Consider the following 56,489-nt stretch of genomic DNA (forward strand, 5'->3'; position numbering starts at 1 on the left):
TGCCTCACCCCCGACCCCTCTCCCTCGCCCGCCGTAGCCCGCAGGGCGAAGGCGGGCGAGGGAGGGGGGAGAAAGGCAGGAGATGCCACATCATGCGGCCCTGAGGCCACCAAGTGGCAATCCAGGACTCCCCTCTCCGGAGCGCAGTCGTATCGCGCGAGGGAGAGGGGCCGGGGGTGAGGACGCCGTCGCCGTCCCCGAATCCCGGCCGTCTACAGCTTCACGGCCTCGCCGGTCGCCATGGACTCGTTGGCCGCCAGGACGATGGCCAGTGACTTGGCAGCGTCCGGATAGCTGGACTTGAGCAGCGACTGGTCCTGTTTCTGGACGGCCTTGATGAAGGCGTCGTCAATGGCCTGGCCGTAGTCGTTGCCGGTCGGGTAGAAGTGCTCCTCGCGGCTCCCGCGCCTGATCCGCAGCGAGGTGCGCTCGGTGTACTCGTAGACCGACTGCTTGGACCAGATGTCAATGCCGTTCTTGCCGAGGGCCAGGCAGCAGGCCGAGAAGACCGTGCCGCACAGGCCGCTCTTGAACTGCAGGTTCACGGCGCTGGCGTCCTCGATGTTGTACTTGGGGACGTCCTTCATCAGGCCCTTGGAGCACACGGCCTGGACGCTCTTCACCTCGCCGAACAGGTAGCGGACCATGTCGAAGTGGTGGATGGTCTGCTCGACGGCCTGGCCGCCGGACTGCTCCTTGCGGCGCCACCAGGCCACGCCGGGCATGCCGCCCATCCAGTAGGCCTGGAAGACCGCCGGCGGGTTCTGCACGACCTCGTCCTTGAGGCGGGCAATGATGTCCTGGTAGCGGTCCTGGAAGCCGGCGGAGGAGATGATGCCGGCCTTGGTGACGGCGCGGGAGACCTTGTTGGCCAGTTCCATCGAGAGGGCCACGGGCTTTTCGACGAACAGGTGGAGGCCCTGCTTGGCGGCGATCAGTTCCTGCTCCTCGTGGGCGAAGGGCGGGAGGCCGACATAGACGGCGTCGAAGCAGGCCTGCTTGTACATCTGCTTGTAGTCGGTGAAGACCACTGCGTTGGCGGCGCCGAACTCCTGGGCCGTGGCCTGGGCGCGCTCCTCCTGCACGTCGCAGAAAGCCACCATCTCGGCGTCCTTGATCTTGGCCAGATGCCCCATGTGGTAGCGGCTGATGCCGCCGCAACCGACGAAGCCGATACGCACTGCCATAGTCAGATCATCCCTTTCGTGCGGGCCCCGGCAGACAGCCCGCCTACGGTCGCTGTCGCATGCCTCCCCGCCGCCACAAACCGCGCTACGTTCCCTGCCGCGCCGCAGTTCTCCTACCTGGACCACGAAAAAGGCCTCCCCATGCACGGCGGGGAGGCCTCGGTGGCACGTCCTTGCGGTCAGTCGGCCTGGATCGTGAACATCGAGGCAGAGGGTGCCTTGAGCCACTTGCAGTGGCCGTCCACGAAGGCGTAGTTGCGGCCGTCATTGTGGCGCGGACCGTTGCCCGTGCAGTAGTTGGCGTAGTCCTGGGCGGTCGAAGTGGCGCCGAGCCAGAACTCGAAGTTGCCGCCGCTGGAGCCTGACACCGTGTTCGTGTCCAGGAACAGGATCGTGTCCGCGGGGGACTCGACCTGCCCCAGGCTGTACTTGCCGTTGGAGAGTGAGCAGAAGCTCTGGTCCGGCGCCCAGTAGCTGTTCATGGGGATGAGCGCGGCGGTGCCGGCCCATGGCACCGCCCCGGAGCCACTGGGGCACACGAAGACCTGCGCGTTCTTGATGTACGGCAGGGCCAGGGCGCCGAAGCTGAACAGCCAGTTGGCATCACCTGGTATCTCGTAGATGTACGTGCCGGGCAACCGCTCGTCGTAGTCCTGGGTGTACTGCAGCAGGGCCAGGCCGATCTGCTTGGTGTTGCTCAGACACGACGATTGCCGCGCCTTCTCGCGGGCCTTGGCGAAGACGGGGAACAGGATCGCCGCCAGGATGGCAATGATGGCGATCACGACTAACAACTCTATGAGCGTGAAACCGCGTCTCATGGTGGCCTCCCTTACACGGGTCTACCCCTCCCACGCTAGTATTCCGCCGAGGGACACAGTTCTCCTGCCGGGCGGCCGCAGCAAGAAAGGCCTCCCCGCGCCAGGCGGGGAGGCCTCGAGTGCCGGCGGCAGCAGGGACGCCTAGTCTCCGGCGGCCAGGGTCCACATGCCCGGCAGGCTCTGCTTCAGCCACTTGGAGTGCCCGTCGCAGAAGGCCATGTTTAAGCCGTCGTTGTGGCGCTTGGCGACGCGGCAGTCAGGCGGCGACGCCCACCACTGGGGGACGTCTGTCTTGGTCGAGTTGTAGAAGTCCGGGTTGGTGCACTCCAGGTTCATGATCGTGCCGGCCGGGTCCTCAATCGTGCCGAGGGCTGCGCCGCTGACCGAGTAGGGCAAAGTGTACGAACCCGCCAGCGGATTGGGCAGCCCTGGCGGGCGGTAGTAGGTGTAGGTCCAGCTGCCGCTGGAGCAGATGAACATCTGGTTGTTCTTGGCGTAGGGCATGACCACGTCCTGGCACCAGTACAGGTTGTTCGTGCCCCCGGCCGGCATGTAGTTGTACATCCACGGGAAGCGTTCGTCGTAGTCCTGCGCGTACTGCAGGATCGCCAATCCGATCTGCTTCTCATTGCTCAGGCACGAGGTCTGTCGGGCCTTCTCGCGGGCCTTGGCGAAGACCGGGAACAGGATCGCCGCCAGGATGGCGATGATGGCGATCACAACCAGCAGTTCGATCAGTGTGAAGCCGCGTCGCATGGTGGCCTCCGTTACATTGGTCATTTCCTCCCATCGTAGTATTTCGTCGCTAGCCACAATTCTCCTGCCGGGTGGGCCGCAACAGAAAAGAAAGCCTCCCCGCGCAAGGCGGGGAGGCCTGGGTACTTCCGGACGACGCAGTTGCGCGCCCTAGTCGGCGGCGATCGTCCACATGTTGGGCATGCTCTTGCCGAGCCACTTGGTGTGGCCGTCGGCGAACAGCCAGTTGCTGCCGTTGTTGTGGCGCTTCTCAATGTTGCCGATACCGTTGGCAGCGTAGGCGTCCACTTCGGTCAGATAGGTGTTCAGCTCGATGTCGTTGGACTCGGCGATGAGAATGGTGTTGGAGGGATCCTGCAGCTCCCCGAGCGTGCAGGCGCCTCCGGAGCCGCGCATCGGGCCCGTGCCTCCGCCACCATTGCAGTTGGCCGAGTAGGAGTACAACAGCGGGTTGGGCTGGCCCGGCACACGGGCGGTTGGGTACGAGCCACTCGGGCTGTCGCTCGGGCACAGCAGAATCTGGTAGTTCTTGGTGTACGGCTGGATCAGGTCATCCCACCACTGCAGGTTGGCCCCGGTGCTGCCATAGCTGAAGTTGGGGCAGAGCATCTCGTCATAGTCCTGGGCGTAGGACAGGATGCCCAGGCCAAGCTGCTTCATGTTCGCCAGACAGCTCGACTGCCGGGCCTTCTCACGGGCCTTGGCGAAGACGGGGAAGAGAATTGCCGCCAGAATCGCGATGATAGCGATCACAACCAGCAACTCGATAAGCGTGAAACCTTTCCTCATGATTACCTCCGTTGGAGTGGATGCCTACGTCCCCCCATGAAGCCCCTACTATACCACATCCGGCCGCCATGAGTCTCCCCCTCCGCAGAGACTCCGCCGAGGGCTGCGACCTCTGGCCTCAGGCCCCCCTTCGTAGCCGCACAACCAGACGCGGGCCGGCGGCGTCAGAGGACGTCTAGGGTCTTGTGCTTGCGGTCCTGGTCTGAGCGGGATGAGCCGCAGGAGAAAAGAGGGCCTCCCCGCACGGTGCGGGGAGGCCTCGAGTACCGGCGGCAGCAGGGACGCCTAGTCCCCGGCTGCCAGCGTCCACATGCCCGGCGAGCTCTGCTTCAGCCACTTGGCGTGCCCGTCGCAGAAGACCATGTTGAAGCCGTCGTTGTGGCGTTTGGCGACGCGGTTATCCCAGCCGCTGGCCTGCGGGATGTCGGTCTTGACGTAGCCCCAGAAGTCAGGGTTGGTGCATTCCAGGTTCATGATCGTGCCGCTGGGGTCCTGGACCGTGCCCAGCGCTGCAGCACTGACCGAATAGGGCAACGTATAGGAGCCCACCAGCGGGTTGGGCAGCCCTGCCGGGCGCAACGTGCTGGTCGTCCAGTTGCCGCTGGCGCAGACGAACATCTGGTCGTTCTTGGCGTATGGCATGATAACGTCTTGGCACCAGTACAGGTTGTTCGTGCCCACAGCCGGCATGTAGCTGAACATGTAAGGCAAGCGCTCGTCATAATCCTGTGCATACTGCAGGATGGCAAGTCCGATCTGCTTCTCATTGCTCAGGCACGAGGTCTGCCTGGCCTTCTCACGGGCCTTGGCGAAGACGGGGAAGAGAATTGCCGCCAGAATCGCGATAATCGCGATCACGACTAGCAACTCAATAAGCGTGAAACCTCTCCTCATGACTACCTCCGTTGGAGTGGATGCCTACGTCCCCCCCACAAAGCCCCTACTGTACCACATCCGGCCGCCATGAGTCTCCCCCCTCGGTCGCGGCAAAGTCATCCCCGCCTCAGGCGCAGCTCCGGGCACCCCCCTATAGCCTCACCTCCCCGAACCCGGCCGGGACGTGGAAGCCTCCGCCTGTCGGGTTCCAGCACGTCGCCGTCTTCGCGTCGGCCTCCTCGCGGCCGAAGTTCATGCGCCAGAAGCCTTCGGCCTTGCCCCCCAGCGCCGCCAGCGGGATCGCGGCTTCCACCGTCCAGCCCTCCGCCGTCAGCCCCGTCTTGGCCTCCCAGGCGCAGTTCCAGCCGACCTGCTCGGAGGGCGCGCAGCGGGACTCCATGAGGGACCCCACGGCATTGACCCCGAAGTGGTAGTACGCCTCGCTCCCCGGCGGCTGCAGGAACAGCTCCACGCAGTCGTCAGCCCACACGTCGCCATCATGCGCGCGCTGCTGCGCGGTGGGTTTCGGTTGGCCGCCGCAGGTCACGGCCACGAACAGCCGGGTGGCGTCATGGCCCAGGAGCACGGTCGTCGGCCGGGCCGCGGGCTTGCCGTCGTCGGGCGCGCCGAAGCCCGTCAGCCGCGCGGCCCCGGCCCACTCCGCCTCACCGATCTGACCATCCAGCTTCGGGGCCGCCAGCGTGGGGCACAGCGCCCCGCGCACGGTCGGCAGCTCCGCCGTCCCCTCCTGCACTCCGTCAGCGGTGGGCACGCGGCAGGTCAGGCGCAGCTTCTCCCGCTTCTGCGCCAGCGCGTCCAGCTTCCCCGCCAGGGCAGCGGGCAGCGGCAGCTCCACCGCCGTTGGCACGCCGGCCTGCGCCTGGAACGCGATCGGCGCACAGAACACCTGCTCTCCGGCGACCGCGGCGGTGGCGTTCAGTTGCGCCCCGGCCGCCACCGGCAGCCACGACCGGACCTGTAGCGGCAGCGTGCCGCGCACGGCGCTCACTGCCCCGCCGGCGGCCTCCACCTGCAGCGCCGGGTGCAGCCTGAGCGTCGCCCGGCGCGTGAGCGTCACCTCCTGCTTGCCGAAGCGGAAGCGCGCGGTCGCATACACATCCTCCCAGCCCCAGGCCGACTGTGCGGGCATGGGGGCGCTCAGGCCCACCACGCGCGCCTCGCCGGCCTTCAGGCTCGTGGCTACCCCGGCCGGTGCGGCTCCCTCCAGCGCCACTCGCAGGCCGTCGAGCGACGCGCCGCCGGCCTTGACCGCGCAGCTCACCGTCGCCGGCGCACCCAGACCGGCATCCCCGAAGGGCGTGTCCCCGGTCGGGTGCACCGTCACGCCGGTCAGTGTCTGCGTCGCGCGGCCGAGCGACTCGGCGAAGTTCAGGACAGGCAGCAACAGGCAGCGGCGTTGGGGCGAGTCGGGCAGGCCCTCGGCGAGGGCGCGAAGCTTCTCATAGACCGGGCGCTGGGCGAGCGTGACGGCCAGCAAGTCCGGCTTCGCGGCCGGGGCCAGCCGGGCCTTGAGCGCATCGGCGGCCTGCCGGGGGGCGACGGTCATCTCCTGCGCCCGCGCCTTGCCGGCCTCGATCTTCGCCGAGGTGATCTCGACATCGTCCACTCGCGCCGTGCCCCAGTTGCGCTCGAAGAGGAACTGGAAGAAGCCGACGCTGTGGCCGGCGGGCAGCGTGAACTTGCCCTCGTAGGTCGCGACGCGGTCGCCGGTGGGCTGCAGGTCGCGGAAGTAGACGTACTCGTCGGTGGCCCAGTTGCCGTCCGGGCCCTTGACGCCGAAGCGCGGGGTCACGGCGCCGTTGCTGCCCTCGGGCCGTTGCCAGGAGTACTTGAAGCGCAGCGTGTACTCCTCGCCCGGGACGATGCCGACGCCCTGGTTCATGCCATGGTACGAGCCGTCGCCATGGCTGATGAACAGCGCGCTGCGCTTGCCCGAGATCGGGTGCTCCTCGTCCAGACGCCCCTCGGCGTCGCGCATGTTGCTCGGCGGCGCGGCCAGACCCCAGCCGTTCAGCCCGCCCTCGAAGCTGCCGTTGGCGACGACCGCACTGCCTGTCGTCTTCACCCAGGCCGCTTCGCGCGCCAGGCGGTCCAGCCAGAGTTGCGACTGATCCAGCCACAGCCGGGCGAGGGCCTCGCGCGTGCCGAGGGCGATGACCTCGGTGCGGTCGGGCGGCACCGGCACACCCGTCACTGCCAGTGTCTTGCCCTGCCGGGCGATCCGCGCCCCCCGGTCACTCACCAGCAGCCACGCCGTCAGCCCGTCGAGGCGCCCGCCGGGCAGGGCCCCGGCGTCCACCGTCACACTCGCCGTCGCCGCCTCCTTCCCGGCGTTGCGCAGGGCCAGGAACGTCACGTTCGCCAGCCCGCCTGCGCCCGGACCGTAGCGCTCGACGAGCACCTCCGGCCGGTCGGTCTGGGCCCGCGTGACCGGCTGCCAGCCGGCCTCGTCCAGCCACGCGATTAGCGGCTCGAACGACCGGTAGAGCGGCCGCGACGGCTCGTACTCGGCGGGGTCGTTGAAGCGCGCAGTGCCCGGGTGCACGGCATAGAACAGGCAGCGGTGCATCCCGCGCTCCTTCTCCTCCCACGAGCGCTTCGGGTCCACGAACCCGTACTGCATCCAACTGATCGGCTTGTGGTAGCCGCAGAAGCGCAGGTAGCGGTAGTGGGCGTCATCGGAGATGCCGCAGGCGCTGGCCTCGCCCCCACCGATCATGTCCAGCAGTGGGATCCAGTACGTCATCTCCGGCGGGCCGGTGTTGCCGATCACGAGGCGTCCCTCGGCCCGCATCCTGTCGGCAATCTGCTGGCTGATCTCAAAGCAACTGAAGGCATGCAACTGCACGGGCGTCTTGGTCTTGTAGCTCGGCACGAGCGGCGTGTCGGCATACTGCCACTGCTCGCGACGGAAGTTCTCGTCAAAGAACCCCACATAGCCGCACACGCTGTCGAGATACACGCCGCCCAGGCTGCCGCCGGAGGCCTTCGTCCTGTCGTAGGCAGGCAGTATCTCTCCATCCCAGGTCACGGAGTTGCGGCTGGGCTTGGGCAGGTCCGGGTCGGGGTTCAGGCACAGGCAGGACAGGAAGTTGCCCGGCGACCAGGTCTGCGTGTAGTGGCTCCAGATCCACTGGCCGTTGCGGTCCTCGATGGCCGAGTTCACCTCCGCCTGCGCCACCTCGCGGCGCGGCAGGCCCCAGAACTTCTGCTCCGGCGGGGCTTGGAGCTTGTCGGTGATGAACTGCCGCATCTCCTCGGGCTTCATCATGTAGACATTGCGCCCGTAGCGGTCCTTGCCATCGGCCGGGGGCTTGTTGCCGAAGCCCTCGTAGATGCCCCAGCACTCGGTGTAGACGAAGGTCGCGATGCCATGGGCATCGTTGTAGCCGGCGTGGTCCAGGCCGTGCTCCTCAAAGCGGAAGCCCCAGTCCCACGGGCAGGCCATCAGGCTCGGGTTCAGGCCAATGAGCCAGATCCCGCCGGCCCCGGCGCGGCGCTGCTCGTACGCAGGGAAGAGCTGGTAGTACCGGGAGATGGCCGAGCGGAAGCCCCATGCCGGCTCATGGGCATAGACCAGCAGGCGGAGGGTCGTCCTGCAGGGCGACTTCCTGGCATCCGGCGACAGGCCGATGTCGAACTCGGCCTCCAGGGCCTGCCGGGCGGCGTCATAGGCGAGGCGGAAGACCTGCGGCTCGTGGACGGGAACGGCGAGGGACAGCCCCAAGGCGTCCCCCCCCTGGCCCCCCCCTGAAGGGGGGGGAACAGCTTGGGCCTGCCCCGCCCCTGAGGGGCGGGGAACAGCTTGGGCCTGGCCGGTCCCTGGAGCGGGGGGCGGTTGTGTTCCCCCTCCCTTCAGGGAGGGGGTAGGGGGTAGGCCGCCGTTCCTGGCGGACGGCGACCCCGTCACCGCACAGCACGGATACCGCGAGACGTTCCGCTGCCCGCCCCACGAGATCAGCTTGTCATAGTGCCTGTCGGCCTCGATGACACGCGGGGCGCCCATGTCATCCCACCAGCGCCAGCCCGTCGCCTGCAGCGGCAGCGCCACGCGAACCACCAGCGCCCGGTCGCGCGGCGGATCGGCCACCACGGTGAGCGTCAGCTCCTGGGCGAGGCCCCGAGGCTTCCAGGCGCCGGTGAAGGCCAACTCGGAGCCGCGTCCCTGGAAGGCCCCGGTGCTCCCGGTTACGGGCACCGGGACGAAGCTGTCGCCGGCGGCGAGGTCGCGCACCTGCAGCCACTGCGCGCTGCTGCCGAGGGACCGTCCCTGGGCCTGCCAGCTCAGTTGCTCGCCCTCCAGTTGCACGGACACCTGCGCGGTCACGGGTGCGAGCGTGAGCAGCAGCAGAACCGGCATACTCCACAGACGACCACTGCGGACCGACGCGGTAGGCATGGCACTGACTCCTTGGGCGGTGGTGGGCACGAATTCGTGCTATCAGGGCCGGGTACCTGCGCCGCTGGGCCCTTGCCCTCTCGGAGGTACGCCCCACAACGTCAGCGAAGCACCACTCCATCCCTCTCGGTGCGGAGGCCTCCATGAGATACGCCGCCCTCGCCGCCCTGCTGTGCTGCTCCCTCGTCCACGCCCAGTTCGCTGCGGAGGTGAACCGCCTGGGCGGCCTGGACCGCCTCACGCTGAACGGGGCCCTCATCGGGCGCGACCTCCGCGTCGTTGTGGTCAAGCCCCAGTGGGCCGGGAGCCTGGGCCAGCAGGCGGAAGGGGGCGGTCTGACCGTCACCGAGACCACCGAGGGCGCCGTGCGCGTCTTCCGGGGCGAGTTCGCCGCCGAGGGGAAGCCCATCGCCTTCGAGGAGCGCCTGCAGGTCAGCGACCGGGAGGTCGTCCTGCGCTGGAAGCTCACCCCCTCAGCCGACCTGGAGACCCAGTTGATCGTCGTCCGCGCCGACATCCCCACCGTCGGCAATGCCGGCCAGGGCTCCTTCCTCGTCAGTGACGGCGATATCGCCGAGGAGAAGCCCCTGCCCGCCGACCTGCCCAGCCCCTATCACCTCGGCGGCGCCTCCCGGATGGCCTGGTTCGCGTGGCGACTGCCCGGCGGTCTGGGCCTGCAGATGACGCCCGACGGCACCGGCATCACCGGGGTCAGCTTCCAGGACGACCGGCAGTTCAGGATGAACGCCTTCGAGGCCCAGTTCCCCGTCGCGGGCACGTTCGGCCTGAAGGCCAACCGGACATACGAGTTCGGGCTGACCCTGCGCCCGTTCGACCAGGCTGCCTATGACGCCGAGCGGCAGAGGATCGTGGACCTGTCCAAGGCGCTGGAGGTGTCGCTCACGTCCGCCAAACCCCTGGCCCTGCGCGGCCTGAAGCTCAGCAGCCCCCGCGTCCCCGTCTACGGCAAGCTGGAGCTGGACCTGGACCTGGACGCCACCTACGACAACCCCTTCGACCCCGCCGACATTGACGTGATGGCGACCTTCACCGGCCCCGGCGGAAGGACGGTATCCGTGCCCGGTTTCTTCTACCAGGGCTATGCCTGGCTGGGCCAGGAGCCCGGTCGTCGCTTGCGCACCGTGGGCCCGCCCGGCTGGAAGGTGCGCTTTGCGCCGCCGCAAGCCGGTCCGTGGACGGTGCAGGTGACGGCCCGCGACCGCAGCGGCCAGGTCACTGGCAAGCCCGCCCGCTTCACCGCCGTCGCCGCCGCCGATCCGGGCTTCATCCGTGTGGGAGGGGTCGCCGACCCCGACCGGTCGCGGTCGGTGACCGCTCCCACAAGTCCGCACTATCTGCAGTTCGACAACGGCCAGCCCTACTTCGCGGTAGGCGAGAACATCTGCTGGGACAGCGGCGGCAACGTCAACCGCTATGCGCAGTGGTTCCAGTCGCTGGGGGCAGCCGGAGGCAACTACTGCCGCATCTGGCTGGTGCGCTGGAACATGGCCCTGGAGTGGACGCCCGGCAAGGGCAGCGGCACCTACTACGGTCTGGGCAAGTACGCGCTCGACAACGCCTACAAGCTCGATTGGGTCATGGAGCAGGCGCGGGCGCACGGCATCCGCTGCATGCTGTGCCTGGGCTACCATGGCGAGTTGATGAACGTGAAGGCCTACTTCGGCGAGAACTGCTGGCACGAGAGCCCATACAGCCAGGCGAACGGCGGCCCCTGCGCCGAGCCTAAGGACTTCTGGACCAACGAGCAGGCCCGCCGGGCCTATCAGCAGCGCCTGCGCTACACTGTGGCTCGCTACGGTTGGGATACGCACATCAAGTCCTGGGAGCTGTGGAACGAGGTGAACGCGCCGGTCCCGTGGGTCAAGGAGATGGCGGCGTACCTGCAGGCTCATGACCCGAACCGCCACCTGGTCACGACCACTTACGGCAATGAGGAAGTCTGGAACCTGCCGGAGATGGACTACGCGCAGGACCATTCCTATGGCAGCGACGAGGGGCGCCCGCAGACCGCCGCCGCCATCGCCGACCTGTGCCTGCGGTACACGACCAAGTACCCCAAGCCCTTCATGGTCGGGGAGTTCGGCATTGACTGGAAGACGGGCGACAACACGCACGACCCCAAGGGCCTCGGCACCAGCCTGCACGACGGCCTCTGGGCCTCGGTGATGACCCGGTCCTGCGGCGCCGCCGCTGTCTGGTACTGGGACGGCTACGTCCACCCGCTCAACCAGTACCGCGAGTTCGCCGCCCTCCGCAAGTTCGTGGACACGGTGCCCTGGACGAAGCTGGCCCTGCAGCCTGCCACGTTCGAGCGGCCTGTGCTCCCGGTGCAGCCCGACGCGCCGTGGGGCGATCTTGTCGTCCAGGGCGCCGCCAGGTGGGCCCGCCAGCCCGAGGGCGACCAGACCGTCAACCCCGACGGCACGGTCACCGGCTCGGACAAGTTCTCACATCTCGTCTTCTCGCCCTCGAAGCCTGACCTGAAGGCTCCCCTGCGGTTCCGCGTCACCTACCCGCAGGCCGGCAAGCTGGTCTTCCGCGTCGGCACGGTCAGCCAGGGGGCGGTACTCCATGTGCGCGTGGATGGGCAGGAGGTCTGGACGAAGGAGCTACTGGCCGGGGAGGGGCAGGGGGAGTGGAAGTCCACCAAATGGGTGGAGCAATACAAGATCTGGCAGAGCCTCTACGGCAAGGACTACGAAGTCCCCATCCCGGCCGGGCCCCATGTCATCGAGATCGAGAACACCGGCAAGGACTGGGTGGAGGTCAGCCCGTACACCTTCACCGGCTGCCGCGATCCGCAGTATGCCCAGATGGACACCTACGGCCTGCGCACCGATGACTTGGCCCTCGTATGGCTGCACGACCGGGAGAGCAACTGGTACAGCGACAAGTACGGGCGCACACCCGGGGCCGTGCGGGGCCTGCAGGTGCCGCTGACCGGCCTGCGCGATGGGGCTTACCGGCTGGAGTGGTGGGACACCCGCCAGGGCACGGTGCTGCAGACCACCAGGGCCACATGCGCCGGGGGGAAGCTCCTGATCCAGGCGCCGGACTTCACCCGCGACATTGCGGTGAAGGTGATGCAGTAGCGTGGAGGCAGCTCAGGCGCTGTAGTCCTCAGATCACCGGCGCGCCGAAATGGTGCTTGACCCACCGGGCGATGGCGGCATTGGTCTGCTGCGGGCACTCGAGGTTGACGAAGTGCCCCGCCCCCTGCAGGATCACCACCTCGCTGGGCCCGCCCAGTTGGTCGAGGCGCAGTTGCTGGCGTAGCACCTCGGCCTCCCCGGCGCGGTAGTGCGTGCGGCCGCCGTAGATCCCCAGCACAGGGCACTTGATGGCCGGCAGCCAGGGCACGGCGTTGAAGGCGCGGACGCTCGGCCAGATGACGTCATAGTTCGCCTGCGGCATCCGCGCGATGATCTCCTCGCGCCGGGCCTCGACCCACTGCCGCACCTCCGGGTACGCCCCCTCGACCCACATCTCGGGCAGATAGCGCGCGTTGAGCGCCAGGTCGGGGAAGGAGTCCACGAGCACGATCCCGCGCACCAGCGTCGGGGCCTCGTGGGCGATCTGCAGGGCGATCATGCCCCCCAGGGAGTGGCCCATCAGCACCCGGGCCTGCCCCTGCATGCCCTCCGCCACCCACCCGGCCAGCCCCGATAGCGACCGCCCGACCTCCCGCGCCACTCCGCCATGGTACGGCAGGTCCGGCACCCACAGCAGCCACCGGAGTGACTCAAGGTGGGGGACCTGCGGGTGCCAGAAGCGGCTGTCGCAGCCGAAGCCGTGGATGAGCGTGATTGAGGCAGGCATGAGGGCAGATTCGCGTTGCGAGGTGCGAGCACCTGCGGTGGGCGGGGGCCGTCAGCGCCGGAGGCGCGGCCGACGACGGCGACCCGCTCGGAGGAGGCCGGGGGCGCCAACCGGTCGTGGGGCCCCGCCCCTACGGGGCACCCCACGACTCCATCGAGGAGAGGAGGGGGGTACCGGGGTGACGGGGGCTTCCGCCCCCGCCTAGACTGAGCCGCGCCTCCGGCGCCAACGGCCCCCACCGGTTGCCGTTGAGGCCCGGAGGGCCGACTCAATCTAGGCGGGCGCGGCAGCGCCCGTCCGCCGGCTCCCTCATTCCCCCTTCGAAGGGCGTCGGGAGGCTTCTGTGCATCGAGCCGTGGCACCCTCGGGGCGCTACGGTCGCGACGGCAGGCCGGTCAGGCTCGTGATCCACACCCAGTTGCCGCGCTGCTTCTTGACTGGCTCGCCGCCGAGCAGCAGCAGGTCGCGGCCCTGCCGCACCGGCGCGGCGCAGGCCGTGGCGCGGGGCAGCCTGCCGACCGGGCTGTACGTGCGGGCCGCGGGGTCGTAGCGCAGGACCTCCGCCGTGAAGCCGAAGTCATCGCCCTGGCCGGCGCACTCCTCCTCGGTGGCGGTGAAGCCCCCGCACAGGAGCAGGCCGCCGCGGCCGTCGGCGACGGCGGTCCAGGCGCGGTTGGCGGCCGGGGCGTCCGGCAGTCGCTCCCAGTGGTCGCCGCGCGGCGAGTAGCAGTAGGCGTCGCTGAGGTTCCGCACGACCTTCCGGTCATCCAGACGACAGCCGCCGAAGACATAGAAACGCCCGCCGCAAGCCGCGGCGGCATGGATGACGCGCGCGGGGCCCGGCAGCGGCGCCAGCGTCCGCCAGCCGCTCTCCAGGTCCTGGAGGTCCAGGGCGAACAGTGTGGCCGTGGCCTGGTCGAGCTTGCCCGGGTCGGGGGTGCCGCCGACGACATACAGCGTGTGGCCGATCCGCCCGCCGGCGGCATAGACACGCGGCGCGGGCAGGCGCGGCAGGCTTTCGGCCGTCAGCCGCCCCCCGTGCCAGCGCAGGCGTGTGCAGCGGTCCGAGCCATGCTGCCCGTCCCCGCCGCCGATGAGGCACAGGGCCTGTCCCGTCCCGGTCCCGACCGCATCCCCGACGGGCTCGGGCAGCAGGCCCACGGCTTCCCAGCGGTCTGCCGCCACGTCATAGGCCGACACGTCGCACAGCCAGCGCTTCTGACCGCCCTGCCAGGTCGTACCCCCGGCGCACAGCACCCGGGTGCCGACGGAGGCGACGCAGTGCCCGCCGACCGGCGTCGGCAGGTCGGCGCCGTGGCGCCAGACCAGGTCACTCTCGGCGGCCCACACGGCGCCGACGGCCGCCACCGCCAGACAGGCAGTAGCCACGGTGCGGATAGTCATGTATGCTATCATGCGGTGTCAGCGTCCCTTCGGGCCCGTCGTAGTCCCGGCGGCGCAGCCTTTCCCGCTGGCGGCTCGATGCACCTGCCGCCGAGCCGCTAGGTGCACCCCGCAGCCACGCCGCAGGAACCCGACCCGCGCCGGGGCATGACCCGGCCGACATCGTCGCAGAGGTACAGTTCATGTCGAAGCATCCGTTGCTGATTGCCGCGCTGCTGATCCTGGCGGCCTATCTCGCGCTGGCCGCCACTTCGACGGTCTGGGGCACCGATGAGCCGCGCTTCTCCGGGGCAGCCGTCAACATGGTGCGCAGCGGCAACTACCTGTACGCCACCTTCAACGGTGAAGTGCGCGCCTACAAGCCGATCATGATCTACTGGCTCATGTCGGTGCCGGTGCGCCTCTTCGGGCCGACCGCGTTCGCCTGCCGCTTCTGGTCGCCGGTAGGGGCGGCGTTGGCCTGCCTGCTGACTGGCCTGATCGGCCGACGGCTCTTTGACGAGCGCACGGGCCTGATGGCCATGGTGTGCCTGGCGCTCTCGCCGCTGATGATCCAGTGCGGCGCCGCCGCGACAGTGGACGCCGTGCTGCTGGCGGTGATCGTCGGGGCCATGCTGACCTTCGTCGCAGCCCTGCAGCGCGGCCCCTCCGTGGGGCACTACGCCCTGCTGCTTGTCCTCACGGCGGCCGCCCTGCTGCTCAAAGGCCCGGCCGGGCTGCTGGTGCCGGTGTTCATCATCCCGCCGACCTGGTGGCTGCTGCGCAGGCAGACGCCGCTGCGCTTCTCGTACCTGGTCTGGGTCGAGGTCATGCTGCTGCTGGGCGTGGGAGTATTCCTGGTCTGGGCCCTGCCGGCCAACCGCGCGACGGCCGGGGTCGTCCTGCACCAGGGCATCAGCGAGCACGTCGTGGGCCGGGCGCTGCACCCGATGGAGGGCCACGGCACGTATTCCGTCACGATGCTACCCTACTATCTCCTGGCGGTTCTGGCCGCCTTCTTCCCCTGGACGCTCTATCTGCCCGGCGCCATCTCGGCGACGCTGGGCCGGCGGCTCGGCTCGCCGCTGGTGCGCGCCCTGCTGATCGGCTGGACCATCCCCGTCCTCGGCCTGCTCACGGTCGTGGCCACGAAGCTGCCGCACTACGCGCTGCCGGTGTGGCCGGCCCTGGCGCTTGCCGTGGCGGCCATGTGCCAGGCCGCCAGCCGGGGTGAACTGGCCCCGCGCGACGAGGCCTGGCTGCGCCGGGGCGTGTGGTTCATGGCCCCGATTGGCGTGCTGCTGGCCGTGGGCCTGGCCGTATGGCCCTGGCTCATGCCGACCACCGCCATACGCCTGCCCGCGGCGCTGATTGCCGTGGTGTTCCTGGCGATGACGATCCTCGCGGTCCGCTACCACCGTCGCGGCAGCCACACCCGGGCCTTTGGGACGCTGGCGGTGGGCATGGCGCTGTTCTTCGCCCTCGCCACCGGCGTCATGGCGCCGGCGCTGGAGCAGTACAAGATCGGCCCGGCCTTCGGCCGGCTGCCGGCCATCCAGTCCCTCCCGCGCGACATCCCCATGGCCGCCTCGGGCTATCGCCGCTCCGAACTGGTCTTCAGCCTGGATCGGGGGAACATCGAGATGCTGATGGGCGCCCCGGCGGTGGACGCCTGGGTGCAGCAGCCGCAGCCGGGCCTGCTGTTCATCAGCGACAGAGCCCTGCGCAAGCTGGAGGAGCGGCTCGGGCCGCAGGGGATGAAGGTAGTCGCGGCAGTCGAGGGACTGGACTTCGAGGAGGCCCGGTGGGTCAAGGTCCTGGCCGTGCAGCGCCCCGGCCATCCGCCCACCGCACCAGCATCGCCGGCAGCACCTACGTCGCCCCCGGCCCCGGCCGCACCCCCGGCCCCGCCCGGAGCGGGGTAGACGCAACCCGGCGTGCACTACCGACCGTCACACCGACGCCGCGTCGGAGCGCCCGGCGTCACCATACCCAGCCAGGAGGCTGAAGCCAATGAGTCAGTTCGAGAACGTCACCGCCGTCCGCGAAGCCAACATCCACTTCGACGGGCAGGTGACCAGCCGCACGATCCTGTTCCCCGATGGCACGCGCAAGACGCTGGGCATCATGCTGCCGGGCGACTACGAGTTCGGCACCGCCGCCGCCGAGACCATGGAGATTCTGGCCGGCGATCTGACCGTCAAGCTGCCGGGTAGCGACGCATGGGTCGCGTTCGCCGCGGGGCAGACCTTCGAGGTCCCCGCCAACTCGAAGTTCCAGTTGCGCGTGACGGCCGTCACCGACTATTGCTGCTCCTACGCGGAGTAGGGAGGCATCGGGGTCTGTAGGGCGGGGTACGCCCGACAGGGGTCTCGGGCGATGGGGCGGTACGCCCGACACTCTTGTCGGGCGACGGGGCGATACGCCCGACAGGAGTGTCGGGCGTACCAACGCCCCCCCCGCCCTACAGACCCCCCCCCGCCCTACCGTTCCGGCAGCTTGCCCCCGCAGTCGGTGAACACATTCCCCTCGCGCACTGTCGCCTCCCATAGCCCCGGCACGCTCTCGACCACCCCGACGGCGCAGCGGCTGATGACATTGCCCCGGACCAGGTTCGGCAGAGGCTTGCCGAGGCGGTCTGGCCCCAGCCACAACGCCGCGCAGCGCGGCTCGTCGAAGCCACTGATCTGGTTGTCGCGCAGCTCGTAGCGGCTCTGCACGCTCACCGCCTGCCGCACCCCGCTGACCTCGCCCCGGCTGATCTGGTTGCCCACGAAGCGGCTGGTCTCGCTGCCGCTGTTGTCGAGGATGACCGGGTTCAGGCACCCGGTGAGGGTGTTGTCATGGAGGCTCCAGTTGGCCGGGCCGGGTGGGCATATCTCGAAGCCGTCGCCCACCTTCATGTCGCGTGGTGCTTTGAGCTTGAAGCGCAACGTGGCCGGGTCGTAGCTGTCAATGACTGACGTGCCGGCCACCTTGCCGCTGTCCAGCCAGATGATCTGCCAGCCCTGGTACTGATGGGTGTAGCGCCACTCCAGCGGCAGCGACGCCTCCATGAAGGTCGTGCTGTCAATCACCTGTGTCACGGCGGAGGCGGCGCGTCCGGTCACGAGTCCCGTGCCGCAGTTGCGCACCAGGTTGCCGTGGACCGTCAGGTGCAGCGCCGGGTCGCGCAGCCGCAGGCCCGTGACCCGCGGGTCGCACTCGCCCCGGACGTAGATCTGGTTGTCGGCGATCGTCACCTCGGAGGCATCCACGCTGATCCCGGTGCGGTTGGCCGGCCTGTCCCCGGCATACGTCATGTCAATGATGTTGTTGCTGATGACGGCGCTACGCGAGGGATACGAGCCCCAGTCGAGGGGGGCATCCGGCTTGTACCATGGCAGCGACGGCCGCACGGTGGCGCTGGAGACGGTGATCGCGTTGCCGTTGTAGTTGATGAACAGGTTGTTCGAGATGACCACCTGCGAAGAGCCATGGTTGACCGCAATGCCGCCGCAGCGCCCGAGGCCCTCGAAAACGTTGTCGCAGACGAACGCCTGCCCGCAACCGAGTTCGTTGAGGTCCTCATAGCGGTGGCTCATGTCGCCGACGGTGATGGCGCCAGTGTTGCGGAAGTACGACCCGACGACCCGCAGGAAGCGCGCCGGCATCTCGGCGGCATGCCACCCCGCCCCATCCACGCGGCAGTACAGGATGCTCGTGTTCTCCGCGCGGTCGTTGTTGTTGAAGGCGTTGGCCGCGCAGTCGGTGACGCTGCAGCGCAGGTACGTCAGCGACTTCTGGTACTGCGGCGGCTCGGTCTTGCCCGCCCGCGCCGGTCCCTGCGCATAGAACGCCTCGTTGGACATGCGCCGGGCGTGGACGTTCTCGATCAGCACCCGCTCCGTCCCCGACATCCCCACCGCGTTGCAGCCCTTGAGGCCGTTGGGCCAGTAGCCGTAGCCGCTGCAGGTCCGGAACGACAGCGGCGCCTCGGCCAGCCCCGTGTGGCCGACCATGGTGAAGTTGCGGATGGTCACTTCCGTCCCGCCCGACAGCGAGAAGCAGGAGCCGTCGCCGTCGCTGATGTCGAGCACGGTGGTGGTGGCGGTCGCCCCCTCCAGGACCAGACCCGCCGGCTTACTCACCCGCAGGCCACCGGGAATGCGGTAGTGCCCGGCAGGGAAGAGCACGTTGCACTTGTTGCGGAGGGCCAGGTTGATGGCGCGTTGCAGGGCCTCGCGGTCAGTGTGCCGGACGACGGCGTCGGGGGCCGCGCGGTTGGCCGCTTCGCTGAGGGTCAGCACCTTGCCCTCGATCTTCTGGATGGTGGCGACCAGTTGGTCCCGGGCCGAGAACGTCACCATCTGCCCCGGCTTCCATTCCTGGCGCTTGAACCGCACCTCCACCCCGCCGCTCAGCGGCTGCCAGTCGTGGGTGACCGGCACCTTCGCACCCGCCCAGGGCTGAGCGATGTCGCCCTTCCAGCGGAACGTGACCGGGTCAGCGCCGTCAATCTCCACGATGTACGCCAGCCAACTCCCGGCGCTGCCATCGTAGCCGCGCATTTCCAGGGAGTCGCCCAGCGCGCGGCTGGTGGAATAGGGCTCCCCTGGTCCGTACTGCCTCGGCCCCACGTAGCGGATGTTGCACCTCGAGACCGTGACCTGCTGGCCGACCTGGAAGTCACCCACGTCGGCCACGGTGATCTGGTTCGAGCCGGCGGCGGTGGTGGCTGTCGTCTCGAACTCCGACCCCGAGGCGCCCACGTCGCGCACGTTCAGCCATCCGCCCGTCCCCGCTTGGGGCAGCGCCTCCCAGCGCACGTTGTCAATGGTGTAGATCACGTCCTGCTTGGGTGACCCGAGGTACAGCGCGAGGTTGGCCACGCGGCGCAGGTCCCAGCCGAAGTCCTGCAGGCAGAGCGTGATCCCCTTGTTCCAGCCGGGCTTGAGCGTCCCCAGGGCGACCGTCACGGCATCCTTGCGGTCCAGGGCGCACAGCTGGGCGCCGAAGTACACGGCGTCGGGGGTCTCGAGGAACAGGTCCATGACCAGCAACTGCCGGGCCGACCAGTTCGGCTCCGTCTTCGGGTACAGCCACAGTGCCGGCCAACTGGGCTTCTCGGAGCCCTTCGCGACCACACGCAGGGCCCACTGCCCGTCGGTGGCATGCTCCTGCACCCGCGTGCCGCTGATGTTGTCGCGGAGCACGAACGGGTTGTCCGCCTCCGTCTCGAAGGACGCCACCTTGCCGGTGGCCGGCGCGGGCGGCACGACGGCGTCCGTCTGCGCCAGGCAGGCCGCGAGTGGCGCCAGCAGCATCGCGACCATGCAGACGACGGACTTGGCGGGGTGGCAGGTCATGTCAACTCCTCGTAGCTAGCGCAGCTTCTCCAGCATCTCGCCGATCTCGATCCGCACCACATCCACACAGGCCCGGTCGCGCGGCTTGTCCCAGGCCATCTCGGGAGCCTTGTACTCCGAGATATTGGCCCCCCGAGCCGACAGCACCCGATCCGCAGCCCCGGCCAGTAGCTTCCGGGCCTGCGGCAGGAGCCTGTGCCGTGGCTGCGTGCGCTCCAGTTCGCCCACCCGGTCGCGCAGCAGGCACAGGTACTCGAAGTCGCCGACACTCTCCCGGATCGCCTCCATGTGCTTGCCCGCGGTGACGGAATCCGGGGCAATGAATAGCGGCGAGTAGGAGGTGTCCTTCTGCACGTAGTCGTTCCACGAGCTACCCCCGCCGTTGCCACCGAAGGCCCAGAAGAAGCTGCCCTCCGCGCCCATCGCGAAGGCGCTCCAGGCCTGCAGGCGGTAGTAGGCGAGCGGATCGAGGGGGCGGGTCGGCCCCCAGCATGAATACAGGCACAGACCCTTCCCCGCAGTTCGCTGTCGCCGGTAGACCTCCATCTGCGCGTCGTCCGACGCGGCCATCAGCGACGGGCGGTGCGGACACATGATGTCCACCGCCGCCAGCAACTCCGGCGTGCAGCGTTCCACGGGCCGCGTGCCGTCATCCCAGATGGACACGGCCGGCTCGGCTGCCTTGATGGCCTGCGACCAGGCGATGATCAGGCGGTCCTCCTCCACGCTCTGCGGCTCATCCAGCAGCAGCAGGAACAGGCGCTCCGGGCCGATCCCGAGCGTCTTCAGGTGCGCCACCCAGAAGTGGATCCAGGTCGCCACCTTCGTGGCAAACAGCGGGTCATCCGGCTTCGGCCCGGGGAGGCCGTCCACCCGACAGAAGACCTGGTAGCGGCGGGCCTGTGGCCAGTCGCGGACCCAGTTGTCCAGGTTGCGGGTGCTGGGCGGCTTGGCGAACCGCCCGGCGGCGTCGAACTCACCCAGCGGGAGAGTGCCCGACGTCGCCCAGGGCGAGTCCACGAAGCGGCTCTGCAGGTGGGCGATGAAGGCCGCCCGGTTCTGGGGCGTCACGCCGAACAGGTTGCCGTCGGTGTAGTCCCAGCCGCCGACATGCAGCCTCGGCCGGGCGGGGAACTGCAGGTCGAACACCCGCACCGTCAGGGGCACGCGCAAGGGCCTGGCGGTCGCGCCCTCGATCCGCAGCGTCCCCCGGTGTATGCCCGGGGCCAGGCCACTGGCCGTGACCGAGAACCAGACCTGTCGGGTCATGCCCGCGGGCAGGGACACCTCGGTGCGGTCGTCGCGTGCCGTGAGTTCGGGCAGTGCCGCCGCCACCAGCACCCCCGCCGGCGTGTCCGTCCAGGCCACGTCATGCACGCGGATCCCGGTGGCCGCGAAGCCCGCCGGCAACCCCTCGAAGGCCAGCCTGGCGGCCATGGCCTGCGCGGTGCAGTTCGTGAGGTTCAGGGCACAGGCCCGGGTCTCGCCCTGCATGGCCGCGACGGCGAGTGCGGGAGGGGGTGGGGAGGAGGGCAGGTCCATGGGAGCCAGATAGTCCCACGGGTTAGCGCGCCAGGCTACCAGCGGCGGCCGCCCCAGCACCGCGCGCGCCGCGCCCTGCAGCGCATAGATGCGCTCATGCACCCGGTCGAACGGCAGCACCCCGCGGAAGGTCTTCGGGTCCACCGCCGGCAGGTCCTGGATCGGCCCCTCGAGGGCCGCTGCCTCACGCAGGAGACGCTGACGTGCCGCCGCCGGAAGCTTCGCTCGCTCCAACGCGGCGCGGACCGTCTCCAGGTCCAGGCCCAGGCGGCGCTTGAGCGTGGCCATGAACGGATCGGCGTCGAAGTACTCGGGCGGGTAGTTGACCGCCCGGCCGGGCAGAGCCGCCTGCAGCCACGTCTCCTCGCCCCGATACACCTCGATCTCATCCACGAAGGTGCAGTTGCCTACCGGGGCGATCAGCAGTTTGACATACCGGCCGTGCGTGCGCAGGCTGTTGGTCTGGAAGCGCTGCACGGTGTACGTGCCATCGGGCGCCGGGGGTGTGCTGCTGAGCTTCAGCAGGTCGCCCAGCTCGTGATAGGCCCGTCCATCCGCGCTCACCAGGACCCGGATGGCCGAGGGCCACTTGACGCCCGCGATCCCCGCGGCGGAGTTGAACGACAGGCCCCGAATGGGGATGTCGGCGCCCAGGTCGAGGGTGATGACCAGGTCCTGCATCCGCACCCAGCCCACGGTGCTCTTCTGGGTCCAGAAGTACCCCACCGTGTACTGCCCGTCGGTGAGCTGCGTGGTGTCTCCGGGGTCGGTGCAGTAGGGATAGCCCGGCGTCGGCTGCAGTGTATAGCGCTTCCCGCGCGCCACGTTCTCAGTGGTGACGCCGCCCGGCCGGGCCGCGCGCAGCGCCTGCGCTTCCTCCGGGGAGATGACCTGGACTTCGTCGAAGGCGACGCGGGCGGCTGGGGCGCTGCGGTCGGGGGAGTGCAGTCGCGTGAGGTCGCTCCACAGCTCCACCACCGCCGCCCCGCCCTCGCCCGTGGTGAACTCGGCGAAGTACGGCTGCCAGACCCCGGCGGGGCCCTCGCCGACCAGCCGGACCAGTTCAGCCCCCTCGGCCCCCGCCAGGCGCAGCCGCACCACCGGTCTGCTGTCTCCCTCGGCCTTCATGGCGCACGTCAGCACCAGCCGGGCGCGAGCGGGCAGGGAGATGGCCTGCGTGACCGGCTGCGTCGCCAGGCCCGCTGGCGCGACATGCTGCAAGGAGTCATTCCCGCTGTAGCCGTCGGCGTTGGTGCAGGCCCAGCGGCCGCCCGCCGGCACGACCCAGCCCTCCGGCAGCCGGCCATCGGCTGCCGACAGGCGTGTGAAGCCGCCGTTGTGCACCAGCGGCTCGGCGGCCCAGAGGACGCCCGACGACAGCGTCAGCAGGACTACGAGTCCCAGGAGCCTCGCCCTACCCGACCCCTCATGCTGCCGGCCAACCATGGCGCGCCTCGCTTGCTGTGGGCTACGTACGGGGTCCAGCGGCCACCGGTCACGGAGATGCCTCTGCCTCCGGCCACAGAGCCCGCACCGCGCCCCCCACTTCCCCTTCCGGTTCGGCGTTCCTCCTCGCCTCCTCCTGGCAGGAGGCCCACGCCGCTGACGGAGGAGCCCACTGTGGCACGGACGGACGAAGGAAGAAAGGAGGAATGTGCGCCCGGCGTGCGAACTGACGGGCTTGGCCGTCTGAGGCCAGAACCGACCAAGAACGAAGGTGCAGCAATGCGCAGCAGAGGTTTCACGCTCATCGAGCTATTGGTAGTCATCGCGATCATTGCCATACTGGCCGCGATCCTCTTCCCCGTGTTCGCCAAGGCCCGCGAGAAGGCGCGGCAAGCCAGTTGCCAGTCCAACGAGAAGCAGATCGCCCTGAGCATCCTGATGTACTGCCAGGACTTCGATGGCAGGTTCTCGTCGCAGTGGATCCACCCCGGCCCGTACTACTGCTGGCCGGACCTCCTGGTCCCGTACATGAAGAACAGCCAGGTGCTGCGGTGCCCGTCGAACCAGAACCTCAAGACGGGCGTGGGCATACTGCAGACCAACTACGGCGTCAACGACCCGCACGTGACGGTGGATGGCGGCGGCTCCAACACCGAGTCGCTAGACCACTACGCCCGCCCCGCCGAGGTCATCATGCTGGCCGACTCGGCGACGACCGGCACCCAGGTCTGCCCGAGCATCTACTGCCCGATCGAAGTACCCGGCCGCTTCAGCGGCACCTACTCGGTGGGGATGATCCACAACGAGGGCACGAACTGCGGGTTCGTGGACGGCCACGTGAAGTGGCTCAAGACCCAGCAGATCAGGCAGACGCCCACCGCGACCAGCGACATGTGGGGGCATTTCGGTTAGGAGTGCCTCGGCGCCCCGCCGCCCGGACGCGGTCCCCTGGTCTGCGGCAGGTCGGCCCGGTCCCGCTCGGATCGCCTGTCGCGGTCAGCCTCTGTCACCTGCTCCAGGATCCACCAGGCGCAGGCCGCCACGCCCACCGCCAGGCTCACGCCCCGGATGATGGCGGGTCCCCATTGAGGCTGATCCCCTCTCGCGAGGCCCACCGCCGCGGTGAGCCACCCCAGCGCCACGATCCCCAGGGCCAGCAGGGCGGCGTTCCGGCTGGCGCGCTTCAGCAGGTCCAGCATGAGGCGCTTGGATGCCTCGCCCGTGGGACTCGTGGGCCGCGTCTGTCGCAGCCTCCGGATCGCCTTCCGCAGTTGGTCGGCCACCCACCAGAGGAAGGGGATGACACCTGCCGCCAGGCCCACACGCAGCACGGTCGCGAGCAGTCCGACGTGCAAGACCAGCGAAGCCGACGCCACCATGGAGAGCGCCAGCATGACCAGTGCGGCCCTCCCGAGGGCCCGCCACAGCTCCGCTCCCCAGTGCTCCTCCCCCCGGAACACCCTGAACTCGCCGCGGCATGAGGGGCACATGTTCCAGGGCGTCCGGGGTGTCACCGACATCTTCGCCTGCCAGGGCGCCATCTGGTCGGTCTCAGCCGAGCCCAGGGCATCGGTCCAGTCTCCTGCGACCGTCATGAGCAGCCAGCGGGTCGGGATCCCTCGGGGTGGCGTGGGACAGAAGCCCTCGCCGAACGTGGCTACGACCATATCATCGGGGTAGGACTCGAGGCCTGCATCTACACTGGCGCCACACAGATCGCACATCCCCCCGGGTCCTCGGCGTAGGTAGCTTCCCCAGAGGGAGCCGAGCAGATGAGAGAGGGCAGAGGGCGGGGCGCTGGTCGCTCCTGGGCCGTGTCTGCCCCTTGGGGCGAGCAGACCGCCTCCGCACGACAGACACTGAGCGTCGTGGGCGAGCACCTCGGCGCCACAGAACGGGCAACGTCTGTTGCCGGTCAGTCCCCCTGACATGGTTCCCTCCCGAAGTCCTTGCTGCACTTCCGGAGCAACCCTGTCTCTACCCTCGCCCCCGGGCAAACGGTGATCGCCGGCGTGGCCGGACGGAGACCGGCGCTGCTATCTCACTGCCGCGCCCGCCCCTCCGCGTCCGCCGCCTTCAGCGCCGCCACGACATCGGCCGGCGCGACGGGCCGCGGCTCGTTGTGCATGGTATCCCCCTCGGCGCACGCCGCCTCCGCGACCTTCAGCAGGTCCTCGTCAGGCGCGTCCGGCGGCAGGCCAATCTGCTCGAGCGTGAGGGGGAGGCCGATCTCCTCGCAGAAGTCGTAGACCTCGTCCACCATCTCCCGTGGCTGATCGGTCAGGAACAGCCCCGCTTGCGTGCCGATGGCCACCTTCTCCCCGTGCATGGCCCCGTGGGTGGCCGGCAGGACCGTGAGGCCGTTGTGGATGGCATGGGCGGCGGCCAGGCCGCCGCTCTCGAAGCCCAGCCCCGAGAGCAGCGTATTCGCCTCGACGATCCGCTCCACGGCCGGCGTGATTGCCCCACTCTCGGCGGCGCGCTTGGCCATGGCGCCGTACTCCAGCAGCGTCTCGTAGCACAGCCGCGCCAGCTCATACGCCGCGTATGAGCCCAGGTCGCCACTCATGTTGGCGGAGAAGGCCTGGCGGCAGGAGTAGGCCTCAAACCACGTGGCGAGCGCGTCGCCCATCCCTGAGACCAGGAAGCGTATCGGGGCCGTGGCGACGACCTGCGTATCCACCAGCACCAGGGCCGGGTTGGTCGGCAGGAACAGGTAACGCTGGAACTGGCCGTCGGGGGTGTAGACCACGCTGAGCGCGCTCGTCGGCGCATCGGTGGAAGCGGCGGTCGGCACCGACGCGGCGGGCACACCCGCCGCGAACCCCGCGGCCTTGGCGGTGTCGAGTGACTTGCCGCCGCCGATGCCGGCGATGCTGCTCGCGCCGAACTCGCGGGCGGCCTGCACCACGCGCTCGATCTCGTCATCACAGCATTCGCCGCCGAAGCGCTCGACGCGCAGCTCGACGTCCTGCTCAATGGCGGTGCGGAAGGCGGGGAGGACGTTGTCGCAGACGAAGGGGCTGCAGATGGCGAGGGCCTTCGGGCCGAACCGCTTCAGTTCCTGGCCCAGGCGCGCCATGGCGCCCACGCCCTGCACATAGCGTCCGGGGAATATGGTCGTGCGGAACACGGACATCACCTGCCGATCGGGGTTCCACGGGCCAGACGGGGTGCGCGGCACCGCTGTCCTGGCAATTGCCTGGCCATAACGTATCATTCTGCGCAGCCGCTCCGGCCACCTGCTCGCACGTCCTCCGCCAGGCACGGCGGTAGCGGCTTCCCCTTCGGTCCGGGCTCTTCAGCTCCGCCTACAGCGCCTCGAAGAGCAGCAGTTCGGAGGTCAGCGCGCCGGGCAGGCGGATCGTCAGGCCCTGATTCATCAGCACCGCCCCCTCGATCTCGCAGGACTGGCCCGTGTTGTCGAAGGTGACCCGGTAGCGGCGTCCGACATCCAGGCCGCGTAGTCGCAGCAGGTACTCCGGCTCCGTCGGCGCCGACAGTTGGAACAGGCCGCAGAGACCGCGGGTCCGGTCCCGCGAGGCCAGTTCGAGCACGCCCCACCCCTGCGGGTCCGGGCCGGGCAGTTCCGGGGTGTGATGGTAAATGCGCCCGGTGTCCATGATCGGGCGGACGAAGTCCTTATATAGCTCGACCAGGTGCCGCAGACCCGCCAGCAGGTGCGGGTTCCATTGCGCTTCCCGGGGCTTGGGGAAGCCGATGGTGGGGCGGACGAACAGCAGCAGACGCGACTGGAAGTCGAAGTCCGCCTTGGTGTACGCGCTCTGCCCGCCGATGAGCCGGTCCACGTACTCGGGCGGCAGTGCCATCGTCATCCCGTTGGTGATTGTGAAGGAGCGCGGGGCGATCTGCCAGTCCGTGACCCAGGTGTGGCTGAAGCGGCGCACCATGCCGATGTCCGTCCGCCCACCGCCGCCCGCGCAGTTCTCGAAGATGACGTTCGGGAAGCGCGCCCGCAGGCGGTCGTAGATGCCGTAGAGCGCCTCGTAGTAGCGCCAGTAGCCGTTCTCGACATACCCGTCGCGCACGGTGCGCAGCCCCGGGCCCGGGTTCGTGTTGTAGTCCAGGCGGAAGAAGTCGAGTGCGTTGTCCTCGATCACCCGCGCGATCTGCGCCTCCATCCACTGCGCCGCCTCGGGGTTGGTCAGGTCAATCAGCCCGCCGATCCGCGACTGCCCGTCATAGGCCACCGCGAACCACTCGGGGTGCTCCCGGGCGGTCTGGCTCTCCTCGCCGATGCGCTCGGCGTCCATCCACAGCCCCCACAGCATCCCCTTGTTGTGGACGAGGTCGCGGAAGGGCTTCAGGCCCTCGGGGAAGCGGTCGCGGTTGACTTCCCAGTCGCCCACCGTGCTCCACCAGTTGGCGCCGGGCGGAGCGTACCAACTGGCGTCCACGAAGAACACTTCCGCACCGAAGTCGGCGGCAACCTCGATGGCGTGGATGACCTCGTCGTGCGTGATCTCGATCTCGGGGCCGATGCCCGACTCGACCCAGCCGCCGCGCCCGCGCGGCTGGGGCATGAAAACGCTCTGGCGCAGGTGGTCGTGCATGGCCTGGAGCGCGGCATCCAGATCGCCGAACACGGGGCCCATGTGGACCTCCGGGGTCTGGACTGTCTCGCCGGGGGCGATCACGCGCTGTGGCGCGGGGGCGTCGGGCCCGAGGCGGAAGGCCAGGCGCGCCGTCTGGTCCGTCGTGCCGGCGTCGGCGTCGAGGTCGAACTCGAAGCTGTAGCCGCCCGACCAGGCGAGCTGGGCGACGAAATGCTCGCCCGTGGCGTTGTTGCGCAGGACGAAGAAGGGGTGGCGATGGCGGTCGCGCCGGTAGCGGCCGTCCACGCGGTAGGCGGCCAGGGGCAGGTCATGCCAGCCGAAGTCACCCTCATTGCCCCAGTGGGTGTTGCCGAAGTAGCCCAGCGAGCACAGGGCCTGCCCGCTGTCCCCCAGGTGGGAGCGCCAGCGGCCGGTCTGCTGCAGGACGCCGCTCCACGAGGCCACCGCCGACAGCGCCGCCGGGGCCGCGCCGGTGTTGGTGATCTCCAGCCAGCGGGTGAAGATGGCGGTGCCGTCGAGCCGTGTATGGACCGCCACCGTGACGGGCCGGACGCCGTGCCGCAGCGTCACGACGGTGTGGCTGCCCGTGTCGTCACGGGTAGTCTCGACGCCGCCCCACTGCCAGTCGTGGGTCAGGGCCTGGCCATCCACCTCCAGCCAGAAGGCCTGCGGGGTCGGGTGGCCGGCGGGATTGACGCGGCCGTCGTAGTAGGGCACATAGCCCGCGGCGTTCCAGCCTCGGCCCACGAAGCTGCCGCTCAGAAGCGACTCCTCATAGACATTCATGCCGCTGCGATAGCTGATGATAGGTTGGTCGCCCCCGCTCACCCACACGTCGGTCCAGTCTGCGTCCGCTCGCCCTTCGGTGGTCATCGGCTCCTCCTGGTGCCACTGCACTCTCGATTGGTCAGCACGTGACAGGACGGTGGCTTCTCCCCCCGCCCCCCACCGCACTCCCCAACTGGCGTCTGCATGTCGCTCTCATTCGCCTTCCGGACGGTGCACATGCCAGTTCAGCTCATTCAGCAGGCTCCGGGCTGAACTGACGAGTGGCTGCGGTCCCTGCACGGAGGTCTCCATCCCGAAGGTCAGCGCCGCGCCGAGAGACGGCGCCACGTAGCGCTGCAAGCGGCCGTACCTGCCGCTGCACAGATGGACGAAAGGCACCTTGAGCTCCCGCCTGAGCAAGACTGTCGTCCGGAACGCCTCGATCACTTCGTCATCGCTATCCGCGCGCACAACAATCTTGGGGATATCGGCGCCACGCGAGACGAAGTCGCTCAAGTGCTCGAGGACCTCCTCGCCGGTCAGGAACTCGCTCGGGGCGTGCGAAGACATGAGCACCTCGGCCCCCTGCGCGTGCACGCGGTCGATCAGGCGTTGCTGCCTCTCGATCGCCTGCTTGTCGCGGGTGCGCTCACGGGGCGCGGGGTCGTACATGTCGCCCATGATGTCGCAGGCAGCAGCACCCGCCTCGACGGCCAGCAGCAGCAGCTCAGCACGCCCTTCGTCGTCCACCTTGTCGGCGGCGAGATTGCCCGAGCGGTAGCACAGCGGCATCATCGGCCGTCCCGAGCAGTGGAACACCCGCGAGAGTTCCTCAAGCGTGAGCCTGTCGCGCCCCCAGGCTGCCAGACTCACCGCGAACGCTTCAGCGCCGTCGTGTTCGCACTTCAGAATGCTGGCGATGGTCGCTTCCGGTGTAGCTCCCTCGATGATGGCGGCGAGATAGGGCGACTGGAGCCTGAGGAACGATGGTCGCATGGATCCACTCCCTGAGTGTTGAGGTCAGAAATCCCACTTGAACTCGGGATTCTGGCATTTGACCACCTGGATGATCCGGCTGACCTCCAGGGCGTCGGCGTTCGCGATCGGGAACGGAACGCCTTCGCGCAGCGTGCGGTAGAGATGCCGGGCAGTCTCGATCTCCACGTAGACCCACATGTTCGTGTCGGGCTCGACCGTCTGCGTCTCGTCGCGCCACGGCAGGTCCGTGTCGCTCCAGTGGCCGCCGTTCAGAGGCGGCGAGCCTGTGCTGGCGGTCGCCTCGCAGAACTCGAAGCCTGGGTCGAGGTAGCGCAGGCGGATGTGCTTCTCGTCGGCGCAGATGAGGCTCCCTCGGCTCCCGTACACGGTGCAAAGGGCTCCGGGCAAGGCCACGTTGTTGCTGATCTCCAGATCGACGACGATCCCGTTCTCGCCAGTCAGGACGACCTTCACGTGGGTCTCCGCATCGGCGATGGTGTTGACGCCCTTCAGGTTGCCCCAGATGTCCGTCACCGGGCCGCCGATGAACTGCATGGCATGGTCAATGATGTGGGAGCCCCAGTTGTTCAGCTGGCCGCCACCGTACCGGAGGTAGGCCTGCCAGTCGGCCCGGCGAGAGAAGGCGTGGTGACGGCACAACTTGACCTGTATGATGTCGCCGAGGAGGCCGCTCCTGACGATCCCGAAGATCTGCTGCATGGCCGGCTCGAAGCGGTGATTGTGCAGGAAGAAGAGCTTCCCGGGGTAGTCCCGGTCGGCCTGGCGCAACTGCTCGACCTCGTCATGAGACATGGCGATGGGCTTTTCGAGCAACACGAACTTGCCGGCGGCAAGCGCCTGCAAGGCGTCAGCCACATGCGTCAGGGAACGCGTGGCGATGATCACCAACTCCACCTTGGGATCCGCCAACAGGTCCTCGGCATTGGTGTATCCGGCGCAACCGTAGTCCGCGACGAGTTTGTCTACCTTCGGCTGCTCGACATCGCAGCCCGCCACGACCTCGTACATGCCGGTCTGAGCGGCGAAGTGCGTCACGTGAACGGACCCGATGCGCCCGAGCCCCCAGGCTCCCAGCCTAATCGCTGACATGTCGAAGTCTCCTGTGCTTGAAGAGCTTCCTGGCCGAGCACGTCGCCGCACTCCCACACCGCGGCCACCGCCTGTGCTATGGTCGAGACGGCGATGGACGCCTGTGAAGCCCCAGGGCCTGCCCGTGTGGACGCCGGCTGAGACGTGTGGCGGGCGCTCCGATGGTGGCCTGGCTTCAGCCGAGATTGCTCCCGTGCTGCTTGAGCCGCGACTGAATCTCCGCAACATCAATGTCGCGGGGCGCTACGTCACGTTCCGCGGCCAGGGCAGCGGCCGTTCCCGCCGCCTCTCCGGTCAGCATACACGGACCAATCAGCCGCAACGTGTTGATCGCCTCGTGCGTGGCCGATATGCACCTGCCAGTGGCCAGGAGGCCGTCGATGCGTTGCGGGACCAGGCAGCGATACGGGAGGTCGTAGTCCAGCCCGCTCACATCGTAGAGCTTGTACCCGGTCATCTGTGCGCCACAGCGACCGATGGTGTCGCCGAACTTCCGGCTGCCCAGGATATCGCCCTCCGTGATCGTGTACTCGCCCTGGATCTTCCGACTCTCCCGCACACCGAGTTGGGGGCAGGTCAGCGCGATCCGCGCCCTCTCGTAGCCGGGCATGTGGGTCCGCAGGAAGACCAGCCCCCGCATGGCTCGCTTGCGGGCCTCGTTCTCGATGTGTGTCAGGTCACCGACGTTGACCGCCGAGAAGCCCGTGAACTTGGCCCCGCCATGTGCCGGGACCACTCCTCCCTGCTCCGCCAGCCTGGTCATGAGGCCCGCGTGGGCATCAGGCTCGTCCCTCCTGAACGCCTCAACTGTCTCTCGGTCAACGCCCTGGACCTCGCAGATGAGTGTGATGTCGTGGTTGTCCGTCGCCATCTCCACTCCGGCCGAGGCGCACACGTCGCCATCCGCGGTTGCATCAACCACGACCTTGGCGAGGATGGCCTCACGGCCCGACTTGCTCTCGACGATGAGGCCTCTGCACACGCCGTCAACGACAACAGCCGATGAGACCCACGAGTGGAGCAGGATGTCTGCTCCCGCCTCCTGCACCATCTCCACCGACAGCCACTTCACGAATTCGGCGTCCGAGTTGCAGTCCCCGGACGAGTTCCTCTCGCTGGTGAGACCCCCCACCTCGTCGAGGCGAGCGATGAACGCCTCGGACAGGCCCCGGATTGTCTGTGACTTGCCGTTGCCCATGCCCAGGTACCATGTGACGTTCGACCCCGTGATCATGCCGCCAAGGTAGCCATACCGCTCAACGAGCAGAGCGCTCGCGCCACTGCGGGCAGCGGCGATGGCGGCGTTGACACCTGACGGCCCTCCCCCGGCGACAACCACATCCACCTCCGCTCGGACGGGAATCGTTCTCGCCTGCTCTGTGAATGCTTCCATGGGACCACTCCTTCTCTTCACGGCCTCGGAACCGGGGATCCTGCAGTGGTGGGGCCTGTCCCTCTCGAGCACTCGTAGCGCCTGGGGCTGTTGGGTTCCCGGCCTTGGCAAGACGATGCTTGGTGCCTGCTCAAACGGCGCTACCCAGTCTGCTCCCCGGACCGCCTGGATGGTGCTTCCCGCTGTGAAGACATCGCCCCGTGTCTTCTTTGCTCTGGTCCCGCTTCCCTTCCGCGGCCGGCTTCCCTTGCGGGTGGAACTCCCGGCCCTGCGGTCCCGGCTGACCGTCCACCAGCGGCGATACCCAGGACTTGTTAGCACCTCTCCGGATGTCTGGTGGTGCTGGCTCCCCAACCTGGTCTGTATCCTGGCACTTTGTGGGAACCTGGCCGCCACAAACAAAAAGCCCTTCTGCTGGCTAGCAGAAGGGCCTGTGTGTAACGTATGGCGGGGCTTACGCGGCGACTTTCTGAACTACTTCCGCAGCGAGGAATGCCGGGAGATGGGCGAGAGGGTCGCCTGAATGCCCGGCTGTCCACGTTGGCTCCCCGCCCTGCACAATATCGGCAACTGGCTCAGAAGCGAGGAGTGCCGGGAGATGGCGGACGCGGTCTAGCAGTTTCCCGCGCGGAGTGGACGCTCTGCTCTCAGGCGGTACACAGAAGGGATGGCGAAGGCACTCATCGCGGCAGCATTGCCTCCGGTCATATCTGCTGCTTGCCGGGGTCTATGGCCGGCAGCGTGAGCGAGAAGGACATGTACTCCGTTTCCGGAGTCTCCTTCACTGACCACATCGCAGGGCTGAGCGGAAGTTCCCTGAAGTACTTCAGTGTCTCCTTCTGCACCAAGCTATGCTGCCAGTCGGTTGCGTCCAATGCCTCCGCACTGACGTAAGTCAGTTCGACGAGGGGGGGAGCGGTCCACTGCGGGTCCTCCGTGAGCAACCACACCAGATTGTGTAGCTCCACATGATCCATCTCCTGCACCAGGGCATCCCTACCTCTGACGAGGCGCTCCCAGCAATGCAGTTTGTCTACCAGGCGCAAGAGAAAAGTCACCGGCGAGTCTGCAAATGAGAACCGCTTCGCGTTCTCACCCTCGAATAGAACGGGACACCCAGCCATGCTTTCGGCGGCCTTCGGGTAGTGTCTGAGCTCCAGGTTGTGCAGTGCGATAGCCTGGATCGCGTGTTTGAGCCAGCTGGGCGGGACAGGTTCGGCGAGCGCCGAAAGCCCAGATTTGGCCAAGCTAACCACGCAGATGATGGCTGAGACCATACCATGATCCAACAGGACTGCGACGCTCTTCGGTTCAGTCAGCCCACTCTCCGGAAGCAACTCTCTGAACACACTTGGCGTCATTGTCCATTCGTCGAATGAAACGCCCTTGACGAGGTCATGGACCCTCTTGACCGTATCGGGTGAAGCGGCACTGCTGAGCAGACTCGCGAGCGTTTCCGTTAGGTGAGTGTGTACCTCGCCGCCAGACCCGTCCCCTCCGACTGTGGCTCCAAGTGCTGCGATGACTTGGCGCATGATCTCCTTGAAGGGCACCTGCTCAGAGCCACCTACCACGCCTGTGTCCGTCAATCGCCGTACTTGCATGAACTGGGAGAACGGGTATCCAATGTCGTGGAAGACCGCCGCGAACCATGTTGCCAAGCACAGCTCTTCATATGACAGACCACTGGATGCACAAGCAGCATTGGCAACGGTCTGACGCGGCGTAGGACGCGGCAGCCCGCTGTCGATCAGGAACTGCAGAAAGAGGGCTACTGCCGCCATGTGGTAGGCATGATCGCGTCCGCGCTTCGTCGTCATGTGCAACACACTGTCGGCGAACGGAGTGAGCGTGTCGAGAGCAACGACCGCTTTCTGAATCGAGCTATCGCATAGTTTCTCGGTCAGCCCCCTGAGAATGCCGCGCACGGCCTGGATCGGTTTGAGGTCATGATCGGCTAGATCGCGCAAGAATGGCCCGCTGGTTCCGTCATCCTCTACAGTGTGCGCGAAGGTACGGAACTCGTCCTTGTCTGGCCCGACCTTCGCCCTCTCCGCATGGGCGAGAAGGACCATGTTGTTCAGGCGGAGGGAACGGCTGCCCGCAGTGACCAGGCTCCGAACTCGCTCAGTTCTCTGCTTTCCTACCTTATCCAGGGTTACCTCGGCATTTGTGGCGACCCACTCTGCGAGGTCCGAGATCGTCTCGACGTGGTTGCCCCTGAGTCTCTTGCGGCATATGCCACACAATAGGTAGGGCGGAATGAGTGCCTTGTCCCCTCCTATGCGGGGAGGCGCACAGATGCACTCGGCGATGTCACACTCCCCCGGACCATCCACTGCCCGCAGTATGCTATGGGCAGTTGCGCGAACGAGGCGGAACCACACGTCCGGCAGAATGATCTTGTCCAGCCGAAGGCGAACGAGTGTCAGTATCCGCGTATCGTCATCGGCAGTCTGGTACCAATCGAGGGAAGCGTCGTCGGGGAACAGCGTTGTCGGTACGACGCAGACGTTCAGAGCGTCGGGCATAGGTATGGCAGCAAGCGGGCTGTTAGGTGCCGTCACAAGCTCCGAAAGCAGAAAGTCGTCGTATCTGCTTGGCGGTTCGCATTCTGGTTCCGGCCACCAGTCCCCCACCAGAATGCCCGATGGAGAACAGAAGACCTGCTCGCGTGCAAAGACGCGATTGGCGATCAGCAGCCTGGCCAGTCCCTGCGTCGCGGCGGCGAGAGTCCAGGTCAGGCCGACCACCCCCTCATCGTCCACAAACGGCGTAAGGACTACAGGCGCAAGGCCTACCCTCAGCGTACTGTGAGCGATCATACTATCTCCGACAGCGGGCAGCACTGCGTGGGTCTCGATATGAAGCTCGGATAGGTACTATGCAGCTCCCACACATGGCACAGGGATAGAAGCAGCGCCACATCAATACGAGCGAGCGGATCGCTCAGCGCTGGTACTTGACTTCCCTCCTTGGTGACGTGCTTGTGCAAGTCTAGGATTTGCCTGATCGGCTTCCGCAGGCGATCCATGACGATGCGGCCGTCCTTCAATGCTTCCTGCTGGTCACTGAATGCGGCTATGAAGGCGGCAGACGGGTCGCACTCGCACAATGACTGCAGGTGGTCGTCCGCGTTCAGGTCAATCAGTGACTGGAGATTCAGCCCTATGTTCCAGTACTCCACCAGAGCATACCGAAGGAAAGGAAGTACCAGATGCCTCAGCGTCTGATAGACAGCGGAATGGTAGTCCTCAAGGTGGCTCGCGAACTCGTCCAACCACGGTGCTGGAAAGCTGGAACTCTCGATGCCAAAGGGTGCACTGCCACGAGCATTCCCAAAGGCCCGCTGGATCGCCTTCTCAACCAGGGAATGCTCATCGCTCTTGGACAGTAGTATCTCCTGCCAGCCCTTCTTCAGTGCTTCCTCCAACCACGGGTTGTCTGAATCGGTGAGGTCGGCGATCAGGTAGATTGACGCAATACGCTGGATGGCATCAACTGGATGGACGGCCAAGTGTGGACTCGTCAGCCAGTTCTGCCACAGAGAGCGCACACAGAAGTCAGTCTGCCTATCGAACAGCTCGTACTCGACCCAATGAGCGAACGTCTCCTCCAGCGCCCGGACTATTGGCGCGTGGGCTGCACCGAACCCTCGCATCCACTTGTTAGGAGCACCGCGGCATACGTTCAGCAGTCTGTCTTCCCCCCCCGGCCTTGCGACGAGCAATTCCCAGATCAGGTGCCCAGCTTCATGGAAAATCCGCGGCAGCGTCACAGCGAGGTTCTGCGCGAAGACATCCGTGAAATGAACAATCCCGCCTGGGGATATGTAGACCCCCTGGAGTACTGTGAGGCACAGACAACCGGTCCAACGACGTCCGGTGCGATCACGATCATCGGTCAGTGCCTTGATCTCGTCTTGGCGCACCGGTATTTGGCCGGCCCTGTGCCTGCCATACCATGAGGTCTCGGCGACGCTCCCTGGCGGTTCCGTTCCTGCCCGCGCGATGGCATAGTTCACAATGTAGCCGACTACCCACTCGACCGCCTTCGCCAAGGCTTGTAGACCGGCTCCCTCCGAGTGAAACGGCGAACCAGGCGGCGCAGCTTCGGCCCAGAGAGTCTGCTGTCTTTCATATATCGCGAGCGTGAGGAACTTCACCAACTGAAGTGCAGCCCAGGGCCTGTGAATCTCGTCGAGCTCATACTTCACATTGCTATCGAGATCGCACAATGCCGAGATGAGATCATCCGCGTCCGAGGCGATCTCCGGGTTCATCAGGAGTGCGCGTGCAGCTATCCGCAGATCATTCAGGGCTCCTGCAATGGCTGCCACAGGCACGGAATCGCTGTCTTGGCGAGTCTGGACATTATCAAAGGCTTTGTCCACCACACTCAGCACTTGCTCGGCGCAGAACGGTGCCAGGGGCAGGAGCCTGGTGCCGGTCCTGGTGTCCGCGGCTCCGAGAGTACGAAGAGGGATCGAAACCGTCGTTAGCCGGACCCCGGATTTCTGTCTCCATGCGAGCATACGTTGAATGAACTCGCGGCAGTGCTGGAAACTGGAGAAGCAGAGAATACCGGTATGGACATCGAAGGGCCCGTAGGACAGTTGCACCAGAGGTGTGTGATCCGCAGTCGCACCGTTCGGGACCGCGCCATGATCTGCTGTCGCGCCACGCATTTCCGCGAGAGCCTGCGATGATAGTATGGTACCGAGCGGAACACCGTCGTAACCAAGCTGGGGAGACGACCGCAGTACCCCTTCGATCAGCTCGGCAGCGCGCCGCTCATCTGGCCCTTGGACTCCGGCTCCTATCGTAACCATGAACGGCCTGGGTGCTGTACCCGAAACATTCAGGACAGTCGGCCGGTCGGCGCGCCAGCACACAGTGGAGTTGGTCCGGGAAATCAGCGGCTGGCGCATGAGAAAGCTCTCATGGTCAGACACCGCTTGGTGTGATAGCGGTGCTTCGGTCGTCGGCGCACACTGCTCGTCGGGCTCATTCTGCGACGGCTGTTCACCCGGAACCGCCTGATGATCTGGTCGCTTGTCCTTGTCCGAGGACGCGCCGTCATATGTGGCTAACCGGTAGAGCGCGTCATGGTATCTCCAGAGCCGATACCGCGAGAACGCGTCCAAATCCCCCGTGTTGACGGGGACACCGTCTTTGTTGACTGCACCATGTGCTCGAGCAATGTGGCCGATCAGACGCTTGGGAACCGGCTGAGCAGCGATGACATTCACGCATTCGAGAGACGCCATTAGCTCGGTGTCGGAAAGAAACGCGATGATCTGGTTACTTCCCTGCGTTAGGGCGCATACCGGGCGGTCCCCCGACTGCGACTCGTCTACGACCCGATGGACTGTCTCCATCGCAGCCTCTGCTGCGTATAGCCCGCCCAACGTAGCTACAAGGGGGTTGACTTTGATCGCACACATCACGAAATGCGACCACGATGCCATTCGCCGAAACTGGTCCTCTCCTGTCTCAGCGTCGCTCGCAAGGAACCAGCAGGGAAACCCGAGACGGTGCTGCGTAGTCTGAACATGGCGAGTATTGAGACGTGAGTGGGGGCGTCCTTGGGTGCACAGCCAGAAATACGCCTGATCCCAGCCGGTGAGGCACTCTGTCCGAAATGCTGTGTCGTCGTCGAGAGAGGTGTCGTCCAAGAGGGCGTCGGCCGCTTGGCCAACCAAGTCGATGAACAGGCTCTCTGCAGCCAGAATCATGGTTGCCGCCTAATGAACCGCGCGGGGTGGAGTCATGGCCCCCCACAAGGGGTAACACCCCGAATACTAATGCTGTTCGGGGTGCACAGCGGGGCACGGCCTACATGGGCGACAGGGGGCCTTCGTCTCTTGTCCGGCCCTCGAATGCTGCGCTCCGTTGAGCGGCGGGTTCAACAGTGGTGAATGCCACATAAGCGATGGCAGGCGGCAGGAACTCCTGGGGGGCGGCGTCCTTGATGTAGTCGATGGGTGTATTGCGAGTACTCGCCAAGACCGGAGAAGCCCCCTCGGAGAGATAGGAGAGGAAGCGCTTCTCTTCGCGGTTAGCCACCAGTTCGCGCAGAGCTTGGTCTTGTCTGACCCGTCGTAGATGTGCCATCGATCACAGTCTCCGTTCGCGTGAGCGACCTCATTGTGACGGTACGAAGCGACTGGGAAGCAGGCGCCTTTCGGCGGCGACTACCATCAGCGATGGAAGTTGGCCCGACGCCGGCAATGAGTGCGAAGGAGATGCGGTGTGTGCTGTGATGAATGCTATGAGCAGGTCGGACACTAGGCCTCGTCAAAGATCGGCATGGCCGCGATGGTTTCAGGGTCCAGTAGGTGTTCAGGCACTTCATAGTGATCGATAACGTAGCGTATCTGATCGTTGACGTCGCCGGGCGCAGCAGCCAACATCTTGAGCCTCGCCCGCGTCTCACCCAGATGGTACAGTCTGCCACGACTGTCTCTCCGCACCGCCCGAAACAGCTTCGCGCGCTGGCGTTGCCGAACGGCGTCCACCTTCATTCCCATCAAGAGCACCAACTGCCCGAACCTGATAAGTGTATCGTCAGGAGCGTCGAAGAGTTTATCCCGCAATGGCTGGTTGCTATCCCTACTCACACCCATCAGGCCCATCCGTTTCCAGGCGTTTTGGTACGCAAACGCACCTTATCGGATGTTAGTCTACATCAACCCATCTCTTCGTGTCAATAGGGACATATATGACCAATGCGGTAGCCCGTATGAGACTGTCTCAGGGATTCCGCATCCGCTGCGAGAACACTCGATGGTGCGACCAGCGGCACCCTAGTGTGCCGTTCGGTTGGGACGGCGCCAGGTCACGCCTCCCCCGTCACGAGCACCTCTTCGCCCAGCATGTCCATGATCTTCACGGCTACCGTCGTCTTTCTCCCCTTCGACGCGGGCAGGCGGTACTCGCCCTCAACGAAGTCGGCCTTCTTCTCCGGCACATCTGAGAGAGCGATGTTGAAGACCTCGCCGTCATAGGCCGGGTCAATCATCACGCAGTCAACCATCTGCCGCCAGTCGTCAATGTGCGCCTGCACGATCCCCGCCTGCTGCTGGAGCCGCTTGATGATCGTCGGCGAGCAGAAGTCCTTGATCGTGACGGCGATCTCCTCTCTCTCGCGCTTGATCGTCACGCGGGCCGTGGCCGGCTCGTGCTGCAGGAAGCCGCCGTAGCGGGCGTCGGTCCGCAGCTCGATGACCTCGATCCGGTTGGCCGCGTTCTTCCCCCGGCGCAGGCGGTTGTGGTCCTCCAGCCAGGCGTCGGTGGTTAGCTCTTTGCCCAGGCAGACCGCGACCGCGTTCTCCGTGGTCTTGCGCGCCTCCAACTCCTGCTTGATCTCCTCCAGGTCAGTCAAGCAGAGAGGATGGTTGAACGGTATCACGCGCACGAGGTCCTGCCCCCGCGTTCCGTCGAAGAAGGTGTCGGTGCGGTTGCGCTGGACGCCGATGACCTGGCAAGCAAGCTCGACGGCCTCATTGTGCTGCACCTGCAGGTCGTAGTCATTCACGCGCCAGACGGTGAAGGAGAACTGCGCCGGTGGCGGTGCCGTGTCCGTGGCAGGGAGGCGAGGGTTGGCTATCTCCGCCTGCCATTCGGCGATCTGGGCCTCAATGATGCCTTGCAGGCGCTTGCTCGTAGTCTGGATCGCGCCCTTGTTGATGTCACAGGCGATCCAGCGCCGGCCAAGCCTCTGAGCGACGGCGGCGGCCGTGCCGGAACCGATGAAGCAGTCGAGAACGATGTCGCCGGGGGCCGTTACCCATTGAACGAGACGGTTCGAGATGGCTTCGCTCTTCTCGGTGGGGTAGTCGGTCTCGGTGCCGCGATACGGCAGGTCGAGCCAGACGTTGCTTATGAGCTTGTACGTTCGGGGCGGGACGTAGTACTGGACCACGTTCTCGGGGGACAACCTGACGAAGTCGAGGTCGTTGCCGTTGGCCAGTTCCCGGAGGTAGTAGTCGTCGAGCGAGATGCTCCCCTCAGAATGCGCCTGGAACTCCTCATAGTTGCCGATTGCCTTCTTGGCTCGCTTGTCGGACCAGCGCCACTGGCCGTCCGCTGGCTTCTGACCGAACAACTCACCTCGCATGGTAGGCCGGTCTGTGCCACGCCAGAAGGTATCCCACTTACCCGGCTCATGGTCCTTGGAGACGGATTGCAGTTTGCGGTACTTTGTGCCCGTGCCCTTCGAGTAGAGGAAGATCGTGTTGCTTCCAAGGGTCAGGTTGGACATCTCCTCGAACTGCGACTGAACGTTCTTGACGCCGGCCCGCACGATGATCTCCGCGCGGAAGTTGCTGGCCCCGAACACCTCCTCCAGGAGCATCCGAAGGAGGTGGCTTCTCTTGGCGTCGCAGTGAAGGGCGATGCTGCCGTCCTCCGTCAGCAGTTCCCCGAGGAGTGATAGGCGCTCGTACATGAACTGCAGGTAGTTGTCATTGCCCCAGATGTCGGTGTACTGGATCTGCTCGCCTATTGTGTAGTTCTCACCGTCCATCTTGGCAGCACCCTTTGGCCCACGCAGGCTCACCTTGCGGACGTAGTCTGCCCCCGAATCGAAGGGCGGATCAATGTAGATCAGATTGACCTTGCCGCGAAAGCCGTTGGCAAGCAAGTGGGCCAGCACTTCCTTGTTGTCACCGTGGAATAGTAGGCCTCCCTTCGGACAGCCTGCGGGCCACTGCTTCCACGGTTCGCCATCTTGCACCGCCGCGTCGCCGGCAGGATCGAAGGTCTCGATGTGCTGAGCCGGGTAGGCAGCCACGGCGCGAAGTGGTCGCTTGCCGACCCACGTCAGCATCGGTCGGCCCTTCGGCGCGGCGATGGTCAGTGTCTTGTTATCACTCATGTGTCACTCCCCGTCGTCTCCTCGAAGCGTCGGCGGACCTTGCCGGTCTGGTTGTATGTGATTGCCTCGGTTGATGTGAAGATCATCTCGTAGGCTATGCGGCCGGGGTTGGTCCCTTCCCATTCCCGCGCGGCCTCCGCCTTCACGCCCTTCTCGCCATCGACAGGATGCAGCCTCTCACGTTCCCGCTTGATCTCCACAATGACCGTCCTGCCATCCTTGCGCCGGATCACGAAGTCTGGCGTATAGCTGTGCGTGCGGCCGTCAAGCCCTTGGTACGTGATATAGAAGTCGGTCTTGGCGGGGTCCGTCAGCGCCCCAGTGAAGTAGACGTCCTCGACCTCTTCGAGGCGCTGCCCCAGGTAGCTCAGCATCTGATCGAGGAAGCTCTCCTCCGGCTCGGAGTCGAAGAAGTAGGGCGTGTAGTGGAAAGCCAGTTCGCCGGCGCGATCTCGCAGGTCTTCGTACTTCACAAGCAGGTGCTGGCTGCTCAGAGGATAGGTGATTTCGGTGGTGTACTGCAGGGACCCGTCATCGCCGGTTTCCTGCTCAAAGGCCCTGGTGTCCAACCTGACCAAGGCCAACGCCTTCTCGACAGTCTCCTCCCGCACTTCGTAGGCTCGAGTCTGTGCCTCAAGCTGCCTCGCAAGGAAGCTGAGGTGGCTCGTAGGCAGGCCATCCTGGCCGGGATAGGCGGCGCGAAGCGCGTCATACAGCGGCCAGAGTTCCCGGCGATAGAGACCCGCCAGGTCGACGGCGCTGGCGTAGAGGCTTGTCACCTCCACCGGCGTCTCAATCCTCACGCTGTCTCCAACCTGTTGCATGACGTGATTGCGCGCGTGTTCGTCCAGCGTGAAGGCGGCCCGTTCCAGGCTTTGCTCGGTCACGGTCGGTGGCGTGAAGCTGATGTGTGTGTCCGCCGCAAGCGGCTTCGGCACCACAGTTCGCACGATCTGGCGCACCCTCAGAGGCGCGATGCTGGTCTTGCGGACCACGAGCCTCGCGGTGCCGGTAGCCTGTTGAGAGCGGTTAAGCAGGTCGTTGAGCCGCTCGCCGTAGTTCTCCTGGAGTTGGCGGTCAAGGATGTCCACGTTGTCAGATGACAGGTAGACGCGGGCCTTGCGGGTGTTACCAGGCACCTGCCGCAGACAGCGAGTCGCTGCCTGCAGGACGAAGTTGGTGCTGGTTAGCCTGCGGGCCAGGGCGCAGGCGAAGAGGCTGGGGCAATCCCAGCCCTCTGTTCCGATATTGACCAGCAGCATCACGCGGTGCGGTGCGCCGGGGTCTCTGCTCAGTCGCTCGAATGCATCCTTCTCATCGGGAGTGGACTCGTTGGTCCTCTTCAGGCAGAGCGTCGTCGGTTGCCCGGCCTGCAGAAGGGCCGCGTCCACTGCCGGGCGCAGTTCCTCGATGTCGTCGGTCTGCGGGAAGTAGATCGCCAACCGTGCCGGCGCGCCGTTCGGCAGGCAGTGATCGCGATACTCAGTGAAGAAGTCGCGGATCACCTCGCCGATGAAGTCCTGCGTATGGGCGTTGTCAAAGTCATAGGAGAAGATGCTGTCGGACAGTTCCTTGAGGTAACCGTCGCGGATGCCCTGCGAGAGGCCATACCAAACAATGACATCCTTGAGCATCTGGCGCTGAAAATACGGCGTCCCGGTTGTGTTCACGGCGCAGATGAGGTTCGTGTTCGCGGCCAGGTAGTCAACGGTCTGGCGGACCCGCTTGAGGCCAGTTGCGAGGGGCTGCCCATAGGTGTGGTGTGCCTCGTCGCTGAAGATTGCCAGGTGGGGAAGCGAGGCGATCTTGCGCAGGCGGCGGTTGGCAACCTCGGCCTTGGCCGCTTCCTCCTGTTCGGGCGAGACGAGGCGGATGATCCCGAGATCGGCCTTGCGCACGGTCTCCTTCTGGATGCGTATCTTCTCCGTGTTGGTCACGACTATGTTGAGCGTCGAGCCTTCCTGGACCGGAATGTCGGGGTCCCCGTCCTGCGTGAACGTGAGCTTCACATTCGGGGAGAAACGCTGGTACAGGTAGCCGGGCAGGACGCAGTCGTAGGGGATGTCGGCCAGCGGCCGCAACGCCTCGATGATCGTCTTCCCCGGCGCGAACACGAGGGCGTTCTGCACGAAGTCTCCGTCCGGGTACTCCAGCGCCATGCCAAACTCGGTTGCGATGATGGCGCCGATCAGGATGGTCTTGCCGGCTCCCATCGCCAGCGCGAGGATGTAGCTGGGGTAGTCCAGGGCGAGGGTCTCGCGGAGGGCCTCAAGCCGGTACTTGCGGGCGAACTCGTCGTCGGTACTGATCTTCTCCCAGAGTCCGTCAAGCCCGCCGTGCCCGAGGGCATACTTGAGGAGATCAGGATGGTCGGCCCCGAGGGCCGCGAGCAGTTCAGCGGCGTCGGCGTACAGGTCAGAGTACAGCTTGACGGTGTGCGGGGTACCCTTGACCAGGCGCAGATACCAGTAGGTCTCCAGCGACTGCAGTTGCGGCTTGCGCAGGAAGCGTAGGCCCGCGCCCTCGTCCGTCCGCTGAAAGCCGAGGATGTCAGCTATGGCCGGATGCGCGTCGCAGGGGTAGCCCTGCTCGCGCCAGGCCGCAACCCGGTCGGCTAGTAGCTCGTACAGGTGCTTCAGGTCAGGCATTGCGAAGTCGTGTCCTTGAGCTTCCCGGTCGCGTAGACCCCCCCGCCCCACCAGTACCCGCTCCATTCGCCTCGTGCAGCGGCGTTCCCTCCCCTCGCCGCACAGGACTGCATTCCTTTGGGCGCAGGGCGCGCTGTGGTGCGCCCTGGCGTATCACAATGGGCGATGTATAGGGAAGCCCTACTGCGGCCTTCGTCGCGCCACGGGCGTCTGTAGCGCGTTCTGCTTGGCGGAACTCCGTGCTGGCCTCGTGCCCCAGACCGCCCATAGTGCGCTCCGTTGGTAGGTGTTCCCGGCCTCCGTGCCGAATAGTGCCTTCACGTGCGAGCGGGAGTGGACGCGAAGATGCTTTCCTCCAAGGGGGGAATCGCATGGCACGGCATTTCTCACTCAAGTCGTTTCTCCGCATGGCTCCAAAGGACTTGCTGGAGCGTTACCTGCACGGCAAGAGCGTGGCCGGGGACTTGAAGCTGCGCGAACTGAAGCCGAAGGACTGGGATCAGGTCTACTCGGCCATCGTGAACGCCGGAGAGCGCAAGGGTCGCGCCATTGACCGGGACTTCCGAGAGATACATGCGCTTGCCGACGCGGGCGGCACCAAAGTCCTGATTGATGAGGCGAGAAACCGGCACCATTCCCTGGACATCTCCGGCGACATCGAGCGGCTGAGCGATCCGTTGAGAAGTGCATTCTGGGTCTTCCTCGAACACCCGCGAGTCTTCCGCGTCGCGAAGGACCTGTACCACGCCGAAGCTCTGCGCTGGAGACCGTGGAAGGACCCGATTGATGGTGTTCCTGCAGTTGACGATGGGACGAAGAAGACGCTGGCGGAGGCCATATCGGGCTACTACCGTCTCAAGGAGGGGCGTGGACAGGGCTGTCACGTTGAGCACTGGGAGCGCGGGGAGAAGCTATACTGGCTGGTCTATCTCGCGGACTATGCCACAAGTGTGCCTGCCTTCGATGAGCAGCACACGTTCGTGACTGATACGCAGCGGCTGGCCTTCGAGTTGGCCTTTGTGTACGACAAACAGAGGCGAATGCTCGATGCGTGTGTGCCGGGGGACAAGAGGACTCTCTGGGAGTTGCAGCGCATCTTCAGCAAGATCGTGCTCGCGGTGGATATTGGCGACACGCCATCTTCAGAGACGAACTACCAACTCGATCCGTTGCTCTCTCGTGAGTTCGTGTTCGGGATCAAGCCGGAGGACAAGGTACTCGGCGTGCAGGTTAGGACTCTCCGACTAGGCATCATCGGAGGGGGTAGCCGGAAGGTCACTCTTGATGCGGGCTCGCCCGGCGTGCCTCACGCCATCTATGACTTGCTCGACGAGCTATTCCGTAAGGAATCGATCCCCAAGGCGCTGCTAGAGGTGGCCTCGGCGCAGATACGGATTTCCTTTGTTCCGCCCGCAGGAAGCAGGTCGCGAACACGGACATTCAGTATCTCTCGCCAGACGTTGGCCCTGAAGCATGACCCACTCGATGAGAAGATAAGAGAGCTTGTCACTAGGTGGGGTCTCGATGTCTCAGGACAGCCTAAGCCTGATTCTCCACAATCTGGACGCGGCAAGCAGCGGACGCTTTCTGTCTGATGAAGTGGCGGCATGGCCGGAAGCCCACCTTGATTCCCTGACTCAAGCCGGGATTCTCGTGCCAGGGCCAATGGCTGAGTCTGTCACGTGCGATGGCTGCGAGAAGGGCTGTCAGGAAGATGTCGAAGTCGTGGATCGGGCGAACGGCTCGCCGGAAGCCTACGTCGTCTGCCACGAGCGAGGATGGGGCAGAATCAGGGCTGATCTGCGCAGGCTTGCGACGTGGGTTGTCAGCGGCCAGGGGCTTGCTCGATGGCTTGCCAGTCAGATTGACGCATCGCCCGGTCTTGAGGAGTGCATAGCTGGTCGGCTATGGTGGTTGGGCCGGTTGTCTTCTTGCGAGAACCGCGAGGCGTTTCTCGCCGTCGGGTCAGCACGTTCGGATGCTCAGTCTCTCTTCCCCAGTTGCCTTCGCCTTCAGGAGGCCCAGGCTCCGCTCGTCTTCGTTCCCGCCATTGCACCAAGCCCCTTCCCGTTCGGAAGGCAACCGCGAGTCATCCTCCTGCTGGGCGCAGTGCGTTCCGGCGATGGGAGGTTCATCCTTGATGACCTGCAGCTCACGGTGAGCCGGGCCGGGGCAGACAAGCCCGACGCCATCCTTCTGATTGACGGCCCGGACGTGACCTTCTATGGACAGCCGGTGAAACTTGAACCACGCGACCGAGAGCTGCTTCGCGTCCTTGCCCTGAACGTCGGACAGTGGCTCTCCGATCCATACCTTCGCAAGAAGGCGTGGGCGGCATACCAATGCAAAGATGAAGGTGCCGTGAAAGGCTCCATCTATCGCGCTCGTAACGCGCTAGAGAGGGCCGCCGAGTCTGCCACCATCATGCTTCCCATGCCGGCAAGGGCACTGTTCCGCAATGAGCCTAGGGCTCTGGGCCGCCCGCGCAAGTACATGCTCGCCCTCGATGAGTCGCAGGTCAGAGCCTCCAAGCTGTAACCATCCCCACTGCTCTCGCCTCAGCACCAAACCAGCACCAGAGCAAGACCGCTTCGCCACCGGCGCTTGGCTATAGTCGTGTGTACCGACGCACACACGCATGTAGCTGCCGGAGGTCGTGCATGGAAACGCAACTCAAGGCCATCGGTGAGGTATGCCGGCTCCTCGGCGTCTGCCGCTCGACACTCTGGGACTGGGAGCGCAGAGGCATCGTGACCCCCTACCGCGACTACCGGGGGCATCGCTTCTATGACGACCAGCAGATTGACGCCTTGCGCCAGCGTCTACAGCCTCAGCGGGCGGAGGCCTGACCGTGGCTCAGGGCCTCTCCCCCGAGGTGGTGGCCGATACCCGGCGCTTCTGGCAGGAGCGCACGGGCGAGGCCGTCAGCGAGGAGGACGCCCGCGAGATCATCCGCAACCTCGCCGGCTTCTTTGATCTGCTGCATGAGTGGGACCAGGCCGCTCAAGGCAAGCCGGAGCCGGGCGAGTTGGGCATGGAGCGTGGGGAGCACATAGCGAAGGACACGGTGGCATGACGATGGCGGTGACTGCGGTTGGCTCAACCGATGCTCTAGCCGTCCTCCTGACGAGCATCCCCGAGGCCCTCAAGCAACGCCGGGCGTGGGTATGTTGGCGGTACGAGACGCGCGGCGGCAAACAGACAAAGGTGCCCTACATCGCTCAACCGGGGCCGCTGCGCAAGGCCAGGTCGAACACCCCCGACACCTGGCGGCCCTTCACGGAGGCCGTCCGGCAGGCCCCCCGCTTCGACGGTATCGGCGTTATGCTCAGCGATGACCTGGCAGGTGCCGACCTCGATAACTCACTCGACGACGGCGGCAAGCTGAAGCCCTGGGCAGAAGAGATCGTCCGCGAACTCGACAGCTACACCGAGACCTCGCCCTCCGGCAAGGGCGTCAAGGTCTTCTTCTTCGGCGAAGTTCCTCCGGGCGGGAACCGGAAGAAGCTACTCGACGGGGAGCTTGAGTCGTACTCAAGAGGGCGGTTCTTCACCGTCACAGGCAACCACTTCGCCGGCACACCTCCGACCGTCGAGGAACGGCAGGCCCAACTCGAAGCCTTGCACCGGCGTGTGTTCGGCAGCAAGAGCACGCGCCAGGCGGCCGCCCCGGCGTCTGGCATTGCCGACGTGTCTGACGAGGAACTGCTTGCCAAGGCAAGACAAGCCCGGAATGGCGATGAGTTCGCCCGCCTGTGGGACGGCGGCTATCCCGATGACGACAGTGCGGGCGATCTCGCCCTGTGCTGTCACTTGGCCTTCTGGACCGGCGGCGATCCCTTGCGCATTGACCGGCTCGTCCGGCAGTCGGGACGCATGAGGGACAAGTGGGAGCGAGAGGACTACCGCGAACGGACCATTGCGAAGGCCCGTGAGAGCACAACCCAGTTCTACACGCCACGCGGAGGCATTTCAGGCGGGAGCCAACAGGCCCGAACGTCAACGGGGAGCGAACGCGATCTCCTGCGGTTCCATGCGACCGACGCGGGCAACGGTGAACTCTTCGCCTCCCTGTTCGGGGATCGTCTGCGCTTCGACTGGAAACGCGAACGCTGGCTCAAGTGGGGAACGCACCTGTGGGAGGACGCGGCGGGTGATGAGCTGATCCGTTTCGCCAAGGAAGCCGCCCGTGCCCGATACGAAGCAGCGTCGGCGGCTGATAGCGATGCTCAACGCAAGTGGGCCTTTGGCAGCGAGTCGAAGAGCCGGATCGAGGCGGCCCTGCACCTGGCGCGATCCGAGCCGCCCATTGCAGACGCCGGCGAGGCGTGGGATCGTCAGCCGATGCTCCTGGGCTGTCCGAACGGTGTGATCGAACTCGGCACCGGCGCGTTCCGCCGTGGGAGCCGTGAGGACTACCTGACGCAGAGCGTCTCCGTGCCCTACACCGGGGGAGCCGAGTGCCCACGGTGGCGGCAGTTCGTCCGTGAAGTCTTCGACGACGATGGGGACCTCGTTCGGTTCGTCTGGCGAGCGGTCGGCTACTCGCTCACCGGCAGCACCAAGGAGCAGTGCTTCTTCCTGCTGCACGGCAAGGGCGCGAATGGCAAGAGCGTCTTCCTGAGCATCTTGCGCTATGTCCTCGGCGACTACGCCCACAACGCCAGCTTCCAGTTGTTCGACTACGCCTCCCGCAATGACCACACGCAGAGCCTCGCGCTTCTGGAACTCAGACGCTTCGTGACAGCCAGCGAAGCCGCCGAGAACGCCAGGCTGAACGAGGACCGCCTCAAGGCCCTGGCAGGCAGCGATCCAATCACTGCCCGCCTCATGCGGGAGAACGACCGCACCTTCGAGAACATGGCGAAGGTGTGGCTCGGCGTGAACCACAGGCCGAGGGTACTGGACGAGACCGACGGCTTCTGGCGCAAGGCCCGGCTGATCCCCTTCAACAGGCAGTTCCTCGGTGACGACGCAGACCGCAATCTCAGCGACAAGCTCAAGGCGGAGGCAGCCGGCATATTGCGATGGGCGGTGCAAGGCGCAACGGAATGGGCCAGAGAGGGCCTGACCCCGCCGGCGACGGTGCTGGCCGCGAGCACGGCCTGGCGCGAAGAGGCCGATCCTCTCGGCGAGTTCCTGGCCTCGTGCTGCGCAGTGGAGCCGACATGCCAGGCCAGCGCGGGCGATCTCTACCGCGAATACAGCGAGTGGTGCGACGAACTCAGGGCGAACGAACGGGAGCGCCTCAGTAGTACGGCATTCGGCAGACGCATGGCCGACAGGTTCTCGAAGCAGCGCGTAACCAAAGCGGGCAGGAAGATGACGGTGTATTCCGGCGTGGGCCTACAAGCGCCGCCGCAGACGGACACAGTTGACACGGTTGGTGGGTGATTTCTGACATGAACCAGCCATCGCTGCTTACGTGGGGCCATGGCGAAAGACTATGCCCAACTATGTCAACTGTGTCCAGTGTGAGGCATCGGGCGAGAACGAGCATGATTCACGAACGAGCGCAAGGTACTTCCTTCCCACGATCCGCTATCCCCCTCACCTCCACCACGCCTCCTTGCTTCCTCCTTGGTATCGGCGCGCGCACACGCCCGCGCGCGAGGAGAGTCAAAGCAGTGCAACACTCTGGCTGCAGATTGGCCGCGACACGCATACGCGAGGCTGGTCTGCCGCCAGTCACTTCCCGAGCATGGCATTGCGCAAACGGCAACGACTGGAGAGAACGACATGGCAACTGCCCGACATCTGCAGCCCCAACCCGTCGAGACGACCGATTGCCCTACGGCAAGCCAGGGCGAAGCCGAACTCGCAGCAGATACCGTCATGCCGAGCGGCAGACGGCTCTACACCGGGGCCTCGCGCCGGCTCAGCCTCGTGAGGCAGTATTGCCTCAGGTGTGCCGGCGGCACGAGCAAGCTGGTGGCCGAGTGTCCCGGCGAGTTCGCGCACGCCGGCTGGTGCCCGCTGTGGCCGTGGCGCTTCGGTGTCAGCCCGGCCACGGCAATCAGACATGGCAAGCTGCCGGAGCGAACTCCGTTCGGGAGTAGCCTGGCGAAAGCCATCCGCGAGCATTGCCTGCAGTGTTGCGCCGGTAGTGCCCAGGAAGTCAGGATGTGCCCATCAACCGACTGCAAACTGTGGGAGTGGCGCTTCGGGGTGCGCCCTGAGACCGCCCGGCGGCGAGGCAAGCCGGTCGCGCGAGTGACCAGCGAAGCGGGGCAAACGCAGAAAGGTAACACAACGCATGGGATGGGAAAGGCGTAAGCGAGGCGGGCGCTACTACACCCGAAGCCGCAGGGCCAACGGCCGGGTCGTGCGCGAGTACATTGGCGCCGGTGAGGTCGCGAAAGCAGCCGCGACACTGGACGCCGTAGATCGCCTGGAGCGTCTGCAGAAGGCAGAGGTACTTCGTCAGGACAGCCGGCGCCTCGATGGGGCAGAGCGGGCGGTTGACGCACTATGCGAAGTCGGCGAGCGGGCGGCGCGAGCGGCGCTGACGGCAGCCGGGTATCGCCAGCACAAACGCGGCGAGTGGCGGCGCACTCGCACCCGACGGGTCACGAACGAACCACCAAACGGAGAACAGGCCAATGCCTACGCCCAAGAAGGGAACCAAGGGAGCCGCATCCTCGAAGACTGAGAAGGAGTTCGCGGCGTTGGCGAAGCGGGCCGCGCAAGGTGACGAGTCAGCCATGCCCGCGATCCGGGAGGCCATGCGGGGTCTCTGGGACCAGGTGGGTGACGTTGCGAAGCAGACATTACGCACAGTATTGGAGAAATACTACGGTCAGGACTTGGTCTTCCGGGAGGGTGTTGAACGACGCCTCAAGTCCATGACCGCCGAACTCGCCGGTGCAGACCCCTCCCCGTTGGAACTCTTGCTGGCGGATCGCATTGCGGTGTGCTGGCTGCACATGCAGTACGCCGAGGCGATCTACGCGCAGAATCTGAAGGACCTGAACGTTCACTGGGCCGAGCACTATCAGCGCCGGATAGACCGGGCGCATCGTCGCTTCCTGTCGGCCATCAAGACGCTCGCGACCGTGCGCAAGCTGGCTCTCCCGGTCCTGCAGGTCAACATCGGCGACAAGCAGGTGAACATCGCGGGCGCGAACACACCGCAGGCCAGCGGGACTGCTCCGCGAGTGGTCGGGGGCGAGGAGGCCGCAACCGAGGCGAAGGAGACAGCGCGAGAGGCGCAGAAGGGCCTCCCAGCAGGAGAGTGAAGACCGAAACCAATACCAGGGTCAGCACTTCCGTTATACGATATTGGCCGTTTTCGTATAATATGCTATGCTCCTCCTTGTCAACGAGACCAGGAGGAACCCGTAATGGCCCGGCCGCGAGGAACCAAAGTGAGCAAGGAACAGCAGGCACGGCTTGCTACTGGAGCGGGCAAGCTCATCGGATACATCCGCGTGAGCACGGCCCAGCAGGGCGCGAACGGGCACTCCCTCGACGGCCAGCGGACCCGCCTGCACGAGACCGCCGCCCGCGAGGGCTTCGACCTCACTGACGTAGTGGCCGAGGTGGAGAGCGGCGCGAAGGAGCGCAATGGTCTGGCCGGGGTGCAGGCCCGCGTCCTGGCCGGCGAGGCGCAGGGGATCATCTTCCCCAAGGTGGATCGCCTCGGGCGCAGTATGGTTCACCTGCTGAAGGTCGTGGACTGGGCCGTCAAGAACCGCATAGACCTGCTGAGTGCCGACGAGGGCTGGCAGGTTCGCGACGGCAAGAAGATTGACAAGATGCTCCCCTTCCGCCTGGCGATGGCGGAAGTCGAGCTTGAGCGCATCCGCGAGCGGACCCGCGACGGCCTGAAGGCAGCGAAGCAGAAGGGCGTCCGCTTGGGGCGACCGGCCGAGAACGTGGGCGACTTGGCGAAGCGAGCGACGGAACTGCGGCGGCAGGGCAATACCTGGCAGGAGATCGCCGACCTCTTCAACGCCGAGGGCCTGCGGACGGCGCGTGGGGCGGAGTTCAAGACCACGACCATTGCCCGGATGATTGAGCGCACGGACCCGACCGCGAACCCCGAAGGGGGCTACCGGGGAAACGCACTCGCCGCCGCCGCGATGTGAAGCGGCGGCCGCATGGCGAGGCCAACTGACGGCGTCGAGCCGTGACAGTCAGACTGGGTAGGAGGGGAATGCCGATGACCACTGTCTTCCTGTCCTATGCCCGCGGTGACGATGAGCCGTTCGCGCGGCGGCTGCATGACGACCTGGAGGCGGCCGGCCTCGATGTCTGGTTCGACCGCCTCGACATGCCCAGCCGTGCCCTCACGTTCCTGCAGGAGATCCGCGACGCGATCTCGGCGCGGGACCGACTCGTGCTCGTGTTCGGTCCCAGCGCCCTGACCTCCGAATACGTAGAAGCCGAGTGGCGGTGGGCCTTCGACTTCGGCAAACCAGTCAACCCCGTCCTGCGCCTGAGCGACTATGCCGATCTCCCCGACGAGTTGAGGCTCATCGACGCCCCCGACTTCCGCGATGACGCCCACTACCAGGAGCGCCTGGAGACGCTCGTGCGCCAGCTCTCCGAGCCCGTGCCGCCGATGGGCAAGCTGGTCGGTGTGCCGTCGCTGCCGCAGCACCTGCTGAAGCGGCCGGACCGGCTGCGGGCGCTCAAGGACGCTGTGCTGGCCGATGTGCGCCGCACCGCCGTCGTCACCGGCGAGCCGGCGCGGGTCGGCGTGCATGGCATGGGCGGCATCGGCAAGTCGGTGCTGGCGACGATGCTGGCGCGCGATACCGAGGTGCGCTGGGCTTTCCCCGATGGCGTCATCTGGGTGCCTATCGGCCAGTCGCCCAACGTGGCGGAGTTGCAGCGGCTCATCGCCAAGGCTCTGGGCGATCCGGGCATCTTCGACAACGCGGGTGAGGGCAAGGCGAAGCTGCAGAAGCTGCTGGCGGACCGGGCGGTGCTGCTGCTGCTCGACGATGTGTGGGATGCCAACCACCTCGACTTCTTCGACTGTCTGGGGCCGCGCTGCCGCATGGTCATCACCAGCCGGGATGCGAGCATCATCACGGCGATCGGCGGCACGGAGCACCAGGTGCAACTCCTGACGGAGGCCGAGGCGCGGGACCTGTTGGCCGAATGGGCCGGGCTCGACGTCGCCGCGCTGCCGGAGCAGGCCGTGGCGGTCATGGCGCATTGCGGGCAGCTGCCGCTGGCCCTGTCGCTGTGCGGGGCCATGGTACGCGACGGTGCGAGCTGGGACGACCTGCTGGAGGCGCTGGCTGAGGCCGACCTGGAGTACCTGGATCATCCCCACGGCAGCATCCTGCGCAGCATCAAGCTGAGTGTGGACCGGCTGCCCGAGGACGAGGCGGAGCGGTTCGCGGAGTTGCGGGTCTTCCCGCCGGATGAGACCGTGCCGGAGGCGGCGGTGCTGATGCTGTGGGCGCACACGGGCGGGCTGTCGCAGCGCCATGCGCGGAAGCTGCTGACGACGCTGGAGCAGCGTGCGCTGGTGCGGCTGGATGGCGTGGCGCCGAATCGACGCGTGTCGCTGCACGACCTGGTGTACGACTACATGGCACAGATGGTGGCGGACGAGGCGGCGCTGCATGGGGACCTAGTAGAGGCATACCGGGCGAAGTGTCCGGAGGGGTGGGCCTCGGGGCCGAATGACGGGTACTTCTTCGAGCACCTGCGGGAGCACCTGAAGGCGGCGGGGCGGGCGGAGGAGATTCTGGCGCTGTGCCTGGACCTGTGGTGGCTGGAGGCAAAGACCGAGGCGGGGCTGGTGTTCGACCTGCCGCGCGATTTGGAGGCAGGGCAGGCGGCGCTGTCGCTGGATGATCCGGTGTGCAAGAACCTGCGGCTGCTGGAGCAGGCCCTCCGCAACGACCTGCACTTCGTCGCCCGGCACCCGACGACGTTGTTCCAGTGCCTGTGGAACAGTGCTTGGTGGTATGACTGCCCGGACGCGGCGCACTATTGCGCCCCCCCGTCGGCGGCTGGAGTATCGCCGCCCCCCCCCTGGGAACGCTCCGAGCCGAAGCTATGCACGCTGCTTGAGCGCTGGCGGGAGGAGAAGGAGCAGTCGCAGCCTGGTCTTGCCTGGCTGCGGTCGTTGCGTCCTCCACCGCAGGCCATAGGGGGGCCGCAGATCGCTTGTCTTGGCGGCTCTCCGCGCGCAATGCTCTCCGTGGCCGTCTCTCCGCGTGGGATGATTGCCGCCAGCTCCAGGGATGGTATGGTATGGCTGTGGGATTCCTCGGTGTTTGCTCAAGTGGCCGTTCACCATGTCCACGACGCCGCCGTTACCAGCGTCACCTTCTCACCCGATGGCAGGCGGTTCGCAACCGGTTCTGAAGACGATGCAGTGCGGGTGTGGGATGCGGACAGTGGCGCGGAACTACTATGCCTCACTGGTCACCAGGACTGGGTACAGAGCGTCACGTTCTCACAGGACGGAAACTGGCTCGCGTCCGGTTCTTCGGACGGGACAGTGCGAGTCTGGGACTCCCAGACCGGTGCCGAAGTGGCCTGCCTGCGCGGGCACAGGCCCTGGGTCAATCATGTTGTCTTCTCGCCGGACGGGATGCAGGTCGCCTCCGGATCAGACGACGGCACTGTCCGTGTCTGGGAAGCGTGCACCGGGGCAGAGATCGCCTGTCTACAGGGCCACGAAGGCGTTGTGTTTGATGTGGCCTTCTCTGAGGACAGTAGCCTCCTTGCATCCGGCTCCACCAACGGCGTGCGGATCTGGGATACGCTCTCTCTGACGCAGGCCGCGTGCCTGGAGACACATGACCGGGTGAGTGGTCTTGCGTTCTCACCCGACGGCGCACGGCTCGCGGGTGGTTCTTATGATGGGACCCTGCATCTGTGGGACACAGCGACATGGACTGAGATTGCCCGTCTACGCGGCCACGAGGAGCCTGTCACAAGCGCGGTATTCCTCGACAGCCGTCGTCTGGTGTCTGCATCGTGGGATCAGACTGTTCGCGTTTGGGATGTAGACGCCGCAGTCGAGACAACTCGAACAACGACCTCGCCATACCTCAAGCACATCTGTTTCTCGCCAGACGGAACGCTGCTTCTCGGTGTTGGAGAAGACGGTGGAGCGTGCGTGCTCAACTGGCAGGACGGCCGGCCCGTCGCGTGCGTCAAGTGTCCTGAGGTTGTTACAAACGCCGCTTTCTCGCCCGACGGAGCTCGGTTCGGCCTCACATCGTGGGACCAGACACTTCGCGTCTGCAGCGTTCTGGCGCCGGAGGAGGCAGGACCGGTTCTCAGCGACGATGGCCCGCTCCGGAGCATAGCATTCTCACGGGATGGTCAGAGGTTAGCCACGGGAAGCGGGCGCGAACTGACCCACGAGAACTGCACGGTGCGGATATGGGACGCCGTTGATCTTGAGCCGATCGCATCCAACGACGGACATACCGGTCCGGTGATTGCTGTGGCCTTCTCACCAGACGGTACTGGCCTTGCCTCCGGTTCATACGACCACACAGTGCGGTTGTGGGACGCCAGCAGCGGAGCGTGTGTCGCCTGCCTGCACGGGCACGAGCACTGGGTCCAGGCCGTTGCATTCTCGCCCGACGGCGCTCGTCTGGTGTCTGTCGCGCTCGACGGGACGACAAGAGTGTGGGACGCGGGCTCGTACCGCTGTGTGGAGGTTATCCGCGGGATGGGCGACGCCGCAGCTATCTCCGGCGGAGCCAGATGGTGGGCGCTGAGTGATGGGGTTGAGACGCTGGTACAATCGGGAGCGGGGCGACGGGTCATGGGTTGGTGGCCCAGGCCATTTGAGGAGATCGTGACACACCCCTCTGGTCGGATGTGGGCCGGCCGCCTCGGCAGCCAGTGCATCACCCTATTCGCCCTCGAAGGCAATCCTGACACAGCGACGCTGCAGGGAAGAGCCGACTCAACCGAAGTCCCGGCGCTGCCTTGGCGCACCGACACGTGATAGAGGACGGCACGATGAGAACCGCTGTGCTGTACGCTAGGGTCTCCAGCAAGGAGCAAGCGGACGGAGGCTTCTCAATCCCGGCCCAGCTCAAGCTGCTGCAAGAGTACGCCCTGGACAAGGGCTTCCGCGTCGAGCGGGAGTTCGTGGATGTCGAGACCGCGAAGCAGGCTGGGCGAGCCGCTTTCGGGGAGATGGTCGCCTACCTGCAGCGCAACCGAGCCTGTCGCACCGTGCTAGTCGAGAAGACAGACCGCCTATATCGCAACCTCCGCGACTATGTGACTCTCGACGAACTCGACCTGGAGATCCACTTCGTCAAGGAGAACTTCGTCCTATCCGATGAGTGCCGGTCCACGGAGAAGTTCATGCACGGGATCAAGGTGCTGATGGCCAAGAACTACGTGGACAACCTCTCTGAGGAAGCCAGCAAGGGTATGCGGGAGAAGGCCGAACAGGGCACGTGGCCGTCGGCGGCACCCATCGGCTACGTGAATGTGCAGAATGGCGACAAACGCGAGATCGCGCCGGACCCGGACACAGCCCCCGTCGTCAGGAAGGTCTTCGAGTGGTACGCCGCCGGCGATTGCAGCTTCGCCGAGGTGGCGAGTCGTGCCGCGGCGGAGGGACTGACCACCCGGTTCGGCAAGCGTCCGGCCAAGGTCACGGTCGAGCGCATTCTGAAGAACCCCTTCTACATCGGCACCTTCACCTGGGGCGGCCGCACCTACCAGGGCAACCATGAGCCCCTGATCGGCGTCGAGCTGTTCCAGCGCGCCCAGGAGGCCCTGCACAAGATCAACCATCCCGTCGAGGAAGCCAAGCGCACGTTCGCTTACACGGGGCTCATCAGGTGCGCGCACTGCGGCTGCTCGATCACCGCGGAGATCCGCAAGGGGAAGTACGTCTACTATCACTGCACCGGCTCCAAGGGCGGGTGTGACAAGCCGGCCATCCGGGAGGAGCGCCTTCAGGAGCTGCTCGGGGACATCGTGAAGCGTGTTCAGATCAGCGGAGAGGACATCGAGTGGATCGTGTCGGCGCTGAAGGCCAGTCACCAGGACGAGACGGCCTACCACGAGGAGCAGGTGAGCAAGCTCCAGGCGGAAGTGAAACGGCTTCAGGACCGCTTGGACGCGGCCTACGAGGACAAGCTGGACGGAACCATTGGGGAAGACACCTGGCGCCGCAAGTCCACCGAATGGCGCTCGCGGCAACTGGAGATGCAGGCGGCCATCGAGCGTCACCTGACGGCCAGTCAGGTCTACTACGAGGCCGGAATCAGGGTTCTGAAGCTGGCCCAGAATGCGTACACGCTGTGGCTGACCCAGCCCCAGACTGAGAAGAGGAAGCTGCTGAATCTGCTACAATCGAACTTGACCTTCGATGGCACGAACCTAACGGCCACATACAGAAAACCCTTCTGCTGGTTAGCAGAAGGGCCTGTGCGTAGCGTATGGCGGGGCTGACGGGGCTCGAACCCGCGACTTCCACCTTGACAGGGTGGCACTCTAAACCGACTGAGCTACAGCCCCGCATCGGTTCGTCGTGACGAACCATCGGGAAAAAGACAATGCTCGCATCCTCGTCAGCGAGCCTCGACACTCTATCATATCCCCCCTGACGTGTCAACCAGATTCCCCACCTGGCTCTTACCCACTTAGTCTTGCCGGAAAGAAAGGAACCGAGGCTTGAGCGCGAATAGGAGATTGTCCAGATCACCCTATCTGCTCAGGAGCCTCGGTCATGAAGCTATTCGCCCACGACGAAGTGCAGGCCTTCGTAC

The 56,489-nt window shown here is 66.0% G+C and carries 36 protein-coding genes and 1 tRNA gene; 14 read left to right on the top strand and 23 right to left on the bottom strand.

What is annotated here, in order from left to right; translation table 11 throughout:
- Positions 1-212: 212 nt before the first annotated feature.
- From LLH23_14960 to LLH23_14985, 6 genes are all read right to left on the bottom strand, one after another.
- On the bottom strand, positions 213-1,187 hold the full coding sequence (locus LLH23_14960) for a Gfo/Idh/MocA family oxidoreductase (GenBank protein MCE5239765.1): 975 nt from the start codon (positions 1,185-1,187) through the stop codon (positions 213-215).
- Positions 1,188-1,366: 179 nt separating this feature from the next.
- A complete protein-coding gene (locus tag LLH23_14965) occupies positions 1,367-2,008 on the bottom strand; it encodes a DUF1559 domain-containing protein (protein ID MCE5239766.1) in 642 nt (213 codons plus the stop codon).
- A 141-nt stretch (positions 2,009-2,149) separates the two neighbouring features.
- A complete protein-coding gene (locus tag LLH23_14970) occupies positions 2,150-2,764 on the bottom strand; it encodes a DUF1559 domain-containing protein (protein ID MCE5239767.1) in 615 nt (204 codons plus the stop codon).
- A 150-nt stretch (positions 2,765-2,914) separates the two neighbouring features.
- Positions 2,915-3,553: a DUF1559 domain-containing protein gene (locus tag LLH23_14975; protein ID MCE5239768.1), complete on the bottom strand. Its 639-nt coding sequence runs from the start codon at positions 3,551-3,553 to the stop codon at positions 2,915-2,917.
- Positions 3,554-3,838: 285 nt separating this feature from the next.
- Positions 3,839-4,447, bottom strand: a complete 609-nt coding sequence (locus LLH23_14980) for a DUF1559 domain-containing protein (protein ID MCE5239769.1) — start codon at positions 4,445-4,447, stop codon at positions 3,839-3,841.
- A 133-nt stretch (positions 4,448-4,580) separates the two neighbouring features.
- Positions 4,581-8,849 carry a hypothetical protein gene (locus tag LLH23_14985; protein MCE5239770.1) on the bottom strand — a complete coding sequence of 1,423 codons (4,269 nt, stop codon included), beginning with the start codon at positions 8,847-8,849 and terminating at the stop codon, positions 4,581-4,583.
- A 143-nt stretch (positions 8,850-8,992) separates the two neighbouring features.
- On the opposite strand from LLH23_14985, the gene LLH23_14990 reads away from it, so the two are divergent.
- On the top strand, positions 8,993-11,962 hold the full coding sequence (locus LLH23_14990) for a DUF5060 domain-containing protein (GenBank protein MCE5239771.1): 2,970 nt from the start codon (positions 8,993-8,995) through the stop codon (positions 11,960-11,962).
- A gap of 28 nt (positions 11,963-11,990) precedes the next feature.
- Here LLH23_14990 and LLH23_14995 read toward each other — a convergent pair whose 3' ends face one another.
- Together LLH23_14995 and LLH23_15000 are read right to left on the bottom strand one after the other, a co-directional pair.
- Positions 11,991-12,689, bottom strand: coding sequence for an alpha/beta hydrolase (locus LLH23_14995; protein MCE5239772.1), 699 nt, complete (start codon positions 12,687-12,689; stop codon positions 11,991-11,993).
- A gap of 372 nt (positions 12,690-13,061) precedes the next feature.
- Positions 13,062-14,093 (bottom strand): hypothetical protein, encoded by a 1,032-nt coding sequence (locus LLH23_15000; protein ID MCE5239773.1) that lies wholly within the window; start codon positions 14,091-14,093, stop codon positions 13,062-13,064.
- 182 nt (positions 14,094-14,275) lie between these two features.
- Between LLH23_15000 and LLH23_15005 the strand changes: the two genes are divergently transcribed.
- A complete protein-coding gene (locus LLH23_15005) occupies positions 14,276-15,997 on the top strand; it encodes a glycosyltransferase family 39 protein (protein ID MCE5239774.1) in 1,722 nt (573 codons plus the stop codon).
- Between the two features lie 88 nt (positions 15,998-16,085).
- Positions 16,086-16,400, top strand: coding sequence for a pyrimidine/purine nucleoside phosphorylase (locus LLH23_15010; GenBank protein ID MCE5239775.1), 315 nt, complete (start codon positions 16,086-16,088; stop codon positions 16,398-16,400).
- A gap of 155 nt (positions 16,401-16,555) precedes the next feature.
- On the opposite strand, the gene LLH23_15015 is transcribed toward LLH23_15010, so the two are convergent.
- Together LLH23_15015 and LLH23_15020 are read right to left on the bottom strand one after the other, a co-directional pair.
- Entirely contained in the window at positions 16,556-19,420 is a 2,865-nt protein-coding gene (locus LLH23_15015; protein ID MCE5239776.1) for a hypothetical protein, read from the bottom strand.
- Positions 19,421-19,435: 15 nt separating this feature from the next.
- Positions 19,436-22,408, bottom strand: coding sequence for a hypothetical protein (locus LLH23_15020; GenBank protein ID MCE5239777.1), 2,973 nt, complete (start codon positions 22,406-22,408; stop codon positions 19,436-19,438).
- A gap of 279 nt (positions 22,409-22,687) precedes the next feature.
- Here LLH23_15020 and LLH23_15025 point away from each other — a divergent pair, with 279 nt between their 5' ends.
- A complete protein-coding gene (locus LLH23_15025) occupies positions 22,688-23,320 on the top strand; it encodes a DUF1559 domain-containing protein (protein MCE5239778.1) in 633 nt (210 codons plus the stop codon).
- Here the strand turns inward: LLH23_15025 and LLH23_15030 are convergent.
- From LLH23_15030 to LLH23_15085, 12 genes are all read right to left on the bottom strand, one after another.
- Positions 23,317-24,132, bottom strand: coding sequence for a hypothetical protein (locus LLH23_15030; GenBank protein ID MCE5239779.1), 816 nt, complete (start codon positions 24,130-24,132; stop codon positions 23,317-23,319). The genes LLH23_15025 and LLH23_15030 overlap by 4 nt on opposite strands.
- 317 nt (positions 24,133-24,449) lie before the next feature.
- Entirely contained in the window at positions 24,450-25,541 is a 1,092-nt protein-coding gene (locus tag LLH23_15035; GenBank protein MCE5239780.1) for a glycerol dehydrogenase, read from the bottom strand.
- 178 nt (positions 25,542-25,719) lie between these two features.
- Positions 25,720-27,858, bottom strand: a complete 2,139-nt coding sequence (locus LLH23_15040) for an alpha-galactosidase (GenBank protein ID MCE5239781.1) — start codon at positions 27,856-27,858, stop codon at positions 25,720-25,722.
- A 108-nt stretch (positions 27,859-27,966) separates the two neighbouring features.
- Positions 27,967-28,749, bottom strand: a complete 783-nt coding sequence (locus LLH23_15045) for a type I 3-dehydroquinate dehydratase (GenBank protein MCE5239782.1) — start codon at positions 28,747-28,749, stop codon at positions 27,967-27,969.
- Between the two features lie 24 nt (positions 28,750-28,773).
- Complete coding sequence (locus LLH23_15050; protein MCE5239783.1) at positions 28,774-29,841, bottom strand: Gfo/Idh/MocA family oxidoreductase; 1,068 nt, start codon at positions 29,839-29,841, stop codon at positions 28,774-28,776.
- Positions 29,842-30,016: 175 nt separating this feature from the next.
- Positions 30,017-31,234 (bottom strand): FAD-dependent oxidoreductase, encoded by a 1,218-nt coding sequence (locus LLH23_15055; protein ID MCE5239784.1) that lies wholly within the window; start codon positions 31,232-31,234, stop codon positions 30,017-30,019.
- 704 nt (positions 31,235-31,938) lie between these two features.
- Positions 31,939-34,059, bottom strand: a complete 2,121-nt coding sequence (locus LLH23_15060) for a hypothetical protein (protein ID MCE5239785.1) — start codon at positions 34,057-34,059, stop codon at positions 31,939-31,941.
- Positions 34,056-36,971 carry a hypothetical protein gene (locus LLH23_15065; protein ID MCE5239786.1) on the bottom strand — a complete coding sequence of 972 codons (2,916 nt, stop codon included), beginning with the start codon at positions 36,969-36,971 and terminating at the stop codon, positions 34,056-34,058. Before LLH23_15065 ends, LLH23_15060 begins: the two co-directional genes overlap by 4 nt.
- 100 nt (positions 36,972-37,071) lie before the next feature.
- Positions 37,072-37,350: a hypothetical protein gene (locus LLH23_15070; protein MCE5239787.1), complete on the bottom strand. Its 279-nt coding sequence runs from the start codon at positions 37,348-37,350 to the stop codon at positions 37,072-37,074.
- 173 nt (positions 37,351-37,523) lie between these two features.
- A complete protein-coding gene (locus LLH23_15075) occupies positions 37,524-37,871 on the bottom strand; it encodes a hypothetical protein (protein ID MCE5239788.1) in 348 nt (115 codons plus the stop codon).
- 203 nt (positions 37,872-38,074) lie between these two features.
- On the bottom strand, positions 38,075-40,114 hold the full coding sequence (locus tag LLH23_15080; protein MCE5239789.1) for a site-specific DNA-methyltransferase: 2,040 nt from the start codon (positions 40,112-40,114) through the stop codon (positions 38,075-38,077).
- The gene (locus tag LLH23_15085; GenBank protein MCE5239790.1) at positions 40,111-42,762 is read right to left on the bottom strand and encodes a DEAD/DEAH box helicase family protein; all 2,652 of its coding nucleotides are present in this window, start codon (positions 42,760-42,762) and stop codon (positions 40,111-40,113) included. The genes LLH23_15080 and LLH23_15085 overlap by 4 nt, the downstream gene beginning before the upstream one ends.
- A 371-nt stretch (positions 42,763-43,133) precedes the next feature.
- On the opposite strand from LLH23_15085, the gene LLH23_15090 reads away from it, so the two are divergent.
- The 10 genes from LLH23_15090 (at position 43,134) to LLH23_15135 (ending at position 56,172) form a co-directional block, all read left to right on the top strand.
- On the top strand, positions 43,134-44,357 hold the full coding sequence (locus LLH23_15090; protein ID MCE5239791.1) for a hypothetical protein: 1,224 nt from the start codon (positions 43,134-43,136) through the stop codon (positions 44,355-44,357).
- A complete protein-coding gene (locus LLH23_15095) occupies positions 44,287-45,300 on the top strand; it encodes a winged helix-turn-helix domain-containing protein (protein MCE5239792.1) in 1,014 nt (337 codons plus the stop codon). The genes LLH23_15090 and LLH23_15095 overlap by 71 nt, the downstream gene beginning before the upstream one ends.
- Before the next feature lie 122 nt (positions 45,301-45,422).
- Positions 45,423-45,611 (top strand): MerR family transcriptional regulator, encoded by a 189-nt coding sequence (locus LLH23_15100; GenBank protein MCE5239793.1) that lies wholly within the window; start codon positions 45,423-45,425, stop codon positions 45,609-45,611.
- Between the two features lie 2 nt (positions 45,612-45,613).
- Positions 45,614-45,838 carry a hypothetical protein gene (locus tag LLH23_15105; protein ID MCE5239794.1) on the top strand — a complete coding sequence of 75 codons (225 nt, stop codon included), beginning with the start codon at positions 45,614-45,616 and terminating at the stop codon, positions 45,836-45,838.
- Positions 45,835-48,156, top strand: coding sequence for a phage/plasmid primase, P4 family (locus LLH23_15110; protein MCE5239795.1), 2,322 nt, complete (start codon positions 45,835-45,837; stop codon positions 48,154-48,156). Before LLH23_15105 ends, LLH23_15110 begins: the two co-directional genes overlap by 4 nt.
- Positions 48,157-48,501: 345 nt before the next feature.
- The gene (locus tag LLH23_15115) at positions 48,502-49,038 is read left to right on the top strand and encodes a hypothetical protein (protein MCE5239796.1); all 537 of its coding nucleotides are present in this window, start codon (positions 48,502-48,504) and stop codon (positions 49,036-49,038) included.
- Positions 49,039-49,364: 326 nt separating this feature from the next.
- Positions 49,365-50,000, top strand: a complete 636-nt coding sequence (locus LLH23_15120) for a hypothetical protein (protein MCE5239797.1) — start codon at positions 49,365-49,367, stop codon at positions 49,998-50,000.
- A 105-nt stretch (positions 50,001-50,105) separates the two neighbouring features.
- Positions 50,106-50,852 carry a recombinase family protein gene (locus LLH23_15125; protein MCE5239798.1) on the top strand — a complete coding sequence of 249 codons (747 nt, stop codon included), beginning with the start codon at positions 50,106-50,108 and terminating at the stop codon, positions 50,850-50,852.
- Between the two features lie 74 nt (positions 50,853-50,926).
- On the top strand, positions 50,927-54,703 hold the full coding sequence (locus LLH23_15130; protein MCE5239799.1) for a TIR domain-containing protein: 3,777 nt from the start codon (positions 50,927-50,929) through the stop codon (positions 54,701-54,703).
- Between the two features lie 14 nt (positions 54,704-54,717).
- Positions 54,718-56,172: a recombinase family protein gene (locus LLH23_15135; protein ID MCE5239800.1), complete on the top strand. Its 1,455-nt coding sequence runs from the start codon at positions 54,718-54,720 to the stop codon at positions 56,170-56,172.
- Here LLH23_15135 and LLH23_15140 read toward each other — a convergent pair.
- Positions 56,161-56,238 (bottom strand) — tRNA-Asp (locus tag LLH23_15140). The two genes, LLH23_15135 and LLH23_15140, sit on opposite strands and share 12 nt — an antisense overlap.
- Positions 56,239-56,489 lie beyond the last annotated feature (251 nt).

It is taken from the genome of bacterium, from assembly GCA_021372615.1.
Classification (GTDB): Bacteria; Armatimonadota; Zipacnadia; order Zipacnadales; family UBA11051; genus JAJFUB01.

Bases quoted from the DNA above. Each gene is read 5' to 3' on its own strand.
- LLH23_14960 (MCE5239765.1), bottom strand. From the start codon at position 1,187: ATGGCAGTGCGTATCGGCTTCGTCGGTTGCGGCGGCATCAGCCGCTAC.
- LLH23_14965 (MCE5239766.1), bottom strand. From the start codon at position 2,008: ATGAGACGCGGTTTCACGCTCATAGAGTTGTTAGTCGTGATCGCCATC.
- LLH23_14970 (MCE5239767.1), bottom strand. From the start codon at position 2,764: ATGCGACGCGGCTTCACACTGATCGAACTGCTGGTTGTGATCGCCATC.
- LLH23_14975 (MCE5239768.1), bottom strand. From the start codon at position 3,553: ATGAGGAAAGGTTTCACGCTTATCGAGTTGCTGGTTGTGATCGCTATC.
- LLH23_14980 (MCE5239769.1), bottom strand. From the start codon at position 4,447: ATGAGGAGAGGTTTCACGCTTATTGAGTTGCTAGTCGTGATCGCGATT.
- LLH23_14985 (MCE5239770.1), bottom strand. From the start codon at position 8,849: ATGCCTACCGCGTCGGTCCGCAGTGGTCGTCTGTGGAGTATGCCGGTT.
- LLH23_14990 (MCE5239771.1), top strand. From the start codon at position 8,993: ATGAGATACGCCGCCCTCGCCGCCCTGCTGTGCTGCTCCCTCGTCCAC.
- LLH23_14995 (MCE5239772.1), bottom strand. From the start codon at position 12,689: ATGCCTGCCTCAATCACGCTCATCCACGGCTTCGGCTGCGACAGCCGC.
- LLH23_15000 (MCE5239773.1), bottom strand. From the start codon at position 14,093: ATGACTATCCGCACCGTGGCTACTGCCTGTCTGGCGGTGGCGGCCGTC.
- LLH23_15005 (MCE5239774.1), top strand. From the start codon at position 14,276: ATGTCGAAGCATCCGTTGCTGATTGCCGCGCTGCTGATCCTGGCGGCC.
- LLH23_15010 (MCE5239775.1), top strand. From the start codon at position 16,086: ATGAGTCAGTTCGAGAACGTCACCGCCGTCCGCGAAGCCAACATCCAC.
- LLH23_15015 (MCE5239776.1), bottom strand. From the start codon at position 19,420: ATGACCTGCCACCCCGCCAAGTCCGTCGTCTGCATGGTCGCGATGCTG.
- LLH23_15020 (MCE5239777.1), bottom strand. From the start codon at position 22,408: ATGGTTGGCCGGCAGCATGAGGGGTCGGGTAGGGCGAGGCTCCTGGGA.
- LLH23_15025 (MCE5239778.1), top strand. From the start codon at position 22,688: ATGCGCAGCAGAGGTTTCACGCTCATCGAGCTATTGGTAGTCATCGCG.
- LLH23_15030 (MCE5239779.1), bottom strand. From the start codon at position 24,132: ATGTGCGATCTGTGTGGCGCCAGTGTAGATGCAGGCCTCGAGTCCTAC.
- LLH23_15040 (MCE5239781.1), bottom strand. From the start codon at position 27,858: ATGACCACCGAAGGGCGAGCGGACGCAGACTGGACCGACGTGTGGGTG.
- LLH23_15045 (MCE5239782.1), bottom strand. From the start codon at position 28,749: ATGCGACCATCGTTCCTCAGGCTCCAGTCGCCCTATCTCGCCGCCATC.
- LLH23_15050 (MCE5239783.1), bottom strand. From the start codon at position 29,841: ATGTCAGCGATTAGGCTGGGAGCCTGGGGGCTCGGGCGCATCGGGTCC.
- LLH23_15055 (MCE5239784.1), bottom strand. From the start codon at position 31,234: ATGGAAGCATTCACAGAGCAGGCGAGAACGATTCCCGTCCGAGCGGAG.
- LLH23_15060 (MCE5239785.1), bottom strand. From the start codon at position 34,059: ATGATCGCTCACAGTACGCTGAGGGTAGGCCTTGCGCCTGTAGTCCTT.
- LLH23_15065 (MCE5239786.1), bottom strand. From the start codon at position 36,971: ATGATTCTGGCTGCAGAGAGCCTGTTCATCGACTTGGTTGGCCAAGCG.
- LLH23_15070 (MCE5239787.1), bottom strand. From the start codon at position 37,350: ATGGCACATCTACGACGGGTCAGACAAGACCAAGCTCTGCGCGAACTG.
- LLH23_15075 (MCE5239788.1), bottom strand. From the start codon at position 37,871: ATGGGCCTGATGGGTGTGAGTAGGGATAGCAACCAGCCATTGCGGGAT.
- LLH23_15080 (MCE5239789.1), bottom strand. From the start codon at position 40,114: ATGAGTGATAACAAGACACTGACCATCGCCGCGCCGAAGGGCCGACCG.
- LLH23_15085 (MCE5239790.1), bottom strand. From the start codon at position 42,762: ATGCCTGACCTGAAGCACCTGTACGAGCTACTAGCCGACCGGGTTGCG.
- LLH23_15090 (MCE5239791.1), top strand. From the start codon at position 43,134: ATGGCACGGCATTTCTCACTCAAGTCGTTTCTCCGCATGGCTCCAAAG.
- LLH23_15095 (MCE5239792.1), top strand. From the start codon at position 44,287: ATGTCTCAGGACAGCCTAAGCCTGATTCTCCACAATCTGGACGCGGCA.
- LLH23_15100 (MCE5239793.1), top strand. From the start codon at position 45,423: ATGGAAACGCAACTCAAGGCCATCGGTGAGGTATGCCGGCTCCTCGGC.
- LLH23_15110 (MCE5239795.1), top strand. From the start codon at position 45,835: ATGACGATGGCGGTGACTGCGGTTGGCTCAACCGATGCTCTAGCCGTC.
- LLH23_15115 (MCE5239796.1), top strand. From the start codon at position 48,502: ATGGCAACTGCCCGACATCTGCAGCCCCAACCCGTCGAGACGACCGAT.
- LLH23_15120 (MCE5239797.1), top strand. From the start codon at position 49,365: ATGCCTACGCCCAAGAAGGGAACCAAGGGAGCCGCATCCTCGAAGACT.
- LLH23_15125 (MCE5239798.1), top strand. From the start codon at position 50,106: ATGGCCCGGCCGCGAGGAACCAAAGTGAGCAAGGAACAGCAGGCACGG.
- LLH23_15130 (MCE5239799.1), top strand. From the start codon at position 50,927: ATGACCACTGTCTTCCTGTCCTATGCCCGCGGTGACGATGAGCCGTTC.
- LLH23_15135 (MCE5239800.1), top strand. From the start codon at position 54,718: ATGAGAACCGCTGTGCTGTACGCTAGGGTCTCCAGCAAGGAGCAAGCG.